We start from the raw sequence: 56,947 nt of genomic DNA, 5'->3' as shown, positions 1-56,947 counted from the left end.
TGGGTAATCATTTCCTTGACCGGCGCACTTTGGACCGGACGCTGTTCGAGGATGCGCCAGATTTCGTCGACCAGCACGCCAAGCACGTCCTCCAAACCGACATGCTCGGCAACGAAGCGAAAGACATTCTGGCGCAGCCCCGGGTTTGCCTCCTGCCGGTCGGCCTCGGAGTTACCGGCAAAGAAATGCCGCAGGTTCAGCGCCAGCACCTGGGTCAGGAAATGCCGCGCGTGTTCGGCGTGCAGGTTGGGGTTGGTCGCACGGCCCTGGGCAATGGCCAGAAACCGCAGCAGGTTCGCCACCTCCAGCGCCACCAGCGTGCGGTCGTCCGAGGACAGGGTCTGGCCGACGAGCTGCGGCAGCAGCGTCGCGGGCGCCTCCCAGTCCGACCCCCAGAACAGCCCTGCGGCGTCCAGCGCCGGGGCGCGCTCGCGCAGCACCTCCAGCCCGCCGGGAACCTGGATCAGCCGCGACACGACGTCGAGTACCGGCATTTGATACCGGTGCTTGTTGAACCGTCGCGCCTGCTCGAGGCGCTGGAGCGCCACGTCCAGCGTCCCGGCCAGCCGCGCCGCATCCGGGGCGTCTTCAGCCATGAGTACCTGACCCTTCTTCTGCTCTGTTTTCAGCGATACCCGCCGTCAAACGTAAAAGTCCAACTCTTCCTGCGCCTTCAACAGATCGCGCAGGCGGTGCGGATCCTCGCCGAAGAAATAGGCCAGCCCCCAATGGGTGCCGAACGCGGTGCGCTTGGTGACCTTCTGCTCCATCGGTTCGGAAAGCTGGTGATACTCGAAATAGGGGTGGTCGCGGGTCGCCTCGGGGATCTCCAGACGGCTGACCACACGCCGGCGCGGATAGACCCCGAAACACCCCGCATGGCCCTTGGCGTCCTTGACCTCTTCGGGAAAGAAGGCGTCGATCTCTTCACGGGTGGCCTTGGGGTCGAACATCAGCACCATCCCCTGATAGCCGTTGAACCCGTAGGCGCGCTCGATCAGTTCCAGCGCGTTGAACCCCGGCGGACGATAGGCGACCTCGCCGAAATAGAGCTTGTTGTCGTTGGTCAGGAAATATTCCGGGTGGATGAAGCCGAAATCGATGTCGAAGGCCTCGATCAGCTTCTCGATTTCCTCGGTGATGCGGGCGCGGTGCTTTTCCAGCTCGGGTGTGGCGGGCACGAAGACCGAATAGCCCAGCGTCACATATTCCGAGATATTCAGGAACTCGATCTTGCGGTCCTTGATCCAGGCCTCGACGGCGAATTCCCAGCCGTCCAGGTGGCTTTCCAAGAGCGCGGGAAACTCCTCGTCGGGGATGTTGTCCACGTCCTCGGGCGTGCGGATCACGCGGTGCCCGGCGGTGCCCGATTTGTCGAATGCCTTGAAGTGGATCGGGTCGTTGGGGTCGCCGTCCAGCTTCAGCAGGGTCTGGTTCACGCGGACGAGAAACCGGATCACGTCGCCCCGGTCATGCGCCTCTTCGAAAACACCGACGCGGATGCCGCCGAGTTGCGCGCGGCGTTTCATCAGCGACTTGTCGCGGAACAGCATCGACTGGCCCAGCAGACGCGGGTTTTTCAGCAACACCGAGTTGACGGCGCCCGCCCATTCCACGGTCTCCTCGAAGAGCGGGATGGCCACGTCGACGCCCTCGTCCTTCAGCTTGGTCGCCAGCTCGTAGGAGCGTTCGTTCAGCCGGTCGAAATCCCACGCCATGTACGGGATGTCGTTTTGCTTGCAATAGTCCTCGGCCCAGGGCGGGGCCACCACGATGTAGCGGCGATCGAACCGGTCGACCGCGTCGATGGCGTTCAGGCTCCAGCCCAGGATTGCGATATAGCCCTTTTCGGGGTCGTAATCGGTCATGCTTGGCTCCTCTATCCGTCTTTTGACACATGGCGGCGGACCGCACAGCGCAGCGCGCTGGCGGAGCTAGGGACAACCACGTCGTTGGGAAAAGGCCGACCCCCGGTCGCTGCGGATGTGCGTTTCAGGTCATGGGGTATAGGTAGCGCAAAGCGGCGGAAGATTAAACCGCCCCGCCCGAAAAGGCGGCAAAGGCAGGTCCAGCCGCCCGCCATCGCGCGGCAGGTGCACGGCGTCACGCAGCGGCGCGAAGGGCACCGATCCGCCGCGCAAAGGCGCGGAATTGCCGATCGGGACTTTCAGGAAAGCTTGGTAGCGGAGGAGGGACTTGAACCCCCGACACAAGGATTATGATTCCTCTGCTCTAACCAACTGAGCTACTCCGCCAAGAGCGTTGCGGTAGCTAAGCGAGGCGGCGGCGGGCGTCAAGGGGGGCGGGGCGGCTTTCTGCGAAATGCCGGCAGCGGCCGGGGCGCTTTTCCCCGCCGCCGTTCGGGCCTATCCTGCGCCTCCCGAAACAGGCTCGCCATGACCGACGCTTTCGACCCAGACTGGTATGCCGCCGCCTATCCCGATGTCGCCGCGGCCGGGCTGTCGCCGCACGACCATTTCACCCGGTTCGGTCAGGCCGAGGGCCGCTGGCCCGCCCGCCCCGAGGCGCCGGGGCTGGAAGACGATCTCTGGGCCGGGTTCGAAGCCGAGGCAGAGCCCGCGCTCAGGGCGCTGGCCGACGGGCCCGAAGGGGCCAACCGCGACTGGGCCAACTGGGCGCTCGCCCGGCGGGCGGCCAGCCTGGGCGACTGGGCCGAGGCCGACCGCCGGATGACGGCGTTTCGCGCCGGCGGCTTCGGGGCGGCGCTGATCGGCGGGCCGGGCCCGCCGGTGCTGGCGGTGCTGTCGGCGGCGCGTGTCGGGGCCAGGCGACGCGCCGCCCAGATCGTGGCCGAAGAGACCGCCACGCGCGGCCCCCTGCACGAACTGCGCCTTGCAGGGGCTGCCGCCAGGGGCCGGGCGCGCGACGCCGTGGCTGCACTCAACGCGGTCTATGCCGAGGCCGGGCGCGCAGCGGTACGGCTGCGCCTGGGCCGCGCGCCGGCCCTTGACCGGCTGATGCCGGGCCGCCCGGCCGCCGCCCCAGAGAACGGCCCGCAGGTCAGCGTCATCGTGCCCGCCTACCGCGCCGAGGCGGTGATTGACACCGCGCTCGCCGGACTGCGCGCCCAGAGCTGGCGCAACCTCGAGATCCTCGTGGTCGACGATGGCTCGCCCGATGGCACGCGCGCGGTGGCCGAACGGCACGCCGAGGCCGATGAAAGGGTAAAGATGCTGCCGGCCGCGCGGAACCAGGGCGCCTACCCGGCGCGCAACCTCGGCCTTGCCGCGGCCGCCGGCGCCTTCGTGACCGTGCACGATGCCGACGACTGGTCGCACCCCGAAAAGATCGCCGCGCAGGTCGCGCCGCTGATCGAACGCGACGATCTGATGGCCACGGTCTCGCATTGGTGCCGGGCGACGCCGGAGCTGGGCTTTACCCGCTGGCGGGTCGAGCCCGAGGGGCTGGTGCACCGCAACGTCTCGTCGCTGATGATCCGCGCCGAGCTGCGCGAGCGGCTGGGCTATTGGGACCGGGTGAAGGTCAATGCCGATACCGAGTATTATTACCGCGTCCAGCGCGCCTTCGGGCCCGCCGCCATCGCCGAGGTGCTGCCCGGCGTGCCGATGGCGCTGGGCCGCGTCGACCCCGCGTCGCTGACCCAGGCCGGCCCCACCCATGCCCGTACCCAACATCACGGGCTGCGCCACGACTATCACCAGGCCGCCCTGCGCTGGCACGAACGCGCCAGCACGCCCGAAGACCTCTACCTGCCCCAGCACCCGGCGCGCCGGCCCTTCGACATCCCCGAAGAGATCGGCCTGGGCGACCCGCCCGCCGCGCTGACCGACGACGACATCATCCGCCATTCGGCCCTGTTCGACGGGCGCTGGTACCTGTCCAGCTACGAGGATGTCCGCCGCGCCGGACGCGACCCTGCGCTGCACTACCTCGAAAGCGGCGCGGCCCAGGGGCGCGACCCCTCGCCGTTGTTCAGCACCACGGGCTACCGGCTGGCCAACGACACCGGCGAGGCCAACCCGCTGCTGCATTGGGAGACCGAGGGCCGCGCGGCGGGGCTGCCGGCCCGGCCGGTCTTCGAAGGGCAGGCGCGCGTAGAGGGCCCGGTGCTGCTGGTCTTTGCCCATCAGGCCAACCAGGTGATCTTCGGGGCGGAACGCAGCCTTCTGGATATGCTCGGTCGCTTTGCCGCCGAGGGGTGGGCCGCCCACGCCGTGCTGCCTGCCGTGCACAACCCCGACTACATGGACATGATACGGGCACAGGCCGCGGCGGTGCATGTGCTGCCCTATCGCTGGCGCCGCGCGGGCCGGGCGCCCCACCCCGACACGCTGGCCGCGATGGCGGACCTGATCGAGGCGACAGGCGCGCGCGAGGTGCATGTCAACACGCTGGTCCTCGACGCGCCGCTTCTGGCCGCGCGGCAGGCGGGCGTGCCCGGCATCGCACATGTGCGCGAGTTGCTGGACGAAGACCCCGACCTTTGCGCCACCCTGGGCGAAGGCCCGGCCGAGGCCCGCGCCTGGCTGTTGGCCCATGCCGACCGCTTCGTCGCCAATTCGCCGCCCGTCGCCAAATGGCTGGCCTGCCCCGAACGGACCGAGGTGCACCTCAACCCGATCGATCCGGCGCTTTTCGAGCTGCCGCCGCCGGTGCCCGAGGGGCCGGTCCGCGTGGCGATGATCAGCAGCAATGTCACGAAGAAGGGCATCGCCGATTTCGTCGCCATGGCCCGCGCGCTGCAAGGCCGCGGCGTGGACCTGCGCTGCCTTTTGATCGGGCCCGAGACACCCGACCTCGCGGCCTTGCGCCCGTTGCCCGACAACGTCGAGACGCCAGGATACATCGACAGCCCTGCCGCAGCACTGTCGAACGCGGACATCGTCGTGAGCCTGTCGAAATTCGCCGAATCCTTTGGCCGCACCGTGACCGAGGCGATGGCCGCGGCCCGCCCGGTGGTCTGTTATGCCCGCGGCATGCCGCAAGAGCTGGTGCAAGACGGCCAAAGCGGCCGCGTGGTGCCCGCCGACGACCCCGAGGCCGCCGCCACAGCGGTGGCGGATATGGTTGCCGACCCCGATCGCCTGGCCCGGATGGGCGCGGCGGCCCGCACACGGGCGCGCGAACTGCGACAGGGCTGAGCGCGCCGCGCGCGTTTCCAAATTGCACCAAATATCGGGGAAAACGGGCTTGGCGTTGTCGTCGCTGCGGCTCGGGGCGCTGCGCAGTTGCCATCGCGGCCATATTATTCGACAAGAATTTCAGCACGCCGCCATTTCAGACGAGGGCCACTTTATGATCACTCCTGTTCTTCTCTGCGGTGGGTCGGGGACCCGGCTCTGGCCCTTGTCGCGCAAGAGCTACCCCAAGCAGTTTTCCCGGCTGATCGGCGACGAAAGCCTGTTTCAGGCCTCGGCCCGGCGGCTGTCGGGCGAGGGCTACGGCGCGCCGATGGTACTGACGAATTCCGATTTCCGCTTCATCGTGACCGAGCAGCTTTCCGATATCGGCGTCGACCCCGGCGCGATCCTGATCGAGCCGGAAGGGCGCAACACCGCCCCGGCGATCCTGTCGGCCGCGCTGTGGCTGGAAAAGTCCAACCCCGACGGGCTGATGCTCGTCGCGCCCTCCGATCATGTCATCCCCGATGCCGAGGCGTTTCGCACCGCGGTGACGGCCGGGGCCGCGGTGGCCCGGCAGGGCCGGCTCGTCACCTTCGGCATTGCCCCCACCCATCCCGAAACCGGCTATGGCTGGCTCGAGCTCTCCGCCAGGCCGGCGGCGGGCGAACTCACCGCGATCGACCTCGTGCGTTTCGTCGAAAAACCCGACGCGCCCCATGCCGAGGATATGCTGAAGGCCGGCCATTTCATGTGGAACGCCGGCATCTTCCTGTTCTCGGTCAAGTCCATCCTCGATGCCTTCCGGGCCCATGCCCCCGACCTGGTCGAGCCGGTGCAGCAGGCGGTGGACGAGGGCCAGCCCGATCTGGGCTTTCTGCGTCTCGCCCCCGGCCCGTGGGGCGAGGCCGGCGACATTTCCATCGACTATGCGGTCATGGAAAAGGCCGACAACCTGTCGGTGGTGCCCTTCGCCGCCGGCTGGTCCGATCTGGGCGGCTGGGATGCGGTCTGGCGCGAAATGCCGCAACAGGAGGGCGCGGTCGCAACGTCGGAGCACGCCACCGCCATCGACTGTACCAACACGCTGTTGCGGTCCGAGGATCCGGCGCAGGAAATCGTCGGCATCGGCCTGGACAACATCGTGGCCATCGCCATGCCCGATGCCGTGCTGGTGGCCGACAAGACCCGCGCCCAGGACGTGCGCAAGGCGGTGAACGCGCTCAAGTCAAAGGGCGCGAGCCAGGCCCAGCAACTGCCCCGCGATTACCGCCCCTGGGGCTGGTACGAGTCGCTCGTCATCGGGTCGCGCTTCCAGGTGAAGCGGATCGTGGTGCATCCCGGCGCGGCGCTGTCGCTGCAAAGCCATGTGCACCGCTCGGAACACTGGATCGTGGTGGAGGGCACCGCCAAGGTGACCGTCGACGACACCGTGACCCTGATCAGCGAAAACCAGTCGATCTACGTGCCGCTCGGCGCCGTGCACCGGATGGAAAACCCGGGCAAGGTGCCGATGGTGCTGATCGAGGTGCAAACCGGCAGCTATCTCGGCGAGGACGACATCATCCGTTACGAAGACGTCTACGCCCGCACCTGAGCCGAGGATCCCCCAATGAACCTGACCTGCTTCAAAGCCTATGACGTGCGCGGCCGCATCGGCGACAACCTCGACACCGACATCGCCCGGCGCATCGGCGCGGGCTTTGCCCACGTGATGGGGGCCAGGACCGAGGGGCGCGCGTTGCGCGTCGTGGTCGGCCGCGACTGCCGCGAGTCGAGCCCAGAGCTGGCCTGCGCGGTGATGTCCGGTCTGCGCGACCAGGGCGCGGAGGTGCTGGATATCGGTCTCGCGGGCACCGAAGAGGTCTATTTCGCCACCGCCCACCTGGGTGCAACGGGGGGCATCGAGATCACCGCCTCGCACAACCCGATGGACTATAACGGGATGAAACTGGTCGGCCCCGGCAGCCGTCCGATCGACCCGGGCAGCGAACTGGCCGCCATCCGCGCCGCCGCCGAAAGCGATCTGGAACCGCTGGCCACGCCCGGCGGGTACGCGCCCGTCGACACCCGGCCCGCCTTTGCCGCGCATGTCTGCGACTTCGTCGAGGCGGACAAGCTGAAGCCGATGAAGATCCTGGTCAACTCCGGCAACGGCACCGCCGGACCCACGTTCGACGCCATCGCCGCGGAACTGGCGCGCCGCGGCGCACCGCTCGACTTCGTCCGCGTCAACCATGTGCCCGACGGCAGCTTTCCCAACGGGGTGCCCAACCCGCTGCTGCCGGAAAACCGCGCGATGACCGCCGCGCCGGTACGCGCCGAAGGCGCCGAGATGGGCGTGGCGTGGGACGGCGATTTCGACCGCTGCTTTCTCTTCGACGAGGCAGGGGATTTCATCGACGGGGAATACGTGGTCGCCCTTCTGGCTCAGAGCTTTCTCGCCGGCGGCACGGGCGAGACCATCGTCTACGACCCCCGCGTCGTGCTGAACACCCGCGCGGTGATCGCCGCCAACGGCGGCAGTGCCGTCGCCTCGAAAACCGGCCACGCCTTCGTCAAGGCCAAGATGCGCGAGGTCGACGCGGTCTATGGCGGCGAGATGTCGGCGCATCACTATTTCCGCGATTTCTACTATTGCGACAGCGGCATGATCCCGTGGCTGAAGATCGTCGAATACCTGTCGCGCAGCGGCCAGAGCCTTGGCCAGTGCGTCGCCGAGATGCGCGCCGATTTCCCCTCTTCGGGCGAGATAAACTTTACCGTCAGCGACCCCGCGGCGGTGATCGAGGCCATCGTCGCCCAGCTGGGCGACGCGGCGGACGAGATCGACCGACTGGACGGGGCGAGCCTGGGTTTCGCCGACTGGCGCATGAACCTGCGGGCCTCGAACACCGAGCCCCTGTTGCGCCTCAACATCGAGACGCGCGGCGACCGCGCGCTGCTGGAGGCCAAGGTGGCCGAGTTGACAGCGCTGGTCCGCGCCGCAGGCGGGCCCGCGGCGGCGGCCGGCTAGGCCGATTTCAGACCGGCAACACGGTGGTGGATTTGATCTCTTCCATCGACAAGAGCGCGGTGATCTCGAAGACCCGCACCTCGGCGATGAGCGCCTGGTAAAAGGAATCGTAGGCGCGCGCGTTGGCCACGCGGATCTTGAGGATGTAGTCGATATCGCCGGCCAGCCTGTGCGCCTCCAGCACCTCGGGCCGCGCCTGCAGGACGGACAGGAACCGCGCCTGCCAGTCGGCGTCGTGCTCGGACGTGCGCACCAGCACGAAGAAACACGCCTCCAGCCCCAGCGCCTCGGGCGACAGCAGCACCGTCTCGGCGGCGATCACGCCCGCTTCGCGCATCTTGCGGATGCGGTTCCAGACCGGCGTCTTCGACGAGCCCACCTTGCGGGCGATATCCTCCAGAGACTGGCTGCAATCCGCTTGCAGCTCGCGCAGGATCCTGCGGTCGAGCGCATCCAGTGCCACGGCCATCGGCCACTCCCTTCCTAACCGACGCAACGCTAGGGCCGCGCGGCGCGGCGGGCAAGTGAAAGGGCGCGCACCGCTTGGGATGCGCGCCCCGACAAGGTGTCGATCCGGGCCGGATCAGGCCAGCAGGTCGAAGACCTCGCCGCCGATCTCGATGTTCAGGCTGTCCTGCCCGCTGCCGTCGACCAGCGCCCAGACGATCAGCCCGGCGGGCCGATAGATGACGAACGCTTCCTGCACGTCGTCATCGCCCGACCGCCCGGTTTCGGGCGACGAGGTATGGGTGAACCGCACCGAGAAGTCGTCGGCCGAGGCCGTGGCATCGCCGAAGAGCAGCACATCGCCATCGGCGGCGGTGTAGTCCTGCACCCAGTCAGACCCGTGATCGGCGATGCCGAGATGGTAGAACCTGTCCGCGCCGGCCCCGCCGTTGATCCGGTCGTAGCCGAACCCGCCGTTGACGAAGTCTTCGCCGTCGCCGCCGAAGACGAGGTCCGACAGCGCCGATCCGGTAATCACGTCGTTGCCGGCCTGCCCGCGCAGGTCGTCGGCGCCAAAGCCGCCGGCGATGGTGTCGTTGCCGCCCATGCCGAAGACAAGGTCGTTGCCATAGCCCGCGTCGATGCTGTCGTTACCATCACCGCCATAGATCACGTCGCGCAGGTCGGCCGAGCTGGCGCCGCCGAGGATCGTGTCGTCGCCGTCGCCGCCGTTGATCGTGTCCAGCCCGTCGCCACCCTCGATGGTGTCGCCGCCGCCCTCGCCGTAGAGTTCGTCATCGCCGCCGAGCCCGCGGATGGTGTCATTGCCCGCACCTCCGCGCAACACGTCCGGCCCCGGTGTACCGATCAGTTCCAACCCCACGGGCAACACCGGCCCCGAGGACGCGCTGACCAGCGATTCAGCGGCCCCGAACCCGTCGGTATAGGAAACCCGCACCGAGATTTCGGTGCCCAGGTCGGCCTCTCTCAGCGCGTAGCTGTCGCCCGCAGCGCCGTCGATACTCGCCCCGTCGCGCAACCAGGCGTGGCTGAAGGCGCCCAGCCCGTCTTCGTCTTCCACGGCCGACATGTCCGCGCCGAGCGTCTCTCCCACCGCCGCCGTGCCGGTCAGGGCCACGGCACCGGTCGGCGCGTCATTGACGTTTTCCACCGCACCGGTGGCCGCACTGATCACCTCTTCGTCGGTGCCGAACCCGTCGGTAAAGCGGTAGGCCACCGCGATCTCGGCCCCCACATCGGCCTGCTCAAGGGTGTAAGTGTCGCCGGTGGCACCGGCAATATCGACCCCGTCGCGCAGCCACTGAAAGAGGCCGGGGCCGGGTATCCCGTCTACATCGCTCACGTCGTCGGCGTCGGCTGTAAGGGTCTCGTCCTCGCGCGCCGTGCCGCTCAGCGCGGGCCTGCCCACCGGGTCGGTGTTGAGATGGATCACGGGGCCCAGCGCGGCGCTGGTCACCGATTCCGAGGCGCCCTCGCCATCGACATAGCTGACCTCGGCGGTGATCTCGGCCCCGATATCGTCGCCGGTCAATTCGTAGGTGTCTTCGTCCGCGCCGGCGATGGTCTCTCCGTCCCGATACCATTGGTAGGAAAACGTCCCCAGCCCCTCGGCATCGGTGATCGCATCGGTATCGAGGCCCAGCGTCTCGCCCGCGTTCGCGCTGCCTGTCACCACGAGCGCCCCTTCGGGCCGTGCGTTGTCGAGGATGTTGATCGGGATTCGTTTCTCGGTGCTGCCGTCGCCGAATGTGATCCCGGTCAGCGTCACGTCGAGAAAGGCGGTCTCGGTCGGCTCGACGAGGTCGTCGCCGATGCTGTAGATCGTGAATTGGACGGTCTGGCCCAGCGGCGTGCCGGGGCCGATCGGCAGGGTACCCCCGCCCCCGCCGCCGCCGTAATCGGCATCCGTCGCGGTGCCCGGCGAGATATCGTAGAAAAAGGAAATGGTGTCGGCTTCCAGATCCCTGAGGTCGAGCGACAGGGCGAATGTCGCCTCGGCACTCTCCACCAGGTCGATCCCGCCCTCGTTGCTGATCGTGGCTACTGCCATGGGGTTCCCCTTGGAAAGGACAAAAGAAAAAGGCGACCGCATGGTGCGCCGTCACGGACGCTACACCACACTTTCGCCAAGTTCCATGGCCCAGGTGCGGTGCGGCGCCCGAGGCGCCGCACCGGCCGGATCATGCCAGGAGGTCGAACACCTCGCCGCCGATCTCGATGTTGAGGCTGGCCTCGCCGGCCCCGTCCACCAGCGCCCAGACGATCAGCCCGGCGGGCCGATAGATGACGAACGCCTCCTGCACGTCGTCGTCGCCCGACCGCCCGGTTTCCGGCGATGAAGTATGGGTGAACTGGACGTTGAAATCGTCGGCCGAGGCCGTCGCGTCGCCGAAGAGCAGAACGTCGCCATCGGCGGCGGTGTAGTCCTGAACCCAGTCAGACCCGTGGTCGCGGATCCCGAGGTGATAGAACTTGTCGGCCCCGTCGCCGCCATTGATCCGGTCGAAGCCGAAGCCGCCATTGACGAAGTCGTTCCCGTCGCCACCGAACACCAGGTCCGACAGCGCCGAGCCCGTGATGACATCGTTGCCCGCCTGGCCCTGCAACTCGTCGGCGCCAAAGCCGCCGGCGATGGTGTCGTTGCCATCGCCGCCGAAGGCCGCGTCGTTGCCATAGCCCGCGTCGATATTGTCATCCCCGGCGCCGCCGAAGATCTGGTCGCGCCGGTCGGCCGAGCTGGCGCCGCCCAGGATCGTGTCGTCGCCATCGCCACCGTTGAGGATGTCGAGTCCGTCACCGCCTTCCAGGCGGTCGTTGCCGCCATTGCCGATCAGCCGGTCGTCGCCGCCCAGGCCGCGGATCGTATCGTCACCCTCGCCGCCTTCGAGGCGGTCGTCGCCGGGGGTGCCGACCAGGGTCAGGCCCGGCGTCCCGCCGCCATCGGCATCCGCCTCCAGTTCGGCCGCGGTCAGGGTACGGTCGGCGAACTCGAAGGTTTCGATGCCCGTCACGGTATCGGTGCCCAGATCGGAAACCAGGGTAAAGACATCGCCATCCAGCGACACCGCGACATCGGCGTAATCGACATCGAACACCGCCGCGTCATCGCCCGCGCCGCCGTCGAGATCGTCATCGCCGAGACCGCCGACCAACACATCGTCGCCGCCGCCCGCGTCGATCACGTCGTTCTGCGCATTGGGAGAGCGGTTTTCGATGTAATTGTTGCCGGACAGGTCGTAGGGACGCCACGACCCGAGGAACTCCTCGGCATCCACCGGCGCGTCGGAGAAGTCGTAGGTCACCAGCAGGAAGCCCTCCGAGTAGAAGGACATGCTGGTGATCGTCCCTTTCACGTCATCGGCCGTCGCGGGCTCGTTCTTCTCGAAGGTTCCGATGATCTCGACAAAATAGTCATTGCCTGTCGTTGTTTCGAAGAAGAAGACCGTGTCCTCGTCGGCTGTTGTCACCGTGCCGTCCAGCTTTTCGCCTGCCGGGGTCGCGGCGACGTTCAGCGGCTTGTCCTCGAAATTGATGACCCGCGCGCCCGAGAACGCGTCGGCCGTCAGCGCCGAGGTGCCGCCAATGTCGCTAAGCCGCCCGTCCGCCTCGGCAGAGACCACCGAGAGGATCAGGTCCTCGGCCGACAGGCTGGACCCGGCCAGCGTGTAGGCCTCGGCCGCGCCGTAATCGACCGCATAGCCCAGATCCTCCAGCCCGCCGACGGTCAGCCGGCTCAGCGGCATGGGCGGGCTGTTCTCGGCATAGCCGGTCATCAGCTCATTGGTGAAGATCGCCTCGGACCAGTGGCTGCCGGCGGTGCCCGGCCCGCCGGTGGTTTCCAGCGGCACCGTGCTCTGGGTCGTGCCGGTCAGCGTCGCGTACTCGGCCACCGCATTTGCGCCGGTGTAGCTGAAACCGCTTTTCAGCCCCAGCCAGCTCCATAGCGTGCCCAGGCCCAGGACGTGGCCCATCTCGTGTTCGATCACGTCCTGCAGGATGCCCTTGGCCGCCATGCCGGCCAGATCGGCCGAGTCGAACTGCATCATCCCGGCATAGGGCAACGACGAACCCTCGCGGAACGCACGCGGCCCAGCCTGTCCCAGAATGCCGCCGGCGCCGTCGATCGCGGTCACCGAGGCCTCGATGCGCAAGTCGTCCACAGCACCGATGTTGGCGTCGACAACGTCGGGAAGATCATCGGTGATGATGCTTTCCCAGGTCGCCGCAGCGGCCTCGAAAACGCTGTTGTAGGCCGGGTCGCCCTCGTAGGCGATGGTGATGTCGAAATCGCCGCCGCCGGGTGCCCCGGCGACCTCGGACACGGTCACCTTGTACGACCCCGTGCCATCATAGGCGCCGGCCGCGATATAGTAGGTGCCCGCGCTCGAGGCGGTGAATTCGAGCTGGCTGTTCAGACCCGCGCCGCCGTCGTCGTTGGTCGAGCCGGCGATCAGGCTGCCCGAGGAATTGTGGATGCCGCGCAGATACGGGTCGGCCAGCGTGCCGGCCGCGGTCTCGCTGCCCTCCACATCGATGCGGTAGGTCTGGCCGGCCTCCATGCTGACGGCAAACCAGTCCTGGTCGCCGGTCTCTTCGATTGCGCCGGACGACGAGCCGCCGACGGCGACGGCGCCCGTTGTGGCCGTCGTCTGGGCGTAATCGTCGGTCGGCGCCGCGGTGGCGATCTCCTCGATCGAGATCTTGTAGCTGCCCGAATAGCCGGCATAGGCCCCGGCCGACAGGTAGTGGGTGCCGCCGGAGGCCGCCGTGTAGAGAAGCTGGCTGTTCAGCCCAGCGCCGCCGTCGTCATCGGCTGTGCCGCCGATCAGCACCCCCGAGGCGTCGTAGATGCCGCGGAAATAGGGGTCACTCAGGGTGCCGCCGCCGGTCTGGACGCCCTCGAGGTCGATCAGGTAGGTCGACCCCGAGGTCAGGCTGACCTCGAACCAGTCTCGGTCACCCGCCGACTCGATCACGCCGGTGGCCGCGCCATTCACCGGCACCGCGCCTGTGGTGCTGGTGTCTTGCGAATAGTCGTCCGCCGCGCCGGTGTCGGTCACCGATACCTTGTAGCTGCCAGTGTTCAGCCCGTAAGCCCCGGCCGAGATGTAGTAGGTGCCGGTCGCAGCGGCCGAATAGGACATCTGGCTGTTCAGCCCGTCGCCGCCATCGTCGTCGGTGGTGTTCGAAATCCGGTCGCCCGCGGAATCGTAAAGGCCGCGGATATACGGGTCGGAGAGTGTGCCGGCAGACGTCTGCGCGCCTTCGAGATCGAACTGGTAGCTTCTGCCGGCCTGAAGGGTCACGGCGAACCAGTCCCGGTCGCCGTCTTCCTCGATCACGCCGGTGGACGAACCGCCGACCGCGACCGTCCCGTCGGTCGAAGTCGAATCCGCGTAATCGTCGGTGCCGCCCCCGACGCCGGTCACCGACAAGGTGTATGTACCGGTATTCAGGCCGAAGGCGCCCGCGGCGATGTAGTAGGTTCCGCCCGAACTGGCGACAAATTCCAGACGGCTGTTCAGGCCAAGGCCGCCATCGTCGTCATACGCGCCCGCGATGAAACTGCCGGCGGAATCGTAGACGCCCTCGATATAGGGGTCGGGCAGCGTGCCCGCGCCGGTAGGCGTGCCCTCCAGGTCGAATACGTAGCTGCCGCCGCTGGCCAGCGTCACCGCGAACCAGTCGGTATCGTCGGCCTCTTCGATCTCGCCGGTGGCCGCGCCGCCCACCGAGACCGCGCCCGACGTGCCGGTGTCCGATGCGAAATCGTCGCCGCCGCCGCCAAGGTTCTCGACGACCAGCGTGTAGGTGCCGGTCGCGTCGCCAAACGCGCCCGCCGAGATGTAGTGCGTGCCCGTCGAGGTGGCGGTGAATTCCAGCAAGCTGTCGAGAACCACCCCGCCGTCATCGTCGGAGGTGCCCGAGATCGGCGTGCCCGACGCGGTGTAGATACCGCGCAGGAACGGGTCGGACAGCGTGCCGCCCTCCGACCAAGAGCCCTCCAGCCCGATCGCGTAGGTTGCGCCGCGTTCCAGCGTCACGGCGAACCAGTCACGATCTTCCGGCGCCTCGATCTCGCCCGTCGCAATGCCGCTGGCGCCGACTGCGCCCGTGGTCGAGGTATCGGCCGCGTAGTCGTCGCTTGACCCCGCGCCGCTCACCGACAGGGTGTAGCTGCCGATATTGGCGCCGTAGGCGCCGGCCGAGATGAAATAGGTGCCGTCCGAAACCGGGGTGAACTCGACCCGGCTGTTCAGCCCCTCGCCGCCATCGTCGTCAAAGCTGCCGGCGATAAAGCTGCCGGCGGAGTTGAAGACACCGTTGAGGTAGGGGTCGCTCAGCGATCCGCCGCCGGTCCCCGACCCCTCCAGGTCGATCTGGTAGCTGCGCCCGCCCTCCAGGGTGATGGCGAACCAGTCGCGGTCATAGGCGTCCTCGATCGCGCCCGTTGCATCGGATCCGGGCGACACCGCACCGGTGGTGCCCGGGTTGTCGGCATAGTCGTCACCCGTCCCGGCGTCCGAGACGCTCAGCCGGTAGGTGCCGGTATTCGCGCCGTAGGCGCCGGCGGAAACGTAGTGCGTGCCGCTCACGGTCGCCGTGAACTCCAGCTGGCTGTTCAGCCCCTCGCCGCCGTCGTCGTCGAAACTGGCCGGGATCAGGCTCTCGCTGTTGTCGAAGACGCCCAGGATAAACGGATCGCTCAGCGTGCCTTCGCCGGTTTGCGTCCCTTCCAGGTCGATCATGTAGGTTCGCCCGGCCATCAGGCTGACGGCAAACCAGTCGCCGTCATAGGCGTCCTCGATCTCGCCGGTGGCCGCGCCGCCGACCGCCACGCTGCCGGCGCGCTCTGAATCCTCGGAATAATCGTCGGTCGAGCCCAGCCCCTCGACGCTGAGCGTATAGGTGCCGATGTTGGCGCCGTAGGCGCCGGCCGCGATGTAGATCGTCCCGCTTGTCGAAGGCGTGAATTCCAGGCTGCTGTTGAGCCCGACGCCGCCATCGTCGTTGGATGTGCCGGCGATCGGCAACCCCGAGGAACTATAGATGCCGTAGAGATACGGGTCGCTCAGCGAGCCCGCCAGGGTCCCAGCCCCCTCCAGGTCGATCAGGTAGGTCGTTCCGGCCGTCACCGACAACGCGAACCAGTCGGTGTCGTACGCGGACTCGATCTCGCCCATGGTGCTGCCACCGTCAGAGACGCGGCCGCTTGTGCCGGTATTGTCGCTGTAATCGTCGCCGCTGCCGCCGAGCGCGACCAGCGAAAGCGTATAGCTGCCGGTCTGGGCCCCAAAGGCCGCCGCCGAGATATAGTGGACGCCGCCGTTCGTGGCGGTGAATTCCAGAAAGCTGTTGAAGCCGTCCCCGCTATCGTCGTCGGAGGTTCCGAAAATGTACGACCCCGCCGACGTGTAAATGCCGTCGAGATAGGTGTCGTCCAGCGTTCCGCCGCCGGTGGGCGAGCCTTCGAGGCTGATCTCGTAGCTTCGTCCGGCCTGCAGAATCGCCGCGAACCAGTCGCGGTCAAAGGATGTTTCTATATTGCCGGTCGCCGACCCCCCCGCCGAAACCGAACCGCTTGTTCCTAGGTCTGCTGCAAAATCATCGGGCATTATTTTTTTCCTTCCCCCCTGAACGGCGAACGCCGTTCGATCAACCAGTCTGGCGCCGCGCTTTGCGCTGCGTCAAGGAAACATGGAAGGAATGCGCCGATATTTGGAATGATTCCACGCGCCCGTCGGACGACGGGGGCCGGTGTGCCAAACAGCGCACGGGGCAGTGGGGGTGAGTGCCGCTTTGCGGCGCCAGAAATGCGGGGGCGAAGTGCCGATGAAACGCGCGATCGCTGCCGGCCTTTTCGTCTTCGCCATGCTGGCCGGATGTCAGACCGGCGGCGGCCCGGCCCCGTCCCCGGCAGACGACGCCGGGCCGGCGCCGGGCGCTTCGTCTCCGGCCGGACGGCCCGGCGTACCGGCCGGCCCCGCGGCCGCCTGCCGGGCCAAGGGCGGGCAGTATCTCAAGGCGGGGCTCTTGGGCAGCTATGTCTGCTTTCGCCCGACGCCCGATGCCGGTCAGGCCTGCCGCCGGTCAACCGACTGTTCCGAACTCTGCCTCGCCGAGACCGCTAGCTGTTCGCAATACACCCCTTCGATGGGCTGCTTCGCAATTCTCAACGCGGCCGGCGCGCGCGAATTCATCTGCATCGAATAGCGGCGCGCGCGGTACGCGGCCCCCAACGAAAGGGGCGCGCCACCCCGCGGCGGCGCGCCCCCGTTGTCTTTCGCGCTTGGCTCAGGCCAGCAGGTCGAACACCTCGCCGCCGATCTCGATGTTGAGGCTGTCCTGCCCGGCCCCATCGACCAGCGCCCAGACGATCAGGCCCGCCGGACGGTAGACAACGAACGCTTCCTGCACGTCGTCGTCGCCCGACCGCCCCGTGGCGGGCGACGAGGTGTGGGTGAACTGGACGTTGAAATCGTCGGCCGAGGCCGTCGCGTCGCCGAAGAGCAGAACGTCGCCATCGGCGGCGGTGTAGTCCTGAACCCAGTCAGACCCGTGGTCGCGGATCCCGAGGTGGTAGAACTTGTCCGCCCCGTCCCCGCCATTGATCCGGTCGAAGCCGAAGCCGCCATTGACGAAGTCGTTCCCGTCGCCACCGAACACCAGGTCCGACAGCGCCGAGCCCGTGATGACATCGTCGCCCGCCTGACCCTGCAACTCGTCGGCGCCAAAGCCGCCGGCGATGGTGTCGTTGCCGTTCATGCCGTAGATCAGGTCGTTGCCGTAGCCGGCATTGATGGTGTCATTGCCGTCACCGCCGTAGATCTCGTCGCGCCGGTCGGCTTCGGTATCGCCGCCGAGGATCGTGTCGTCGCCGTCGCCCCCATTGATCGTGTCGGTGCCGTCGCCGCCATAGATGGTGTCGGCGCCAGCGTCACCGCGCAGGAAGTCGGCGCCAAGCCCGCCGCTAATGACGTCATCGCCATCTTCGCCCGACAATTCGTCATCGCCGCCGAAGCCGGCCATGATGTTGTCGAAACCGTTGCCGCTGACCACGTCATCGCCGGTGGTGCCGTTGTAGTCCTGCCGCGCGATCACGTATTCGCCGCCGCTCTCGAACAGCTCCAGCCCCAGGCCGGTAACGTCGCCGTCGAAGATCAGGGTGAAGTCGTTGAAACCGTCGCCGTCGAGATCGGAAGTCAGGGTGGTGATCTCGGCCGACGCGGAATCCGTGCCCACGGTCAGGGTCAGTTCCGGCATGGCCTCGCCCGGGTCGTAGGTACTCAGCACGATGCCGTCGCGGTCGGTCATGTCGGTGATCCGGTCGCTTTCGAAGCTCGACCCCAGCGAGTCAGGCGGGCCGGAAATGACGTCGTCGCCCGCGCCGGTGGTGATGATGTCCGCGCCGGCGCCGGGGCGGATATCGTCGTCGCCGTCGCCGCCGTCCAGCGTGTCGTTACCGGTGCCGCCGTCGAGTTCGTCGTTGCCGTCGCCGCCATCGATCGTGTCGTTACCCGACCCGCCGTCAAGCTGGTCGCTGGCGCCGAGGCCGGTGATCGTGTCGTTACCGGCAAGCCCCAGCAGAACGTCGGAGCCCTCGGTGCCCTCCAGCACATCGTCGCCGCTTGTGCCGGAGCCGGTGACGGCGCCCGAGATTTCGGCCAGGCCGGCCCGCACCGCGTCGGCGATGTCGCTGCCGTCGGACGACGTCTCGATCACCACGCCGCCGCCGCCCATGTCGGCCAGCGCCGACTCGTAGGCCTCCGCCGAGCCGTAGCCGGCCGTAGTGCCGATGATCGGCGTCGCGCTGAGGTCGCGCAGGGCGGCGCCCATCTCGGACAACAACGGGTCATCGGTGGGATAGTCGGTTTCCGCCCCGGTGTCGTAGCCCGGATCGTCCGGGTCGCGGGTTTCCACCTCGAAGGGCTCGACCTCGATCCCGTCGGCACCCATCGCGCTGGAGGTCGACGAGGTCTCGGTCGCGGTCCCGAAATCGGCCACGAGGCCCGGCGTGCCCTCACCCTCGACCTCGGTGCCCGAGGTTTCGAGGAAATCGCGGATATTGGCTTCGTTCAGCCCGTAATCCGAGGCCGAATGCGCCGGGGCGTCGGTGGCCATGTAGATGATGCGCGACGAGTCTTCGCGCAGGTTCAGGCCGACGCCGTTGGCCGCGTTCCAAAGGCCGACCCATTGCGCCTCGGGACCGTCGCCGCCCGAGCCGGTGCTCAGCCCGTCAAGCGTCGCCTCGAAATCCGCAACCGAATCCGTCAGCGCCAGTTCGGGCCGGTAAAGGTAGTCGCCGGGCGCGCCATAGGGCGACTCGGGCTTGTCGATGAAGGACGCGATGGCAAAGCGCACATCGGAGTTCTCGGCACGCAGGTCGGCGGCAATGTCGCGGGCCGCGGCACGGAACGAGAAGAGGTCATCGAAGAACGACCCCGACAGATCGACCAGGAAGATGAAGTCGAGCGGCGGGCAGCCGATATCGTCTTCGGTCAGGTCGATCACGCCATCGGCGAACTTGGCCCGCTCGATCCCGGTCAGGATGTCGTAGCCGTCGACGCGCGAGCCGTCGACATGCTCGATGGTCACCGTACCGGTCGCCGGATCGTTCGAGATCTCGTAGTTGCGGCAGGGCTCGGTGTAATAGGCGGTGTCGGTGCCGGAGCCGCCTTCCAGCATGTCGTCGCCCATGCCGCCGATCAACTCGTCGTCGCCGGCGCCCGCATCGAGGTCGTCATCGCCGCCGGCCCCGACCAGAAGGTCGTTGCCATCGCCCGACGTCAGCTCGTTCTCGGCGTCGTTGCCGATCAGGATGTCCTTGCCTTCGTCAGAGGTGGCGTTCTCGATCACCACGCCGTTGGCGATGGCATAGCCGCCGATCTGGGTGCCAGCGCCCGCCTCGGTGAGCGTCGAGAAATAGCCGCCCGCGTGGTAGCCGGCATCGGTCAGCTCGTTCTTGACGTGGCTGGTGGTGCCGTCACCGTGATCGGTCACCATGGTGCTGTACGCGTCGGTCCGGCGGATCTGGGTCAGAAGCTCGGTATCGGCGGGCGTGTCGGTCTGCACCAGGGTGGCGTCGTTGAGGTTGATATAGGCGTTGCGCGTGCCCGAATACTCGATCTCGTCGGTGCCGCCGGTATCCCAGATCGTGTAAAAGGCGCGGCCGATCGAGATGCCGTTGTCGCTGCCGTCAACGTCCAGCGCGGCCGAGCGCGCGTTCGTCAGCGTGTAGGTGGTATTGCCGGTATGGGCCGTGGAGGTGCCGTAAATGTCCTGCAGCGCCGCGATATCCAGCGACGACGGCGTGACCGTGTGGCCGAAGCCGCCGGTCGCAGCGTCGTTGAACACCAGCCGGTCGATCGCGCCGACCTCGTACGACATCACCGTGTAGCGGGCGTTGTCGGCCTTGTTGTCGGTCGACACCCGTCCGGCATCGGCCCAGGCGGTGGTGCCGCGGTCGCTGCTATGCGGGTGGCTGAGGCCCAGCGCGTGGCCCAGTTCGTGCAGGATCACGAACTGGTTGATGCTGGCGCCGCCGGTTTCGCCGTCGCGGTTGATCCGCTCGTCGGCCATGCGGGTGAAGAAGAACGACTGGTAATCGTCGGTTTCGCCTGGCTTGAGGTTCTCGCCCGGCGCGTCCATCCGCGCGATCGGCGTGCGCCCGCTGGAATAGCGCAGCTCGTCATAGCCGCCGGAGAACACCAGGTCGGCGTCGTTGACGTCCGACTCGGTCGAGAAGCTCAGGCCGGAGACGAGGCTGTAGGCGGCGATGGCCTGGTTGATGGATGCGATGAACGCGTCCTCATCGGCATCCGTCGCATTGAACGGGTCGTGGGCGGTGCCCGGCGCCTGGCCGAAACGATTGGTATAGACGGCGTCGATCCGCGCGGAGTCGGCGCTGGTCGCAACCTTGTAGGACAGCGAGCTCGTGTCCCACTGGGTGGTCCGCTTGAGACCGGCAAGCAGTGTGTTTGTGCTCGCCGTCACCGTTTGACTTCCAGCCATCGTAATCTCTCCCCTTCTATGGCTGACCGGTTATGGCCAGCAACGCCTCCAGACCGACCGCAACCGCGGACGGGTCAATTGTGCACCGCGCCGGCTCAACCGGCTCGATGGTGAAAAACGGTGTTTCTCCGCCGGCGCGCAGGCGCCCGGCCAGCGCGGGGCTGCCCAGCGCGCCGCCTTCGGCCGGCAGGCCGACCAGAACCAGGCTGTCATACCGGGCGCCGGACGGCGGGCGGATCAGGTAATGGGCCTGTGCGGGTTCTTCGTAGAACGCATCGGGATCGTCGGGAATCGGCACCGGCCGCCACAGACGCCAGCCGGTATCGCCCCCGGCGAACCGCGCGTCCGCCCTCAGCGCCGCACCGGGCGCCCCGCCCGAAACCGCGTCGGCGAAGGTTGCCGGCGAAACGCGCGCGAAGAACGCGGCCGCCTGCACCGCAAAGCTGTCACGGTCGGTTTCCTGAGAGAGGATTTCGGGTCCGAAGCGGCTGAAGCTGGCATCGCAGCCCAGAAATTGCACCGCGGCATCCTGATCGCCCGAACAGGCTGTGCCGCTCATCATCAGCGCCACCAGCCCCGCGATCCTGAGAGGTGCCGCACCCATAGCACTCGTCGCCTCCCCTGCGGTCAAATCAGCGGCATTCCGGCGCCGAGGAAAACTTTTCAGCGAACCACCGGCCCAACCGGTGCTCCGTCCCGGTGCTATAAATACCTTTGATACCAAGGCCTAACGCCCCAGACCGCTTAACCCGCTCGACCGGCACAACGCCGGTTTCCGCGTCACGAAGAATTGGAACACGGGCCATTGACACTTGTCAAGCGCGGTCCATTTTCAGTTGTTTTTGCTGCGCTTGCCCACGCCCGCCCGCTTCGCCATAGTATCGGCGGCCCCGGCGCCGACATGCCGGGACGCGTTGCCCCGACCGGGCGTTTTTCGCATGGAGACTGCCATGACCCTCGACCGCGCCGTGATGAGCTTTGCCGGCTTCATGATCCTTCTCAGCCTCGCCCTCGGCACCTTTGTGTCGGACTGGTGGTACCTTTTCACCGCCTTTATCGGGGTGAACATGATCCAGGCGTCCTTTACCGGGTTCTGCCCCGCCGCGATGATCTTCAAGAAGCTCGGGGTAAAGTCGGGCACCGCCTTCGACTGAGCCCTTTCCCATCGCGCCAAGGGCCCGTAAAAGGCCGCGATGCCCCTGACGCTTTCCGATCTGGACGATCTCGACCACCTCGCCTTCGACGAGGTGATCGACGTCCGCTCGCCCGCCGAATACGCCGAGGACCATGTCCCCGGCGCGATCAGCCTGCCGGTTCTGTCGAACGAAGAGCGCGCGCGCGTGGGCACCGTCTACACGCAGGAAAGCCCGTTTCTGGCGCGCAAGATGGGCGCGGCCATCGTGGCGCGCAACGCCGCGCATCATATCGAGACGACGCTGGCCGACCGGCCGCGCTCTTACCGGCCGCTGGTCTATTGCTGGCGCGGCGGGCAGCGGTCGGGCTCGCTCGCCCTGATCCTGCGCCAGATCGGCTGGCAGGCCGACACGATCCAGGGCGGCTGGCGCGCCTATCGGCGGCTGGTCAAGCAGGCGCTTTACGAAGCGCCCTGGCCCGGCCGCGTCGTCGTGCTGGACGGCAATACCGGCACCGCCAAGACCGACCTGCTGGCGCTCATGCCACGGCATGGCGTGCAGGTGATCGACCTGGAGGGGCTGGCCAACCACCGCGGATCGCTCTTCGGGGCGATGCCGGGCGGGCAGCCGGCGCAGAAAGGGTTCGAGACCGCGCTGGCCGCGCTGCGCCGGCGGATCGACCCGGCCCGCCCGGTCGTGGTCGAGGCAGAGTCGAGCAAGATCGGCCATATCAACCTGCCGCCCGGGCTGTGGGAGGCGATGAAATCGGCGCCGCGGATGGTGCTGGCCGCGTCATTGCCCGAACGCGCGCGCTATCTTGCCCGCCGCTACCGCGACGTGACCGAGGATGCCGCGCGGCTGCTGTCGACCATCGACGGGCTGGCCCCACAGCATCCGCACGAGCGCATCGAGGCATGGCGCGAGATGGCGCAGGCCGGCGCCTTCGAAAGCTTGGCCGAAACCCTGATGGCCGACCATTACGACCCGCGCTACGCGCGCCAGCGCGCGCGCTTCGCCGACTTGCCTGTCCAGGAAATCGCGCTGCCCTCGCTCGCGCCCGAGGCGCTGGAGGAGGCGGCGGCGCGCATCGCCGCCGCGGCGCGGACCCTTACGGGAACGTGACGGCCGGTGCGCCGGCGTAAAGCCTGCCGATGCGCCAGGCGGCGACGTCCCGATCGGCCAGTTCGCCCAGCACATCTGCCGCCCGCTCGCCCGGTACCGCCGCCAGCAGGCCCCCCGCCGTCTGCGGGTCGAACAACAGCGCCGTGTGAGGCTCTTGCAGGTCGACCCCCGGGATATCGACGGCAAACCGCGCGTTCTCGGCGAATGCCGTCGACCGGATGCCCATCTCGGCCAGCCGCACCGCGCCCTCCATGTAAGGCACCTCGTCCAGTTCGGCGGCCACGCGGGAGGCACGCAACATGCCCAGCAGGTGCCCGGCCAGCCCGTAGCCCGTGACATCGGTCATCGCGTGGGCCCATTCGGCCAGAACCTCGGACGCCGTGGCCGAGGGCGTCTGCATGATCTCCAGCGCGGCCAGCACCTCGGCCCCTGTGGCCTTTTTCTGCATCTCGGCGGCCATGATCGTGCCCGACCCGATGGGCTTGGTCAGGATCAGCGCGTCCCCCGGCTGGGCACCCTTCAGCCCGATCACCGGCCCGTCGACCAGGCCGGTGACGGAAAAGCCCACGGTCAGTTCCGGCCCGGTCGAGGTGTGCCCGCCGGCCAGGTCGGCCCCGGCCGCACGCACCACCTCGGCCGCGCCGTCGAGGATCTCGGTCAGCGTGGCCCGGCTCATCCGTTCGGCCATGCGCGGCAGGATCAGGTTCGACAACACCGCCTGCGGCTTTCCGCCCATCGCCCAGACATCGCCCATCGCATGCACCGCCGCGATACGGGCCATCACGTAGGGGTCTTCGGTCAGGCTGCGCAGATGATCGGTGGTGAAGACCTGCGCGCCGTTGCCATGGGCCAGCACCGCGGCGTCGTCGCCGGGGCCGGCCAGCACATCGTCGCGCTGGGGATCGGCCAGGTCGGCCAGCGCGCCTTGCAGGGTCTCGTGTCCGGGCTTGGCGGCGCAGCCGCCGCAGGGCTGCTGACGCCCGCCCAGCATCTCGCGCACGCCGCGGGCCGAGTTGGCGGGCGCGATCACGCGGGTGTCCATGAACGGCAGGCGCTTGAACTGGTCCATGAAGTCGCGGTCGATCCGGTCCTTCCAGGCCCAGACCCATTCGCCCTCTAGCCGCGAGCCCAACCGGTCTGCGGCCGCGGTCTTGTCGCCCATCGAGATCAGCTTGAGATAGCCGCGCTGCGGCCGGAAGGGCTTGCGCAGGGCGCCGGTCAGGTCGGCCTTGAAATTGTTCAGCAGGATCGGCGCCTCGCGCACGGCGTAGACCCCGGCCTTGGGCCGCGGCGCGTGGGACAGGTGCGCGCAATCGCCCGCGGCGTAGATCGCAGGGTCGTTGACCGAGCGCAGGAACGGGTCGACCGTGACGAAACCGTCGGTCAGGTCGAGCCCGGTCTCGGCCAGCCAGGGCTGCGGCCGGGCGCCCGCCGCGCCGATCACCAGGCTCGCGGGCACCTTCTGCCCGTCCTCCAGAACCGCGCCCTTGGCGGTGATCCGCACCGCTGGATTGCCCAGGCGCACATCGACCCCCTGCCGCGCGAGCGCGCGCTTCAGCGCGCCGCGGGCGCCAAGGCCCACGCCTTCCATGATGCGCGTACCTGCATCGATCAGGGTAATCTCGGGTGTCAGGCCGTTTGCCGCCAGCCGGTGCCGCGCGGCCAGCGCCAGCTCGACCCCGGCGACGCCCGCGCCGATCACCGCGACCCGCGGCGCCACCTCGCCGGCGACGGCGCGGGCCACGTAACCCTCCCACGCCTCGGCGAAGTCGGCCAGCGGCTTGGCCGGCACCGCATGTTCGGCAAAGCCCGGCACGTCGGGCAGCGCCGAGGTTACGCCGATATCGAGCGAGGCGACATCATAGCGCACCGGCGGCCGGCCCTCGACGATCACGCGCTGCATCGCCCGGTCGATGCCGACCGCGCGGCCGAGAATCAGCCGCGCCCCGGCATGGCGCGCAAGCGGCACGAGGTCCATTTCCAACTGGTCGCGCCGGTAGTGTCCGGCAATCAGGCCGGGCAGCATGCCCGAATAGGGCGCCGAGGGGGCGGGATTGATCACCGTCAGCCGCACGCCCGGCACCGGCTTCATCCCCCAGGACCTGAGGACCAGTGCATGGGCATGCCCGCCGCCGATCAGGACCAGATCACGGGTGAGCGGCAGAGGAGCTTGCATGGCGGGGACCTTTGAAGTCGTTCAATTCAAACAGGGATATAGACGCAGGGCAAGAAAAGGCGAAAGGGGCCTGTCCGGTCCGGCTGGCTCAGGGCGCGCTCCACTTGCCGACCCAGCCGTCGACGGCGCGGAACAACGCCCGGCGGTGGCGCGGCATGCCAAGCTGCAGGGTGTCGATCTCGACCACCGTGCCGCGCAGCACGCAATAGGCGGCCTGATCGGGCACCGGCTTGTGCTCGGCGGGGTGGCCGATGGGCATCCCCGGCGCGGGCTTGCCGCCATAAAGAAGCCGCGCGGGATCGGGCATCGCGCGCCAGTACCCGCGCACCTTGTCGCCCTCGAGGATCTCGAACCGCGTGCGCAGGCGAATCTGCAACTTGGCGCGCGGTTCCCAGATCAGGAGCGTGCCTTGCGGGTTGGCGCGCAACTCGTCCACCTTGGCGGAGCGCAGGTCGGAATTCAGCTCGACGCGGTCGATCGACCGGCGCGCATAGCGCAGCACCATCGTGCGCACTTCGGCGCCCTCGGGGCCCATGGTGGCCAGCACCGGATGGCGCGCCGGCGCACGCTTTTCGGCAACGCCGCGGGCGAGTCGCAGCCAGACCTGGTCCAGCGTGCCCTCAAGCGTCGAGAACGGGTCACTCATATCCCGTCATCTCCAGGTACCCTTCGCCCCGGTGACTTCCGGTGATGCGGACCGGACCTTCCCAGTAGGCAAAGCGCGTCTCCATCCAGCTTTGCGCGTTCAGCGCGTCGATTTCCACGTCCAGCCCCTTTGCCGGCAGCTCCAGCCGCCAGCGCACGGGCAGATCGCGCCCCGCCACCCGGGCCCGGCCGAGAGGCGTCATCGTCAAGACCCCGTCCTCGAACGGCTCGGCCCGGCCATCGGCCCCGATCCAAGTGCCGGAAGTATAGGCCCCATCGGTGCTGCGCAACTGAAAGCCCATCAGTTTTTCACCCGATTCGAAATGAAGCGAGACCCAGTCCCACCCCTTCTGTTCCGCATCGAGCGGCTGACTGGACCATTCGCGGTCGAGCCAGGCCCGACCCGTCACCGCAATCGGCCCCTCGGGCAGGTCGAGCGTGCCGGCCACGCGGTAGAACGGTTGCGAGTAATAATAGCTTGCCTGACCGGATTCGGACTTGGTCGAATAGCCGCTCTGGCCATGGGCAACAAGCGGCCCCTCGGCCGTGAGATCGAGGTCGTAGGCAAAGTCCGTGCCCTGCGCCGTCAGGCTGAGCGCTGAGAGTTCGTCCCGGCCCTCGGCTGCACGGCCCTGCATCCGCCAGCCGTCGATCCAGGCGCCGAAGGGCACGGCGGTGACGCCCGCCTGCCCGATGCCGCCGCGCGCCAGGCGTTCGGCCACGAAATGCCGCTCGGGCGTGGTCAGCCCGGCATGGCCCATCCAGATCTGCGGGTCCGCCCAGCCCTCGCGGGTCTCGGGCGCGAGGGCCGAGCGGAACAGCGTCCACTGCACGCCGTAGCTGCGCCCGTCTTCACCTTTCAGGTTCGCCGTCAGGTACCACCATTCGATTCGGTAAGAGGGATGCGCGCCGTGATCGGCGGGGAACTCCAGCGCGACACCCGGCCGCGGGGTGGCAAAGCCCTCGGCACCCTGCCCGAGCCCGGCAAAGCCCTGGGCGATCGCCGCGAACGGCCAAACCATCAGGACCAGAATCAGCCTAACGTTCATCGGCAAACACCTTGAGCAGCCGCAAGGGCGGCATCCGCGCCAGCCGCAGCGCCGGCCAGGCCGCCGCCAGCCCCGCGGCCGCCAGCGCCAGCGCCCCGAGCCATAGCCAATCGGCCGGGAAGACATGCATCGGCAGCCGCCAGCCGAACGCCGCCACGTTGACCACCGACAGCAGCGCCCAGGCCAGCACCAGCCCCACCGGCAGCGCCAGCACCATGGTCAGCGCCGCCAGCAGCAGCGCGCGCACCAGCTCCAGCCGCGCCAGCCGGCCCCGTGTCAGCCCCAGCGCCCAGACCGGCGCCAGTTGCGGCAGGCGCATCGTGGCCAGCGTCAGCAGGCTGGTGAACATCGCGAATCCCGCCACCCCCATGGTCAGCACGTTCAGCGCCGCGGTCACCGCGAAGGTCCGCTCGAACACCTGCAGCGAGAAGCGTTTGACCGAAGCCTGGTCGATCATGTTGTCGGCGGGCAGGCCGAACTCATCGACCAGCGCCCTGCGCAGGTCAGGCACCTTTTCCGGATCGATTCGTATCGCATAGCGCAGCCGCTCGACCTCGGGGTAAAGCGCCGTCAGGTCCTCGACCCCGATGATCACCTGACCGCGCGGGTTGCCATAGTCGGAATAGACGCCCACCAGCGCGCGCTCGGCCCCGCCGGGCAAGGTCAGGCTGTCGCCCAGCCGCAGCCCCTCGCGCCGCCACAACTGTTCGTTGACGATCGCCCCCTCGCCCCGGGCCAGGCTTTGCCACAGATCCGGGGTGCCGGTCAGGATCGGCCAGTTCTCGGAATAGGTCGGGTGATCGGCCACGCCGTAGACCTCGGCCGTCCGGCCCCTGACCGGCCCCTCGATCTTCCAGATCGGCAACAGCGCGTCGCTGCGCGGCTCAAGCCAGTCGTGCAGGCGCCCCGCCTCGGCCTCGTTGCGGGCGGTGACATAAAACTCCGATGACAGCCGCTGGTCCAGCCAGCCGGTAAAGGTCAGCCGAAAGCTCGCCACCATGGTGCCGACACCGACATTCGCCGCGAGCGCCAGCAAAAGCGCCATCAGCGCCAGCGAAAGGCCCGGCAGTTGCTGGCGCGTATCGGCCCAGAACCACTGCGCCAGCGCGCCCCGGCTGGCCCGTTCCGCAGCGCCCAGGATCAGGGCCAGCACGCCGGGCAGCGCCAGGGCCGCCGACAAGAGCAGCGCGCCCAGCAGAACGAAACCGCCCGCGACCCCCTGCCCGAACAGCCCCGCCAGAACCGCGACCACGGCCAGCCCGCCCGCCAGCGCCCCCTGCCGCGCCAGCGCTCGCGCCGAGGCCCGCGCCCAGGCCCGCGGCTGGGCCGGCGCCAGGAGCGGCAGGTGCCACAGCCGCCAGAGGCTTTGCGCCGCGGCCACGCCCGCGCCGAGCATCGCGATGCCAAGCCCGCCGAGCCACCACTCGGGCCTCAGCGACAGGCTGCCCGGCAGCGCCGCGCCGTAAAGCCCGCGCAGCGTCGCCGCCACATCCGGCAAGAGCGCCGCGGCAATGCCATAGCCCAGCCCGATCCCCACCAACCCGGCGGCCAGGGCCAGGATCAGCACCTCGGCGGCGAGGATGGCCACCAGCGCCCCGAGCGGCAGGCCCAGCGCCCGCAGGGTGCGAAACATCGGGCGGCGCTGCTCGAACGCCAGCCCGATGGCGGAATGCACGATGAAGAGCCCAACCGCGAACGAGAGAAACCCGAAGGCGGTCAGGTTGAGGTGAAAGCTGCCCGTAAGGTTGGCCACGTCCGCCTCGGCCTGCGGCGCGCGCAGCGATAGCCCCGGCGCGACCTCGCCCAGCGGCGTTCGCCCCACCGGCTGAGCGGGCGCGACCAGCAGGCGCGAAACCTCGCCCTCGGCGCGCAAAAGCCCCTGTGCGATGCCGATATCGACCAGCACCATCCCCGGCACCATGTCCGGCGCAGCCGTCAGCGGCGGCAGGCCATCGGCGCCGTCCAGCGCGGCCACCGTCTGCGGCGCGGCGAATCCCTGCCCCGGCTGGCTGAGAAAAGCCGCCATGTCGCCCCCGGCCGCCACCGGCTGCGGCGCGGCGCCGGCCGGCAGGCTCAACGGCTCGATCCCGAGGATTCGCACCGACCGCCCGGCGCGGCTCCACCGCCCCTCCAGCACCGGCGAGATGTCCCAGCCCGCGCGGCGCAGCGCCACGTAGACCTCTTGCGAAAACCGCTGGCCGTCGGTGGGCACGAGCTGTTCCAGCCGGTCCTGCGCCAGCACGCCGGCGGCGCGGTCATAGCTCGCCCGCGCCTCGGCATTGATCGCCTGCACGCCCGACCACAGCGCCGTGGCCAGTGCCAGCCCCAACAGCAGGCTGCCCAGTTGCATCGGGTGCCGCCGCCAGTGCGACAGGAGCGCAGAGAGGGCCGTGCGGTACATCACGCCAGCCTCCCGCCCTTGAGCAACAGCCGGCGGTCCAGCCGCGCGGCCAGCCGCGGCGAATGGGTGACCAGCAAAAGGCCGACCCCGGCCTCGGCAACGAGACCCAGCATCAGGTCGAGCACCGCGTCGCCGGTCTCTTCGTCCAGGTTGCCCGTGGGCTCGTCGGCGAGGATCAGCCGCGGGCGTGCTGCCAGCGTCCGCCCGATGGCCACGCGCTGCTGCTGGCCGCCCGACAATTGCTCGGGGTAGCGGTCCATCAGGTCGGCAAGCCCCAGCCGGCGGGCGAGATCGGCCACCCAGGGCGCGTCCTGCCGTCCGGCCAGCCGGGCCTGGAACGCGAGGTTGGCGGCGACGTCGAGCGAGGGGATCAGGTTGAACTGCTGAAACACCAGCCCCACGGCATCGCGGCGCAGCGCCGCGCGGGCCCGGTCGTCGGCGGCGGCAATGTCCTGCCCCTCGACCTCGATCCGGCCTGAATCGGGCAGGTCGAGCCCGGCGCAGAGATGCAGAACCGTGCTCTTGCCCGATCCCGACTCGCCGGTCAGCGCCACGGTCTCTCCGGCGGCAACCGCCATCGAAACGCCGCGCAGCACGCTGACCCGGCCCGCGCCGCTGTCATAGGCTTTCTCGACATCGTGTAACTGCAACAGCATCGCATCCACTTTCCCGACCCTGCCGGCTACTTAGCGTGGCCCCTGCCTTGAAACACCCGTTTGCACCAGCCCCGGCTGCGGCAACCTGCCCTCGGCACAGGGTTTCACGAAACTGTGACCGCGCACACCCTCGCTTAACCAATGCGGCGATTTTCCCGGCCGCGCGGCGACGCGACAGGGTAGGCTGCGCGCGGGGGCGTCGCGCGCCGGCACGAGCGCGCATGCGGGGATTGAGCGGATGTTTGCGATAGCCGGGCTTCTTGGGGCCATCATGCTGGGCGCATCGGTCGGGCTGGACAGCCTTTCCGACAGCGAGACCGACGACGCGGACGAGACCGGCCGCGCCCCCCGCCCCGGCGGGGCCGACCTGCTGGATGACGCGGCAGAGGATGCGGCAGCGGATAACGCGGCGGCCGGCGCGGTGCTGTTCGGCACGCCCGCCGACGACATCCTCGACGGCGGCGCCGGCGACGACATCCTGCTGGGCGCGGCGGGCGACGATATGCTCGACGGGGCCGGCGGGGCCGACCGGATCGAGGGCGACCGCGGCGCGGACAGGCTGGCCGGCGGCGCGGGCGATGACGCCCTGGCCGGACAGGCCGACGACGACACGATGAAGGGCGGCGCCGGCAACGACCTGATGATCGGCGGGCCGGGCGACGATATGATGGACGGCGAAGCGGGCGACGACGCGATGATGGGCGGCTACGGAGACGACATCCTCGAAGGCGGCGCCGGGGCGGACGTGCTGAACGGCAATGACGGGGCCGACCGGCTGTCGGGTCTCGACACGCCCCGCGCGCCGGGCCCGGCCGGGGATGACGGCGCGCCGGATTTCCTCAACGGCGGGCGGGGCGAGGACGTGCTGATCGGCGGCGCCGGCGACACCCTGACGGGCGGCGGGGCGTCCGACGCTTTCGTCATGGGCGACTGGATCGCGGGCGCGGACGCGCCCGCCGAGATCGAGGATTTCGACGCCGAAGAGGACCGGCTGATCGTCGTCTACGACGACACCGCCCATCCCGACCCGGAAATCGGCGTCGAGACCGGGCCCGGCGACAGCGCCACGCTCACCCTCGACGGGGCGGCGCTGGCCGATATCCGGACCGCCGCAGGGCTGAGCGCGGCGTCTGTGGTGCTGGTGCCCGCCTCGCAAATCGCCGCGCTGGGCTGGCACGGGCTTGGCGTCGGCGCCCCGCCGGGCTAGGCTGCGTCGCAATGAAAAACGGACACGGGCGATCCCGGTGAACGAGGCCGAGCAGACGCAACAGGCACTGACCCGCGAAACCGCCGCGCTGCGCCAAGAGGTAGAGCGGTTCAACGCGCATCGTTTCGTGCGGGTCCAGAATTCGCTCTGGCGCAGCGTCGGGTTTCAGTTCCTGCGCGGTCTCGCGTTCGGCCTTGGCACGGTGGTCGGCGCCTCGATCCTGGTCTCTGCCATCGCCTTTTCGCTGTCGCAGATCGACTTCATCCCGATCATCGGCGACTGGGCCGGCGAGATCGCCCGGCAGATCGAGGCCGAGGCCGAGTAACCGCCCCCTTTCCAAGCGCCTGCGAATCCCGTATACGCCCGCATCCGCCCGAAATGGGCGGTGCCGCATGGGCCCTGCTGGACGACATCCCGGCTTGTGCCGTCTTGACCCCAATTAGAGGAGATCCCGATGTCGATCACTGCCGAAGAAAAGACCCGCCTGGTCAAGGAATACGCCACCAAGGACGGCGACACCGGTTCGCCCGAGGTGCAGGTCGCAATCCTGACCAGCCGCATCTCGACGCTGACCGAGCATTTCAAGACCCACAAGAAAGACAACCACTCGCGCCGTGGCCTGCTGAAGCTGGTCGCCCAGCGCCGCAAGCTCTTGGACTACCTCAAGGGCAAGGAAGAGGCCCGCTACAAGGACCTGATCCAGCGACTGGGCATTCGCCGCTAAGCGGCGCCAGAGACCAAAGTGCAGGACGCCCGCTCGCAGGAGCGGGCGTTTTCGTTTGAGGCCTTCAGATTCGGGCATTTCACGCCCGACATGCCATCACCCTTGCGCCCGGTGCCGGGTACGCCGCCGTGGCCGGTGCGCGCCCTGGCGAACCAAAAAGAGCGGCAATGCCGAAGCCGCCGGGGCGCTCACGACATATCGCCGAAATACCTTAGTGCCGCGCGCGCGACCGGGTCGCCCCACTCCTGCACGAAATGGCCGGCCTCTTTCAGGACCATCGGTTCCGGGCAGTTCTTTATGGTTTCGCGCAGGCGTCTCATCACCGGAACGCCCAGCACCGGATCTTTTGCACCGATGGCCATGAAGCTTTCCCCGTCCCATTCCGTTTGCCAGAAGTGCCGCGCGCGCTTCGCGGTTTCGATACCGTCCATCCCGGGACCAACCATGACCATTTGCGGAAACCGGCGAACGCCCGCCTTGTATCGCCGATCCGGGAACGGGGCTTCGTAGGCTTGCGCCTCGGACGCGCTCAGATGTGGGCATGCCCGCTTCATCAATGCTGCGCAATCCATGTCGGGGCGGCTTGCCACGTAGTCTTTCCAGCCCTCAAACCCCTCGCCCAGGCTCTCGCCGACTGGGATAGCCGTATTCATGACGATCAATCTCGAAAACCGGTGGCGGAGATCCATCGGCAGGGTCAGTCCCAAAATGCCGCCCCAGTCCTGTACCACCAAGGTGATGTCTTTCAGGTCCAGCTTCTCGATCAGGGCCATCATCATGCCGCGATGAAAATGAAAGCCGTAGACCGCGTCATCCACAGGCTTGTCAGACCGTCCAAACCCCAACCAGTCCGGCACGACCACCCGCGCGCCGGACTCCGCGAAAACGGGTATCATGCGCCGATACAAGTAGGCCCATGTCGGCTCACCCGGAAGGCACAGAAACGTTCGTGGCGCGTCATCCGGGCCTTCATCAACGTAATGCACCCTAAGGCCCTCGTAGCCGTCGAGGTCATCGATGTAATTGGGGTCGAACGAATAGCCGGGCAAGTTGTCAAAACGCTCGTCCGGAGTTCTCAATACGTCCATGAGCAGGCCCTACCGCGGCTGGTTTTCGTGCCATGATGTCCGGTGAGGCCCCGTCTGGCAATCTGCCGTTGCCGGGCATCCGGTCCGTCCCGCAATCGCGCGATGGCGCCGGGCGGCTGGCACGGGCCGCACGCGGCGGCGCACCCGCGGCAAAGGTTCCATTGTCTCGCCATGCCGGTTCGCTAGGGTGGCGGCATGACGAGCGACGACAAGACCCACGCGAAACGCGTGCTGCTGCTGGGCGGTACGGGCAGCATCGGCCGGGCCACCGCGCAGGCGCTGCACGCGGCGGGCCACGAGGTGACGGCCCTCGTTCGGCCCGGATCTGCAACCGGCGGGCTCGCGGGCTGCGCCGTGACACGGGGCGACGTGACCGACGCCGCAACGCAGGCGGCGGCGCTGGCCGGCGGGGTCGACGCGGTGGTGTCGTGCCTGGCCTCGCGCAGCGGCGCGCCGAAAGATGCCTGGGCCGTCGACTACCAGGCCCATTCCGACCTTCTGCAGGCCGCGAAAGCCGCCGGCGTGGGGCAGTTCGTGCTGCTCTCGGCGATCTGCGTGCAAAAGCCGTTGCTGGCCTTCCAGCAGGCCAAGCTGGCCTTCGAGGAAGAGCTGACGGCCTCGGGGCTGACATGGTCGATCGTCCGGCCCACGGCGTTTTTCAAATCGCTCTCCGGGCAGGTCGAGCGCGTGAAGGCCGGCAAGCCCTTTCTCGTCTTCGGCGACGGGCGGCTGACCGCCTGCAAGCCGATCAGCGATGCCGACCTGGGCCGCTACATAGCGCTTTGCCTGACCGAGCCGGATTTGCAGAACCGCATCCTGCCCATCGGCGGGCCGGGCCCCGCGTTGACGCCGCTCGACCAGGGGCGGATGCTGTTCGACCTCGCCGGGCAGGAGCCGAAGTTCAAACACGTCCCGCTAAAGCTGCTCGATACCATCGTTGCGGGGCTGGGCCTGGCGGGGCGGATCGTGCCAAAGGCCGCCGAAAAGGCGGAACTGGCCAGGATCGGCCGCTACTATGCCAGCGAGTCGATGCTGCTGCTGGACCCGGCAACGGGCCGCTACGAGGCCGACGCCACACCGGAATTCGGCACCGACACGCTGCGCGCCCATTACGCCGCGATGCTGCGCGGCGATGTGGCCGACGACCGGGGCGCCCACGCGGTGTTCTAGCCCCGGCGCGGGGACAACCCCCTTTCCAAAAAGCGGCATCTCCTGTAAGGCCCCTGCATCTGAGACGGCGCGCCACGGCCCCGGCGCTCGAGAGGAAGATAGGAGGGGTCGGCGGCAATGGGGCCGCCAGTCAAACAGGGACCCGGGATACGCCTGGGAGTGCCCTTACAGGATAGACGAATGTTCAAAGAGACCAAAAAGACCATGCAGTGGGGCGAGGAGACGCTCACGCTGGAAACGGGCAAGGTTGCCCGCCAGGCCGACGGCAGCGTCATCGCCACGCTGGGCGAAACCTCTGTCATGGCGAACGTGACCTTCGCCAAGGAGCCCAAGCCGGGGCAGGATTTCTTCCCGCTCACGGTCCATTACCAGGAAAAATATTACGCCGCGGGCAAGGTGCCCGGCGGCTTCTTCAAGCGCGAGGCGCGGCCGACCGAGAAAGAGACGCTGACCGCGCGCCTGATCGACCGTCCGATCCGCCCGCTGTTCGTGCCCGGCTTCAAGCATGAAGTTCTGGTGATGTGCACGGTGCTGTCGCACGACCTCGTCAACGACCCCGACGTCGTGGCGATGATCGCGGCCTCTGCCGCGCTGACGATTTCCGGCGTGCCCTTCATGGGCCCGATCGCGGGCTGCCGCGTCGGCTTTGTGGATGGCGAATACATCCTCAACCCCGATGTCGAGGACATGCAGGGCCTGCGCAACAACCCCGAGCAGCGGCTCGACCTCATCGTGGCCGGCACGAGCGACGCGGTGATGATGGTCGAATCCGAGGCCTACGAGCTGACCGAGGCCGAGATGCTGGGCGCAGTGACCTTCGCGCATGACCAGATCAAGCAGGTCTGCGGCCTGATCGTCTCGCTTGCAGAAGAAGCGGCGAAAGAGCCCTTCGACTTCACCCCGCCGGATTATTCCGAGCTTTTCGAGGCGGTGAAGGCCGCGGGCGAAGAGAAGATGCGCGCCGCCTACGCGATCACCGACAAGCAAGAGCGCGTGACCGCCGTTGCCGACGCCAAAGAGGCGATCAAGGCGGCGCTGACCGAGGAGCAGCTCGAAGACGCGAACCTCGGCTCTGCCATCAAGAAGCTGGAATCGGTCGTGCTGCGCGGCGACGTGGTCAAGAACGGCCACAGGATCGACGGCCGCGCACTGGACCAGGTGCGCCCGATCGTCTGCGAAACCGGCCTTCTGCCCCGCACCCACGGCTCGTCGCTGTTCACCCGCGGTGAAACCCAGGCGCTGGTCGTCACCACTCTGGGCACCGGCGACGATGAGCAGATCATCGACGCCCTGCACGGCAATTTCCGGTCGAACTTCCTGCTGCACTACAACTTCCCGCCCTACTCGGTCGGCGAGGTTGGCCGCGTGATGGGTCCGGGCCGCCGCGAGATCGGCCACGGCAAGCTGGCGTGGCGCGCGCTGCAGGCGGTGCTGCCGGCCCCGACCGATTTCCCCTACACCATCCGCGTGGTGTCCGAGATCACCGAATCGAACGGCTCGTCCTCGATGGCCTCGGTTTGCGGCGGGTCGCTGTCCATGATGGATGCCGGCGTGCCGCTCAAGGCGCCGGTCGCCGGCGTGGCGATGGGGCTGGTGCTGGAAGAGGACGGCGCGTTTGCCGTGCTGACCGACATCCTGGGCGACGAGGACCACCTCGGCGACATGGACTTCAAGGTCGCGGGCACCGAAAACGGCATCACCTCGCTGCAGATGGACATCAAGGTCGCGGGCATCACGCCGCAGATCATGGAGCAGGCGCTGGCCCAGGCGAAAGCGGGCCGGATGCACATCCTTGGCGAGATGTCCAAGGCGCTGACCGAGGCGGGCGAGTTCTCGGTCCACGCGCCGCGTATCGAGACCATGCAGATCCCCACCGACAAGATCCGCGAAGTGATCGGTTCGGGCGGCAAGGTGATCCGCGAGATCGTCGAGGTCTCGGGCGCCAAGGTCGACATCAACGACGACGGCGTCATCAAGATCGCCTCGCCCAACGGCGAAGCCATCCAGAAGGCCTATGACATGATCTACTCGATCGTGGCAGAGCCCGAGGAAGGCAAGATCTACAAGGGCACCGTGGTCAAGATCGTCGATTTCGGCGCCTTCGTGAACTTCTTCGGCAAGCGCGACGGCCTGGTTCATGTCAGCCAGATCCTGCCCAGGCGCCTCAACCACCCCTCGGACGAACTGAAAGAGGGCCAGGAGGTCTGGGTCAAGCTTCTGGGCTTTGACGACCGCGGCAAGGTGCGGCTCAGCATGAAGATGGTCGACCAGGAGACCGGCGAGGAAATCGTCGAAAAGAAAGAGGAGGAGGAGGCCGGGGAATAACCCCGCGTTTCCGACCAGGGGAAGGGCCCCGGCAGCGATGCCGGGGCCCTTTCAGTTCAGCCCGGCACGGCGCGCCCGTCCATCAGCGCCCTGAGCCGCGCCGAAAACGCCGCCGGGTCGGTCTGGCCATAGGCGCGCGGGATCAGCGGCGAGATATGCGCCCGGCGCTCTGTCGTGGCGAAACCCTCGCCCAGCCCGATATAGCCCAGCCGATGGAGGTAGCTGTCGGCATAGCCCGTCAGAATCCATGAATAATGCAGCGGCACCGCCCCGGCCTGCAGGCCGTTGACCACGCGGGCCAGCAGGTTCGAGCAATTGGCGAACAGCGTGTTGTACCAGCGCGGCTGCGTCTGCAAAGCCTCGGTCCTGTCGATCATCGCGCCCAGGATCGCGCGCTGATGCGCCAGCGGGATATCCAGCCGATAAAGAAACAACTGGTCGCCGGTCACGAATTCGCTGTTGGCGTACATGTCGCGCTCGGTCGTCCAGACGACGATATATTCGTAGATCGGCAAGAGCGCGGCCTTCACCGCGCTATAGCTCTCGCCCACCTCGCGCCGCGCCTCGATCGAGGCGACGAAAACCGCGCCATCTTCGAACTCGAAGGCGAACATGGTGTGGGCGATGGCCGGGCTGGGGCCGAAGGGTTCGACCACGAACCATGCTTGCCGCAGCGCGCCAGGGTCGAGCGCGCGCTCGATCCAGGGGGTCGCGGTCGGGGTGCCGTCGGGGGCATAGGACCAGTTGCGGATGTTGCGCAAGACCGGCGCGTCCGCGCCGCGCGCCACCTGCGGCTGACGGGCGTAATCGGCACGCCAGTCGCGGTCGTTTCTGGGCTGCGACAACAGCCAGACGCCGGCAATCGCCACGGCCAGCCCGACGAAGAAAACCCTGATGGCACGCCACATGGGGCAATCCATACCACGCGACCGCCCCGCAGGCGCGCAGGAATTAGCCCTCTCAAGGCGTTGCAGGGCCGTTCTGCCTTCGATTTATCGCACCTGGCCCGGACTCGAGCGGAGGGCGCCGGGCCAGCGCCGGCCCCGCTTTCGTTGCGCCTTTGCCCGGCTTTCGGACAGAACTCCAAGCCCTCCGACAAAACAAAGGCGTGCCGCCAAAGCGACGCGCCCTGCTCACCGCGCCCCGCCGGGCTGCGGTTATGGGTGCGAAACCCCGATCAGGCCGCCGTCGCCTTGACCTTGCGCAGGTAGGGGAAGATTTCCTCGACCTCGCCGAATTTCTCCTTCGCCTCGTCGGTGGTCAGCGCGAGCCCCAAGATCAGGTCGTCGCCCGGGCGCCAGTCGGCGGGGGTGGCCACCGGCTTGCCGGTAGTGTTCTGGATCGCGTCCAGCGCGCGAATGATCTCGTCGAAGTTGCGGCCCACGGTCATCGGATAGATCAGCATCAGCTGGATCTTCTTGTCGGGGCCGATGATGAAGGTGGTGCGCACCGTCGGCCAGCTTGGCGGCGGCCGCGAACTCGGTGGTGCAGACCGGGGTGAAATCCTTGGGATGCGAGAACAGGACGGCATAGCTGTCGCCGATCCAGTCGTGAAAGTCGATCTTGCCTTCGGTGGTGTCGGCGGTGAAGTTGGGGGCGGTGTCATTGATGCGCAATGCCATGGACTCGGTCTTTCCTGTCGGTGGGAATTATGCAGCTTAGATACGTTCTAAATTGCACCCATGCAGCCCCTGAAGGCCGCAAAACGCTCGCATAGGACGGTGTGTCGCAACCCAGGGAGGTCCCCATGATCGAGAAACGTGACTTCTACATTGACGGGGGCTGGGTCGCCCCGCGAGAGGGCCGCGACTGCGCGGTGATCGACCCCTCGACCGAAGAGCCCTTTGCCACCGTTTCGCTGGGTGGCCCGGCCGATACCGATGCCGCCGTGGGCGCCGCCAAAAAAGCCTTCGAAAGCTGGGCGTTTTCCGACAAGGCCGCGCGCCTGACCCTGCTCAAGCGCATCCTCGAGATCTACAATGCCCGCGGCGAAGAGTTGGCCCAGGCGATGAGCCGCGAGATGGGCGCGCCGATCGAATTCGCGCGCGCGGCACAGGTCGGCGCAGGCGCCTATCACATCCACAACTTCATCAAGGCGCTCGAGGCGTTCGAGTTCGAGCGCCCGCTAGACGCAGACTCGCCCACCGACCGCATCCTGATGGCACCCGCGGGCGTAATCGGCATGATCACGCCGTGGAACTGGCCGATGAACCAGATCACGCTCAAGGTGATCCCGGCGATTGCCACCGGCTGCACCATGGTGCTGAAACCTTCGGAAATCGCATCGCTCTCGGCCATCGTCTTTGCCGAGATCCTGGACGAGGCCGGCGTACCCAAGGGCGTGTTCAACCTCGTCAACGGCGACGGGGCCGGGGTGGGCACCGATCTGTCGGGCCATGCCGGGGTCGACATGATCTCGTTTACCGGGTCCGCCCGCGCCGGGACCGCGATCTCGAAAAATGCCGCCGACACGCTCAAGCGCGTACATCTCGAACTGGGCGGCAAGGGCGCCAACCTGATCTTCGCCGATGCCGACGAAAAGGCGGTCAAGCGTGGCGTTCTGCACTGCTTCAACAATACCGGCCAGTCGTGCAACGCACCGACGCGGATGCTGGTCGAGCGGTCGGTCTACGACGACGCGGTCGAGACGGCAAAAGCGCTGGCCGAGGGCATGGCCGTCGGGCCGGCCTCTCAGTCCGGGCGCCAGATCGGCCCGCTGGCCAGCGCCGCGCAATTCGACAAGGTTCAGGACCTGATCCAGAAAGGCATCGACGAGGGCGCGCGGCTTGTCGCCGGCGGCACCGGGCGGCCCGACGGGCTGAACCGCGGATATTTCGCCCGCCCCACCGTCTTTGCCGACGTCACCAACGACATGACCATCGCGCGCGAGGAAATCTTTGGCCCGGTGCTTTCGATGATCCCGTTCCGGTCCGAGGACGAGGCGCTGGAGATCGCCAATGATACCGACTACGGGCTGACCAACTATGTGCAGACCGCAGACGGCGCCCGGCGCAACCGCCTGGCGCGGCGGCTGCGTTCGGGCATGGTCGAGATGAACGGCCAGTCGCGCGGCGCGGGCAGCCCCTTTGGCGGGGTCAAAAGGTCCGGCAACGGGCGCGAGGGCGGCAAATGGGGCCTGGAGGAGTTTTGCGAGGTCAAGGCCGTCAGCGGCTGGGACCCCGCGGCCTGAGGCCCGTCACGCCGCCGGCAGAACGGCCGGCGGCCCCCCGTGCCCCACGCGCGCCTGTTCGGCCCGCAACAGCCGCGCCTCCCCGGCCCTGAGCATGGGCCGCGCGGCGAGCAGTCGCCCCGGCCCCGCGGCCGCGGCCAGTTCGGGGAAGAACGACGCGATTTCGGCGACCTCCTCGGCCCCCAGCGCGCGCTGGGCGACATCGCCCAGAAACAGGCTTTCGCACCCCGCACCCTCGGCGTCGAGTATTGCGTGCATCGGTAACAGCAGGTGGCAATAGGTGATCTCGCGCCGCGGCGCCAGCCAGACCGAGCGCCCGTCGATCAGCGCCTTGGCCGGCGCCAGCACCTCGGGCACGCCGAACGCCAGCGCGACCCGTGGCGTGGCCATCAGCACCCGGTGCTGCTGCGACAGCACCAGCGGCCGGGTATTGTCCAGCGTTCCGGGCGCAAAGACCACCGGCGCGGCCGCGCCAAGGCCGGGCATGGTCTTGCGCCCCGCCCACAACACCGGCACCGCGCCGTCGTCGCGTGTCGACACGCGCTGGCCCGGCTGCAACCGCTCGACCGGCACGGCCCCCTGCGGCGTGGCGATCAGCGTACCGCTGGCAAAGCAGACATGACGAAAATCGCCCGGCCGCCGGTCGGTGGTATAAAAACCCGGCCGCGCGCCGGGCTCGAAATGGTTCCGGTACCAGGCGTGCAGGTCGAACCCGGGCGACCAGACCACCTGCACCACGTCGCCATGCTGGTCGTTCCCCTCGAACACCACCGCGCCCTGACCCGCCGCCAGATCGTCGCTGCGAAGGATCACGGCATCCTCAAGCACCCTGGGACCGCCGGGCCCGGCAAAGCTCAGGCGGCAGGTCTCGCCCACCGCGAAAAGGCGCGGATCGGTATCTCGCCCGTTCGGGGCGATCACAAGATCGGCGCAGGACCACGGCGGATGATCGATGCTGCTGATGCCCGGCCTGTCGTTGACGTTGCCGCCGGTCGCGGTGGCGAACTCGGTGTCGGGCGGGGTGAACGTCTTTGCCATGGCGGCCTCCTTGCAGAGGCACCCTGGGCCGAAACGGGTTGTCGCCCGGTTAAGCCTAGAACGGGCAGGCCGCGCGAAAGCGCATGCCGCGCCCGCCATCGGGGTGGCGCAACTGCAGCGCCTCGGCATGCAGCATCAGCCGCGGCGCGGCGCGCGCCGGCCCCTCGGCATAGAACGGATCGCCCAGGATCGGGTGGCCGACCGCCTTCATATGCACCCTGAGCTGGTGGCTGCGCCCGGTCTTGGGATAGAGCCGCACCCGCGTCGCGTCCGCCTCGTGCCGGACCACGCGCCAGTCGGTGATGGCGGGCTTGCCGTTGGCGTGGTCGACCATCTGCCGCGGCCGGTTCGGCCAGTCGACGATGAGCGGCAGATCCACGGTGCCGGTCTTGGGCTCCAGCCGCCCCCACAGGCGCGCGACGTAGGTCTTCCTGACCTGCCGTTTTTCGAATTGCAGGCCGAGGTGGCGCTGGGCCGCGGGCGTCAGCGCGAAGACGATCACGCCCGATGTGTCGCGATCCAGCCGATGCACCAGCAGGGCCTCGGGAAAGGCCGCCTGGACGCGGGCGAGCAGGCAATCTGCCAGATGCGGGCCCTTGCCCGGCACCGACAAAAGCCCCGCGGGCTTTTCGACCACGAGAAGCGCGTGATCCTGGTGGACGACCGCGAGGGGCGTGTCGGGCGGGGCATAGGTATCGCACATGGCACCGGGCGGTAGCCCCTCGGCCGCCGGACTGCAAGCTCACGGCAGCGCCGAAACCCCCAAAAGCCCGCCATAAAGGATGAAACAAAGCGCGAGCCCCTGGCGCAGCCGCACGTTCATCACCGCGCCCAGGGCCATCCGGCCCAGCCAGGCGCCGAGCCCGGTATAGGTCGCATAGGACAGCGTGGTCAGCGCGAGCGCAGTGGGAAAGATCGCGCCCATCTGCCGGGCGATGGGCACGCCCGGTTCGACGAATTGGGAAAAGGCGGCGAGGTATCCGGCGATGCTTTTCGCGTTGATCGTGGCGATCAGGAAGGCGCGCGTGTAGATCGACCCGCCCGAGGCCGGCCGCGGCGCCACGGCGATGGCCGCGTTGCGCCAGCCGCGCAGGCCCAGCCAGATCAGAACCGCCGCTCCGGCGAGCTTGAGCCAGGCGAAAAGCGTCGGGCTGGCCGCGATCAGCGCGGTGATGCCGCCAGCCGACAGCGTGAGAAACAAGACCGCCTGGGTCAGGATGCCCGCCACCCCCCAGAGCGACCGGGCAAAGCCATGCGTCATGCCGTTGGCGATGCAGTTCACAGCGTTCGGCCCGGGCGTGGTGACGAAAAGCGCCCAGAAGAGCGCGAAAACCGCCCAGCCGTGAAAGCTCATCGTGCGAAGGTCGCCGCCAGCAGCCGCGCAAGCCCCTCGGCGTCGGCCTCGTCAAAGGCCGCCGGACGGTCGCTGTCGATGTCGAGCACGCCCAGGAGCACGCCGTCAGCGTTCCAGACCGGCAGCACGATCTCGGACCGGGTGGAGGCCGAACAGGCGATATGGTCGGCAATGGCCTCGACATCGGCCACGAGCTGCACCTCGCCGGTGCGCGCCGCGGCGCCGCAGACGCCCCGACCAAAGGGGATGGCAAGGCAGCCATGCCCGCCCTGGTAGGGCCCGATCTTCAACAGCCCGCCGCCGACGTCGCGGTAAAACCCGGTCCAGTCGAAGCGATCGTCGGCATGGTGCAACTCGCAGGCCATGGTGGCCATCAGCGCGACCGTGTCGGTTTCGCCCTCGGTGAGCGCGGCGAGCGTCTTGGACAGGGCGTCGTAGTCGATCCGCATGGGCGGTGCTCCTTGGCGACGGGGCAAGGGGGGCTGTCTGCCCCCCTCTGGGCCTGACGGCCCATTCACCCCCCGAGGATATTTGCGGCCAGAAGAAGCCTCAGGGGCGTTCGATGGCGATGGCCGTGCCTTCGCCGCCGCCGATGCAGATGGCGGCGACGCCGCGCTTGAGGCCGCGGTGTTCCAGCGCGTTGAGCAGGGTGACGATGATGCGCGCGCCCGAGGCGCCGATCGGGTGGCCCAGCGCGCAGGCGCCGCCGTTGACGTTGACCTTGTCGCGGGGCAGGCCCATCTCGCGCATGAAGGCCATGGGAACGACCGCGAAGGCCTCGTTCACCTCCCACAGGTCGACATCGGCCACCGACCAGCCGATCTTTTGCATGAGCTTCTGCGCCGCCGGCACCGGTGCGGTGGTAAACCAGCCGGGCGCCTGGGCATGGCTGGCATGGCCCAGGATGCGCGCGCGGAGCGGCAGGCCGCGGGCCGCGGCGGCGGCTCGGCCGGCGAGGACCAGCGCGGCCGCACCGTCGGAGATGGAGGAGGAATTGGCCGGGGTGACGGTGCCCTCCTTGCGGAAGGCGGGCTTGAGATGGGGGATCTTGTCGGGCCGGGCGTTACCGGGCTGCTCGTCTTCGGCGACCACGGTCTCGGCCTTGCGCGATGTCACGGTGACCGGTGCGATCTCGCCGGTGAAGGCGCCGGTTTTCTGCGCCTCGATCGCGTTCGAGAGCGAGCGCAGTGCATAATCGTCCTGGGCCTCGCGGGTGAACTGGAACGCCTCGGCGCAGTCTTCGGCGAAGGTGCCCATCAGCCGGCCCTTGTCATAGGCGTCTTCGAGCCCGTCGAGGAACATGTGATCGAGCGCCTGGCCATGGCCGATGCGCGCCCCGCCGCGCATGGCGGGCAAGAGATAGGGGGCGTTGGTCATGCTTTCCATGCCGCCGGCGCAGATGACCTGCGCGCCACCCAGCGCGATCTGGTCATGCGCCATCATCGCCGTCTTCATGCCCGAGCCGCACATCTTGTTGACCGTGGTGGCCGGCACCTCTTCGCCGAGCCCGGCGACAAAGCCCGCCTGGCGCGCCGGGGCCTGGCCCTGGCCGGCCGGCAGGACGCAGCCCATCAGCAACTCGTCCACCGTGTCGACGCCTGCGCCCTGCATCGCGGCGCGAATCGCCGTGCCGCCGAGGCTGGGCGCATCGACCCCCGCGAACACCCCCTGAAAGCCGCCCATCGGCGTGCGCGCCGCGCCGCAGATCACTACCTCGTCCATGCCGACCTCCCCGATCCGTCGGTTGAGCCTTACCCAATGGTAAGGATTGCCGTCTAGCCTTGCCGCGACATGCAGCTGGAGGCAACCATGCAACTCAGGCCGGAGACACGGGGCGGCGCGCTATGGGTCATCGTCGAGGAGCCGCGGATCGACGCGGCGGTGGCGATCCAGTTCAAGGACCGCATGCGCGAGATCGCCGCCGGCGGACCCGACCGCGTGGTGCTGGACCTGTCGCAGGTGGGCTTTCTCGACAGTTCGGGACTGGGCGCCGTGGTCGCCGTTCTGAAACTGATGGGCGAGGGGCGGCGGCTGGAACTGGCCGGGCTGACCCCTACCGTGGAAAAGGTGTTCCGCCTGACGCGGATGGATTCGGTCTTTACCATCCACGAAAGCCCCGAGGCGGCGCTGGGAGAGGCCGGGGCATGACCGCCCGACCGCTCTGCCCGCTGGCCGGCGCCGGGCAGGGCGGGCCGGGGGCGGCGCCGGCCCTGGTTCTGGATTTCGCCGCGCGGCCTTTCGAGGTGCGACGCAGCCTGGCGACAGTGGCGCGTCACCTGACCGAGGCCGGTCTCGGGCCCGAGACCCGCGGCCGGGTTGAGATCGTGCTGGCCGAGGCGCTGAACAATATCGTCGAACATGCCTATCGCGGCCAGCCGGCGGGGCGCGTCACCCTTGCGCTGCGCCGCGAGGGCGGCCTGGCGCGGGTGCGGCTGTGCGACCATGGCGCGCCGATGCCCGACGGCGCCCCGCCTGCGCGGGCCCCGGCCCGCGGCACCCTGCCCGAGGGCGGCTTTGGCTGGACGCTGATCCGCGCGCTTTCGGCCCGCGCGGCCTATCGCCGGATGACCGGCGGCAATTGTCTCGATCTCGAGATCGCGCTTGGGTGATCGGCCGGCACCGTCACGCCATCTGTGACAACGCCCAAAAACCGCCTTATTTCGCCCTCACCGGGGCCGCAGTCGGGCGCCAACTTCGGAATTGTAGCTGCATAAGGCTTCCCTCGGCGCCGCGTCAACAGCCCCCACCCAGTGCGCGGCGTCGAGGTCTCTTCCTCCCTCCATTTACACATTGGCTTCGATTTGCGCGCAGTCTACGGTCTGGCCCGACCGAATGGGAGGACCTGTAGAAATGCGCGATTTCCAGCTTCCGGGCCGCTCGCCCGTCTTCGCCACGAACGGGATGTGCGCCACGTCGCACCCGCTGGCCGCCAAGGTCGCGGTGCAGATGCTCGAGGCCGGTGGCAACGCTGTCGATGCCGCAATGGCCGGCGCCGTTCTCCTGGGGATTTGCGAGCCGCAGATGACCGGGCTGGGCGGCGACTGTTTCGTGCTGATCCGCCCATCCGACAGCGACGAGATCGTTGCGCTGAACGGGTCGGGCCGGGCGCCCGCCGCCCTGTCGGCCGCCGCGATGCGCGACCGGGGCCTCGCCGCGGTGCCGCCGCAGGGACCCGAGGCCGTGACCGTTCCAGGTGCGGTCGACGCCTTTTGCCGGCTGTCGCGCGACTGGGGCCGGGCCGGGCTGAAGGCAAGCCTCGCGCCCGCGATCCATTATGCCGCGGCGGGCGTGCCCGTGGCCCCGCGCACCGCCTTTGACTGGGCGCGCGCGAGCGACGCGTTGCAGGGCGCCGCGCGCGAGCACTACCTGCTGAACGGCGCCCCGCCGCGGCCGGGCCAGGTGTTTCGCGCGCCGCAACAGGCCGAAGTGCTGCGCCGAATCGCGATGGAGGGACGCGCGGCCTTTTACGAGGGCGAGGTGGCCGAGGACATGGTGGCCTCGCTCAACGCCGTCGGGGGGGTGCACACGCTGGACGATTTCGCGGCAACCGCCTGCGAATACACCACGCCGCTGAGCGGCCCCTACCGCGATGTCGAGCTGGTCGAGCATCCGCCCAACGGGCAGGGCGCCACGGCGATCCTGATGGCCAACATCCTGGCGCAATTCGACCTCGCCGCGCTGGACCCGTGGGGCGCGCGCCGCGCCCATCTGGAGGCCGAGGCGGCCAAGCTGGCCTATGACGCGCGCAACCGCTTCATCGCCGACGCCGGGCAGACCCGGCGGCTCGACCACATGCTGGCGCCCGAGACGGCCGAGAAACTGGCCGCACTGATCGACCCGGACCGGCCGATGGCCGACGCCGCCGCGGTGTCGGAGTCGGTGCACAAGGAAACGATTTACATCACCGTGATCGACCGCGACCGGATGGTGGTGTCGCTGATCTACTCGATCTTCCACAGCTTCGGCTCGGGCCTGGCGTCAGAGAAGTTCGGGATCAATTTCCAGAACCGCGGCGCGGGCTTTACCCTGGCCGAGGGCCACCCGAACGAGGCCCACGGCGGCAAACGCCCGATGCACACGATCATCCCGGCGATGATGAAAAGGAATGGCCGCGTGATCATGCCGTTCGGCGTAATGGGCGGCCCCTATCAGCCGGCGGGGCATGCGCGGGTTCTGTCCAATGTCGTCGATTACGGGATGGATCCGCAGGCCGCGCTGGACGCGCCGCGCAGCTTTCCGCTGGAGGGCCAGTTGATGCTCGAACGCGGCTATAGCGACGCGGTGCGTGCAGAGCTTGCCGGCATGGGCCATGACGTGGCCACGCCCGAAAGCGCGCTGGGCGGCGCCCAGGCGATCGTCATCGACGAGGAAAGCGGGGTGCTGCAGGGCGCGTCGGACCCGCGCAAGGACGGCTGCGCGCTGGGCTACTAGCCCGGCGCCTCAGTTCAGCTGGAATTGCAGCGGGTAATGCCCGTCCTCGAAATCGCCGAAGAGATCTTCGAGATCGGGGTGGTCCACCGGTTCGCCGGTTTCGTCGGGCAAGAGGTTTTGCTCGGACACGTAAGCCACATAATAGCTTTGGTCGTTCTCGGCCAGCAGGTGGTAATAGGGCTGGTCCTTGCTCGGCCGGCTATCCTCGGGGATAGCCTGATACCATTCTTCGGAATTCGAAAACATCGCGTCGACATCGAAAACCACGCCGCGAAACGGATGTTTTCTGTGCCGTACAACTTGGCCCAAATGATATTTGGCGTGCGTCTTAAGCATTGGTTTGCAGCCCCTACCCTTCGTTAGTAAACCGGAAAGCGCAAAAAAGTCCATGCGACAGCACGGTTTTCGGGGAAACAGTTTGTGAACATCGTCCTGACAGTGATGGAAATCGTGGCGCCGGTTTTCCTGCTTGCCGCGGTGGGTTTTGCCTGGGTCAGGTTGGGGTTCGAGTACCGGGTGCAGTTCGTCACAAGGCTGGCGATGACGCTCGGGGTGCCATGCCTTGTGTTCACCGCGCTGATGAAGACCGAAATCGACCCCGCGGCGCTGACCACGCTGTCGCTCGCGGCGGTTGTGGCCTATGCGGGCGTGACGGTGCTGTGCCTGCTGGTGGTGCTGATCGGCCGGCTTAACCGGCGCACCTACCTCGCCCCGATCATCTTCGGCAATACCGGAAACATGGGCCTGCCTTTGGCGCTCTTCGCCTTTGGCGAAGAGGGGCTGGGCTATGCCGTGGTCGTGTTCGCGGTGATGGCGATCTACTCGTTCACGATCGGGGTGTGGCTGGTCTCGGGCGGCGGCTCGCCGCTGAAGGTGGTCAAGGAGCCGCTGGTGGGCGCCACGCTGCTGGGCGGGGTGTTCCTTTGGCAGGGCTGGCAGACGCCGGTCTTTCTGACCAACACGCTGGAACTGATCGGGCAGATGGCGATTCCGCTGATGCTGATCACGTTAGGCGTGGCGATCGCGCGGCTGCATCCCAGCCACCTGGCGCTGTCCTTCGTTTTGTCGCTCGTCAAGGTCGTGATCTGCATCGCCACCGCCTGGGGCGTGGGGCTGTGGTTCCAGCTGGACCCGGTGCCCTTCGCGGTGCTGGTCTTGCAGGTCTCGACACCCGTCGCCGTCACCTCGTACCTGCTGGCCGAGAAATACGGCGCCGATGCCGAGGCGGTGGCAGGCCTCGTCGTCGTTTCGACGCTGATATCGGTGGTGTCGCTGCCGCTCGCTCTCGCATTTCTGATCTGAGGGGCCGGCTTTGGCGTTTCGCCGGGGGCGGTTTTCGACTATTCTCAAATCAATAAAAAACCAAGAGGCAGAGGGGCAGATGAGCAGGGTCCTTCTTTTTACGCTCATGCTGGTGCTGGCCGGCTGTGGGGGCGGCGGCGACAGGGTGCCGCCGCGAAATCTGGACGATGCCTGCAGCATCGTGAACCAGCGGCCGAAATACCTGCGCGCAATGAAGCGCGCCGAGCGGCGATGGCACGTCCCCGTTCACGTGCAGATGGCGGTGATCCACCAGGAAAGCAAGTTCGACGGCGATGCACGCACGCCGTTGCGGTTCGCCCTCGGCGTGATTCCGATGGGCCGGCAAAGCTCTGCCTACGGTTATGCGCAGGCGATCGATTCCACCTGGGACGCCTACAAGCGCGACACCCGCAACCGGCGCGCCAAGCGGCACGACATCTATGATGCTACCGATTTCATGGGCTGGTACATGAACGAGACCCGCAAGAGGAACGGCATCGCGCTGTCGGACGCGCGCAACCAGTATCTTGCCTATCACGAGGGCCAGGCCGGGTTTGCCCGCGGCAGCTATCGCGCCAAGCCGTGGCTTGTGCGGGTGTCCCACCGCGTCGCGGCGCGCTCGGCGACTTACGACGCACAGCTTCGGCGCTGCCGTCGGCGGTAGGGCGCGACGCTGCGGCCGAAAACCCGGCTGCACTGCGTTGAGCACATGCTTCGCAGCATCGGCCAGGTGTGCAATTGCATGTAAAATAAAGACGACCTGTTTCGCATCGGGAAACAATAGCGCCGCAGTGAAACCGCCCTTGTGCGAAAAAACGTCGGAATCGCGCAATCAGGGGCTTATCCATGTCGGTTTTCATTGACGTGCGACAGCGCCGTCATTCAACCTTTTAGTGTCATAGATATCAGGGGGCTTTTAATATGATGTTCAAAAACCTTTGTTTCGCGCTCGCGGTCGCGGCCGTGTCGGCAGCGCCGGCCATGGCCGCCTCGATCGGCAGCCTGGATTCGTCGCGGACCTATTTGTCATATCAGCTGGATGGCGGCAATTATGATGACATCCGCAACGCGATCATCAATGACGGGCATTCCGTGACCGCCGGCACCGGCACCGTGAGCGCGGCCTATCTGGCCGGTCTCGACGTGTTTTACACCGGCATGCTCGACACGGCCTCAACCGCGCCCGAGATCGCCGCGCTCCAGAGCTTTGTCGCGGCAGGTGGCACACTGGTGATCGGGGCCGACAACACGTCTGTCAACTCGGCCGGCAACTACAACAGTTGGTTTACCCCGTTCGGTCTCAGCGTGACCGGAAACGGGGCATCCGGAGGCACATGGGCCGCCAGCAGCGACGCGCTGCTCGCCAATGGTGTGGCGGGCACCAGCCTCGGCTTCGTCGCCGGGACCGACTTCACCGCGGGGGCCTACACCACCCTAGCCACCGATAGCGACGGCGATGCCGCCGTTGTCAAAATCGGCTATGGCAGCGGCTGGGTGGTCGGCCTGGGCGACGGCAACTTCAACGACGACCCGGCGTCGACGCAGTCGCAGCAGTTCTTCCGCAATATCATGGCCGAGGCGGATGGCCCCGGTGAGGTTCCGCTGCCCGCGTCGCTGCCGCTTCTCGGGTTGGGCATTGTCATGATCGGCCTGTTCAAACGCCGCAGGTCCGCCTGAGCCCCGGGACAGGCGCAAAACCAACGCCGCGCCGCCCGGGCGCGGCGTTTCCTTTCCACCGCCCCGTTGCCACCGGCTGTTTGCCAAAAGGGTCGGCCGGCCGTCTTGCCGCGGTCAGTCTTCGCCGCGCTTGCGGGCCTCCAGCACGATATTGAACAGGCTGGCGCCCAAGCTGACACCCGTCTCTAGGTCGTCCAGCGCAACGCGCACCGGGCTGCCGCTGCCGTCGTCGACGACCCATTGGACAAGCCGCACAGGATCGTCCGCGAAAAACAGCGTGAGCGTGCCGTAATCGGGGTTGTCCGGGTCCTGGGCGGTCACGCGGGTCGTGCTGCCCTCTGCGCCATAGCCCACCACCATCCGCGCGCGGCGCAGATCCACCTGCCGGTCGAGGATCAGGCTTAGCGGGGTGCGGCTCAGCGGGTATTGCTCGGGCGGCTGGTTCGACTTCGGGTCGAACACCGCCACCTGCCCGCCTCCGGCCATGACCAGCGCATCATTGGGCGGGTCGTACTCGAAGCGGATGCGCCCCGGGCGCCGGATGTAGACGGTGCCGGTCGAGACCGACCGGTCGCCATTGACCTGGGTAAACCGCCCCTGGGCGGTTTCGATGCCGTTGAGGTAGCGCGACAGCTCGGCCAGCGGGATCGGATCGGCGAGCGCGGGAAGCGCGGCGAACAACAGGGCGAAGGCGAGGCTGAGCGTTTTCATGCGCGCACTCTACCGCTCCGCATCGCACTTGCCAGCCCGAAGCCGGTCACAACGCAGCGATCAGCCCTGCTCGGGCACCAGGATCTCGCGCTTGCCCACGTGGTTGGCCGCGCTGACCACGCCCTCTTCCTCCATCTGCTCGACCAGCCGCGCAGCCTTGTTGTATCCGATGGCCAGCTTGCGCTGGATGTAGGAGGTCGAGCATTTGCGGTCTTTCAGCACGATGGCCACCGCCTGGTCGTAAAGCGCATCCTCGCCGTCTGTATTGCCGCCAAGGCCCAGCACAAGGTCGATATCGCTTTCCTTGTCGTCGTCGGGGCCCTCGACCACGCCGCCCACATAGTCGGGCGGGCCGTAGGCCTTGAGGTAGCGCACGATCTCTTCCACCTCCTCGTCGGACACGAACGGGCCGTGCACACGGGTGATCTTGGCACCACCGGCCATGTACAGCATGTCACCCATGCCCAGCAGCTGCTCGGCGCCCTGCTCGCCAAGGATGGTGCGGCTGTCGATCTTGCCCGTCACCTGGAAGCTGATCCGGGTCGGGAAGTTGGCCTTGATCGTGCCGGTGATGACGTCGACCGAGGGGCGCTGGGTGGCCATGATCAGGTGGATGCCGCTGGCCCGCGCCATCTGCGCCAGGCGCTGGATGCAGGCCTCGATCTCCTTGCCGGCGACCATCATCAGGTCGGCCATCTCATCGACGATGACCACGATGTAGGGCAGCGCCTCGGGGGCGAACTCCTCTGTCTCGAAGATCGGCTCGCCGGTCTCGTCGTCGAACCCGGTCTGCACCGTGCGCGAGAACATCTCGCCCTTGGCCAGCGCGTCGCGCACCCGGCCGTTATGGCCCTCGATGTTGCGCACGCCCATCTTGGACATCTTGCGGTAGCGTTCCTCCATCTCGCCCACGACCCATTTCAGCGCCACGACAGCCTTCTTTGGGTCGGTGACGACGGGCGACAGCAGGTGCGGGATGCCGTCATAGACGCTGAGTTCCAGCATCTTGGGGTCGATCATGATCAGCCGGCATTCCTCTGGGCTGAGCTTGTAGAGCAGCGACAGGATCATCGTGTTGATCGCCACCGACTTGCCCGAGCCCGTGGTGCCCGCGATCAGCAGGTGGGGCATCTTGGCGAGGTTGGCGACCACCGGGTCGCCGCCGATATCCTTGCCCAGCGCCAGCGGCAGCCGCATCTGCGAATCGCCGAAATCGCGCGCCGACAGGATTTCGCGCAAGACCACCTTTTCGCGCTCGGCGTTGGGCAGCTCGATGCCGATCACGCTGCGGCCCGGCACGGTCGAGACCCGCGCCGACAGCGCAGACATCGACCGCGCGATGTCGTCGGCCAGCCCGATCACCCGGCTGGCCTTGAGGCCGGGGGCCGGTTCCAGTTCGTACATGGTGACCACCGGGCCGGGGCGCACGCTGACGATCTCGCCCTTGACGCCGTAATCGTCCAGAACGTTTTCCAGCATCCGGGCGTTTTCCTCCAACGCCTCGTCGGACAGGTGCAGCCGCTCGATCACGGCAGGGTTGGTCAAGAGCGACAGGGGCGGATGTTCGTAGCCCGCCGCAGGGTCGTCGAATTGCAGCGCCGGCTGAGCCTCTTGCCGGGCCTGGCGCGAGGGCTGGGGCGCGCGCTTGGGCGGGTGCTGAACGACCGGGCGCGCGGCCTGCGCCGCGGCGGACGGGCGCGGCGGCGACGCCGGCTGAAGCATCAGCGGCGCCTCCTCCTGCGCCTCTGGCGCCTCCTCGGCCGGTGCAGTTTCGGGCATGCCCAGCGGCGGCTCGGCCGCCACGCCGCGCGGCGCGGCATCCGCGATCAGCGGCTGGGGACCGCGCCGGTTGCGCACCACCGGCGGCTCTGGCCGCAGCGCGGTCAGGCTCGGGGTCTGCCGGGCACGGCTCTTGATGACATCGGCGATGCGCGCCTTGATCCGCTCTTCCGAGACCGGGGCGAACGCCTCGTCCGTCTCGGGCAGTTCGGGTTCGACCAGTTCGGGCTCCACCTCGGGCTCGGGCGACCGGCGGACCAGCGCGGGCAGGCGCGAGAACAGTCCGGGACGCGCGGAAACCGGCAGCGCGTCTTCGGACTCGACCGCCGGGGCCGGGGCCGCCGAAACGGGGGCCCGGCGCGTCACGCGCGGGGGTTCGTGTGCAGCGGCGCGGCGTTCGGACCGGCGTTCGGCGCGGGCCGAGCGTTCGGAGCGTTGCCTGTCATTCAGCGTCTGCGCAATGCGCAGCGCACCCCGCGCAGAGCGGCCCAGCAGCGACATGATCCCGGCGTAAGACATGATCACGCCCACCAGCAGGAAGCGGAAGAACGCTTTCAACTCGTCGCCGTCCACCCCCAGGACGAACAGGCCCAGCGCCACCGCCGCCAGCCCCGACAGCCCGGCCATGATCTTGAGGCCCAGCCCGGCGGTCACCGGCGCGACGCCCAGCACCGCCCCCAGTGCGGTGTCGCCGAACAGCCCGCCCAGCCCGAAACTGTGGCTCCAGGTTTCGGGCGGCACGTGGGTCGAGGCGTAGACCGACATCAGCGCCACGGCGATGGGCGCGAAGATCAGCCGGCCCAGGGCGCGGTCTTCGCCCAGGTGGGCCAGCAGACGCAGCCCCCAGACGCCCAGCACCGCCGCCAGACCCCAGCTGCCCCAGCCCACGATGATGTAAAGCGGCGAGGCCAGCGAGGCGCCGAACCGGCCCAGCAGGTTTTCCGCCGGCGCGTCGGTGGCCGACAGCCAGCTCGGGTCTTCGGGCACGTAAGAGCCCAGCATCATCGCCGCCAGCGCGCCCAACGCGATCAGGACGAGGCCCAGCAACTCCTTGCCGCGCCGCTCGATCGCGGCCTGCATGTTGGAATCCAGAAGCGGGTTGCGCTGTTTCGCCTGGTACGAAGCCATCCTGCTCGCCTCCTCAACCGTACAGACAGTCACGAAGCCGGATCAGCCCGTGCTGCAATTCTTGCTCCGGGGCCACCATAGCGACCCGGATATAGCCGGCTCCGGGGTTTTCGTCGCCCACGTCGCGCGACAGATACGCGCCGGGCAGCACCCGCACCCCGGTCTCTTGCCAAAGTTTCAGCGCCGCCGCCTCGCCATCCTCGACCGGCAGCCACAAGAAGAACCCCGCCGCAGGCCGGCGATAATCGGGCAGGCCCGAGAAGACAGTGTCGGCAATACCGTATTTGCGCTGGTAGAGGGCTCGGCTGTGGGCCACATGCGCCTCGTCGGCCCATAGCCTCTCGGCCACCCGTTGCAGGGGTATCGGCAGGGGCGCGCCGGCATAGGCGCGCAACTGCTTGATCCGTGTCAGGCTCGCCGGGCCGCCGGCAACGAAGCCCGAGCGCAGCCCCGGCAGGTTCGAGCGTTTCGAAAGCGAATGGAACACCAGCACGCGCTCGGGGTCGGCGCCGATCTCGTGGGCGGCCTCCAGCGCGCCGGGGGGCGGCGTTTCACGAAAGACCTCGGAATAGCACTCGTCGGCGAAGACCTGAAAGTCGTGCTTTTCGGCCAGCCGCAACAGCTCGGCCCAGTACGCCTTGTCGGCCACCGCGCCCTGCGGGTTGGACGGCGAGCAGATATAGGCGATGGCCACCCGGTTCAACAATTCGGCCGGCAGCGCGGTGTAGTCGGGCAGATAGCCTGTCCCGACGGTGGCCGGCACGTAAACGGGCTCGGCCGAGGCGGCCAGCGCGGCAACGGAATAGACCTGGTAAAAAGGGTTCGGCGTCAGGATCACCGGCTTGTCGCCGGCCTTCTGCTCGGGGCAGAGCGCGAGCGCCGCGTTGAACAGCCCCTCGCGGGTGCCGTTCAGTACCGATATCTGCGTGTCCGGCGACAACAGAACGCCGTAGCGGCGCGCCAGCCAGTCGGTGATCGCGCTGCGCAGTTCGGGTGTGCCGTCGTTGGGGGGATATTTGCCGAACTCCTGCGCATGCTGGACGATGACACCGCCCACCCAGTCGGGGAAGGCATGTTGCGGCTCGCCGATGCTCATGTGTAAAGGCGCGCCGCCGGGCGCGTGATGGTCCAGCAGCCCTCTGAGCCGCGGAAAAGCGTATTCTGGCAGGTTCGAAAACCGCTCGGGAAAGGCCATTGACCCTGTCTTGTTATGTTACTGCCTCAGGCCGGGATCGTCTGGCGCCCCGGTTATGGCCTGACGATACCGGCTCGCCCCGTCCGGGTCCAGCGCGGCGCCGGGCCGCGCCCGGCCCATGCCTGCGAGTTGTGGCTTTTAGGTCAGCGCCGCTTCGGCCGCGGCCCCGAGCCTCAGCAGCCGTTCCTCGCCCCCCGGCAGGCCGGCCAGGGTGATCCCCGCCGCCGGCACGCCGGTGGGCAGGCTCAGCGCGGGCACCCCCATCAGGTTGCCGATGCGGGTGTTGCGCAGGGTCAGCAGGTTTTCGGTGACATAGTAGTCGGGATCCTCCATCAGCCGGGCGACAGAGGGGGGCGAGATCGGGCAGGTGGGCATCAGTACCGCGTCAAAGCCCGCCGCCCGCGCCGCCCACCGGGCGCGCAGCGCGTCCAGCCGCTGCCAGGCAGCCACGTAATCGGCGCCGGAATGGGTGCCGCCCGCGCGGAACCTCTTGAGGATCTCGCCGAACATCTTGTCGGGCGCGGCCTCGATGGCCTCGCGCCAGGTGGCGTAGGCCTCGGTGGTGTAAAGCACCCCCGACAGCGGCAGCGCCTCGGCCACCTCGGGCGCCTCGTGGTGCTCGATGTGCGCGCCGGCGGCGGCCAGCCGGTCCAGGGCCATCTCGAACCCGGCCCGGGGCGCATCGCGCAGATCGTCGAGCGCGCCGGTTGTCAGCACCATAAGTCGGGCGCCGGTCAGCGTCGCGTCGCGCAGATCGGCCGGTTTGCCGCCCTCGAGCGCGGCCAGCATCAGCGCCGCGTCTTCTACGGTGCGGGTCAGGGGCCCGACCGTGTCGAAGCGGGCGGCCAGCGGCACCACGCCAACCAGCGACAGCCGCCCGGCGGTGGTCTTGAGCCCCACCAGATCGTTCCATGCCGAGGGCACGCGGACCGAACCGCCGGTATCCGACCCCACCGCCGCGGCGGCCAGGCCGAACGCCACCGAGGTCGCCGCCCCCGACGACGACCCGCCCGGCGCGGCCCCCGCATCATGCACGTTGGGCGGCGTTTCGGTCACCGGGTTCACCCCCAGCCCGGAAAAGGCAAGCTCGGACATATGGGTCTTGCCCAGGCACACGAGGCCCTGCGCGGTGGCGTTGCGCAGCACCTCGGCATCCTGCCCCGGCACGCGGCCGGCCAGCAGGGCCGAGCCCGCCTCGGTCGCAACCCCGGCGGTATCGAACAGATCCTTCCACGACACCGGCACCCCGTCGAGCGGGCCGAGGCGATGGCCCGTTTTCGCCCGTTCGCGCGCCGCACCCGCCTCGGCCAGCGCGCGTTCGGGCGTGGTGCGGGCATAGATGCGCCCCGCCTCGGGGTGCGCGGCGATGGCCCCGAGATACGCCTCGGCCAGCGCCACCGGGTCGATCTCGCCCGCGCCGATGCCACGCCCCAGCGCGCCCGCGCTCATGCCCAGCCAGTCTTCGCTCATCGCCCTGCCTCCCCGCTCGATCCGCCCGACCGAGGCTACCGGCGCCGCCGCGTATGGACAATCCCGACCAGCCCGCCATATTGCCCCCCATGAGCGTTGACTCGGATATCCTCATCGTGGGCGGCGGGCTGAACGGCCCCGCCCTGGCCATCGCCCTCGCCGAGGCCGGTCTCACCGTCACCGTGATCGACGCCCTGGCCGAGGCCGTGCGGGCGGACGCCGAATTCGACGGCCGCGCCTATGCGCTGGCGTTGGCCTCGAAACGGCTGCTCGACGCGATCGGCATCTGGGACGGCGTGGCCGAGCACAGCCAGCCGATACTGGAGATCAAGGCCACCGACGGCCGCGCGGGCGAGGGCCCGGCGCGCTTCATGCTCGATTTCGACCATGGCGAGATCGAGGAAGGCCCGATGGGCTATATGCTGGAGGACCGTTACCTGCGGCGCGCCTTCCTGGCCGCGATGGATGCGCATCCCCGCATCACCCATCGCGCGGGCGAGACCGTGGTCGCGCAAGAGGTCGATGCCTTTGGCGCCGAGGTGACGCTAGCCTCTGGGCAAAGCCTGCGCGGCACGCTGCTGGTGGGCTGCGACGGGCGGGGCAGCGGCACCGCGAAACGCGCCGGCATCCGCCGCACCGGATGGGATTACGGGCAAACCGCGCTGGTCTGCGCCATCGCCCATGAAAAGCCCCATCACGGCATCGCGCACCAGTTCTTCATGCCGCCGGGGCCGCTGGCCATCCTGCCCCTGCCCGGCAACCGCTGCTCGATCGTCTGGAGCGAGCGCCGCGCGACCGCCGCCACCATTCAGGCGCTGGACGACGCGGGGTACCTGTCTGCCCTGCGCCCGCGATTCGGCGATTTCCTTGGGGCAATCTCGCTGGCCGGCGAGCGGTTTACCTATCCACTGAACCTGACGCTGGCCAACGCCTTCGTCGCGCCCCGCGTCGCGCTGGTGGGCGACGCGGCCCACGGGGTGCACCCCATCGCGGGCCAGGGCCTCAACCTTGGCCTGCGCGACGTGGGCGCGCTGGCCGAGGTGCTGGTCGCCGCGCGCCGCCGGGGAGAGGATTTCGGTGCGGCCGACGTGCTGGAACGTTACCAGCGCTGGCGCCGCTTCGACACCACGGCGATGGCCGTGGGCACCGACGCGATCAACACGCTTTTCTCGAACGACAACCCGATCTTGCGGTTGGGCCGCGATCTCGGCATGGGCGCGGTGAACGCCGTGCCCGCCCTGCGCCGCCGCTTCATCCGCGAGGCCGCCGGGCTGACCGGCGACCTGCCGGCGCTGATGAAGGGCCGACCGCTTTAGGCCGCTGGAACAAGGGTCAGGTTGGCATGGTCTCGCAACGGGCCTGTCCCACGTGATAGGCA

The 56,947-nt window shown here is 68.2% G+C and carries 44 protein-coding genes, 1 tRNA gene and 1 pseudogene (2 of these 46 only partly in view); 19 read left to right on the top strand and 27 right to left on the bottom strand.

Going from position 1 to position 56,947, the window contains the following annotated elements; all coding sequences use genetic code 11:
- From Ga0609869_RS07570 to Ga0609869_RS07560, 3 genes are all read right to left on the bottom strand, one after another.
- Positions 1-596 carry the beginning of an amino acid adenylation domain-containing protein gene (locus Ga0609869_RS07570; protein WP_125408496.1) on the bottom strand. 1,423 nt of this gene lie to the left of the window's left edge, so the window shows 596 of its 2,019 coding nt (coding positions 1-596); it begins with the start codon at positions 594-596; its stop codon lies beyond the left edge, outside the window.
- A 45-nt stretch (positions 597-641) separates the two neighbouring features.
- Positions 642-1,868, bottom strand: a complete 1,227-nt coding sequence (locus tag Ga0609869_RS07565) for an ATP-grasp domain-containing protein (protein WP_125408495.1) — start codon at positions 1,866-1,868, stop codon at positions 642-644.
- 310 nt (positions 1,869-2,178) lie between these two features.
- Positions 2,179-2,255, bottom strand: a tRNA-Met gene (locus tag Ga0609869_RS07560).
- 141 nt (positions 2,256-2,396) lie between these two features.
- Here Ga0609869_RS07560 and Ga0609869_RS07555 point away from each other — a divergent pair.
- The 3 genes from Ga0609869_RS07555 to Ga0609869_RS07545 all read left to right on the top strand — a co-directional run bounded on the left by Ga0609869_RS07555 (position 2,397) and on the right by Ga0609869_RS07545 (position 8,118).
- On the top strand, positions 2,397-5,123 hold the full coding sequence (locus tag Ga0609869_RS07555; protein ID WP_125408494.1) for a glycosyltransferase: 2,727 nt from the start codon (positions 2,397-2,399) through the stop codon (positions 5,121-5,123).
- Between the two features lie 154 nt (positions 5,124-5,277).
- The gene (locus Ga0609869_RS07550) at positions 5,278-6,699 is read left to right on the top strand and encodes a mannose-1-phosphate guanylyltransferase/mannose-6-phosphate isomerase (RefSeq protein WP_369022843.1); all 1,422 of its coding nucleotides are present in this window, start codon (positions 5,278-5,280) and stop codon (positions 6,697-6,699) included.
- Between the two features lie 15 nt (positions 6,700-6,714).
- Entirely contained in the window at positions 6,715-8,118 is a 1,404-nt protein-coding gene (locus Ga0609869_RS07545) for a phosphohexomutase domain-containing protein (RefSeq protein ID WP_125408492.1), read from the top strand.
- A gap of 7 nt (positions 8,119-8,125) precedes the next feature.
- Here Ga0609869_RS07545 and Ga0609869_RS07540 read toward each other — a convergent pair whose 3' ends face one another.
- The 3 genes from Ga0609869_RS07540 to Ga0609869_RS07530 form a co-directional block, all read right to left on the bottom strand.
- Positions 8,126-8,587 carry an Lrp/AsnC family transcriptional regulator gene (locus tag Ga0609869_RS07540; RefSeq protein WP_125408491.1) on the bottom strand — a complete coding sequence of 154 codons (462 nt, stop codon included), beginning with the start codon at positions 8,585-8,587 and terminating at the stop codon, positions 8,126-8,128.
- Between the two features lie 114 nt (positions 8,588-8,701).
- Positions 8,702-10,636 (bottom strand): calcium-binding protein, encoded by a 1,935-nt coding sequence (locus tag Ga0609869_RS07535; protein ID WP_125408490.1) that lies wholly within the window; start codon positions 10,634-10,636, stop codon positions 8,702-8,704.
- A 130-nt stretch (positions 10,637-10,766) separates the two neighbouring features.
- Positions 10,767-16,202: a pre-peptidase C-terminal domain-containing protein gene (locus Ga0609869_RS07530; RefSeq protein WP_125408489.1), complete on the bottom strand. Its 5,436-nt coding sequence runs from the start codon at positions 16,200-16,202 to the stop codon at positions 10,767-10,769.
- Positions 16,203-16,419: 217 nt separating this feature from the next.
- Between Ga0609869_RS07530 and Ga0609869_RS07525 the strand changes: the two genes are divergently transcribed.
- Complete coding sequence (locus Ga0609869_RS07525; protein ID WP_125408488.1) at positions 16,420-16,800, top strand: hypothetical protein; 381 nt, start codon at positions 16,420-16,422, stop codon at positions 16,798-16,800.
- Between the two features lie 81 nt (positions 16,801-16,881).
- Here Ga0609869_RS07525 and Ga0609869_RS07520 read toward each other — a convergent pair whose 3' ends face one another.
- A complete protein-coding gene (locus Ga0609869_RS07520; protein WP_170168879.1) occupies positions 16,882-20,598 on the bottom strand; it encodes a M10 family metallopeptidase C-terminal domain-containing protein in 3,717 nt (1,238 codons plus the stop codon).
- A 16-nt stretch (positions 20,599-20,614) separates the two neighbouring features.
- Positions 20,615-21,202 carry a hypothetical protein gene (locus Ga0609869_RS07515; protein WP_125408487.1) on the bottom strand — a complete coding sequence of 196 codons (588 nt, stop codon included), beginning with the start codon at positions 21,200-21,202 and terminating at the stop codon, positions 20,615-20,617.
- Between the two features lie 346 nt (positions 21,203-21,548).
- Between Ga0609869_RS07515 and Ga0609869_RS07510 the strand changes: the two genes are divergently transcribed.
- Both Ga0609869_RS07510 and mnmH read left to right on the top strand, forming a co-directional pair.
- A complete protein-coding gene (locus Ga0609869_RS07510; protein ID WP_125408486.1) occupies positions 21,549-21,752 on the top strand; it encodes a YgaP family membrane protein in 204 nt (67 codons plus the stop codon).
- Positions 21,753-21,791: 39 nt separating this feature from the next.
- Positions 21,792-22,853, top strand: coding sequence for a tRNA 2-selenouridine(34) synthase MnmH (gene mnmH / locus Ga0609869_RS07505; RefSeq protein WP_125408485.1), 1,062 nt, complete (start codon positions 21,792-21,794; stop codon positions 22,851-22,853).
- On the opposite strand, the gene selD is transcribed toward mnmH, so the two are convergent.
- The 5 genes from selD to Ga0609869_RS07480 all read right to left on the bottom strand — a co-directional run bounded on the left by selD (position 22,840) and on the right by Ga0609869_RS07480 (position 29,780).
- Complete coding sequence (gene selD, locus Ga0609869_RS07500) at positions 22,840-25,029, bottom strand: selenide, water dikinase SelD (protein ID WP_125408484.1); 2,190 nt, start codon at positions 25,027-25,029, stop codon at positions 22,840-22,842. The genes mnmH and selD overlap by 14 nt on opposite strands.
- Positions 25,030-25,117: 88 nt before the next feature.
- Positions 25,118-25,675, bottom strand: coding sequence for a PNPOx family protein (locus tag Ga0609869_RS07495; protein ID WP_125408483.1), 558 nt, complete (start codon positions 25,673-25,675; stop codon positions 25,118-25,120).
- Positions 25,668-26,723 (bottom strand): lipocalin-like domain-containing protein, encoded by a 1,056-nt coding sequence (locus Ga0609869_RS07490; protein ID WP_125408482.1) that lies wholly within the window; start codon positions 26,721-26,723, stop codon positions 25,668-25,670. Before Ga0609869_RS07490 ends, Ga0609869_RS07495 begins: the two co-directional genes overlap by 8 nt.
- Complete coding sequence (locus tag Ga0609869_RS07485) at positions 26,713-29,124, bottom strand: FtsX-like permease family protein (protein ID WP_125408481.1); 2,412 nt, start codon at positions 29,122-29,124, stop codon at positions 26,713-26,715. The genes Ga0609869_RS07490 and Ga0609869_RS07485 overlap by 11 nt, the downstream gene beginning before the upstream one ends.
- On the bottom strand, positions 29,124-29,780 hold the full coding sequence (locus tag Ga0609869_RS07480) for an ABC transporter ATP-binding protein (RefSeq protein WP_125408480.1): 657 nt from the start codon (positions 29,778-29,780) through the stop codon (positions 29,124-29,126). Before Ga0609869_RS07480 ends, Ga0609869_RS07485 begins: the two co-directional genes overlap by 1 nt.
- Before the next feature lie 271 nt (positions 29,781-30,051).
- Between Ga0609869_RS07480 and Ga0609869_RS07475 the strand changes: the two genes are divergently transcribed.
- The 3 genes from Ga0609869_RS07475 to rpsO all read left to right on the top strand — a co-directional run bounded on the left by Ga0609869_RS07475 (position 30,052) and on the right by rpsO (position 31,711).
- Positions 30,052-30,987: a calcium-binding protein gene (locus tag Ga0609869_RS07475; RefSeq protein WP_170168878.1), complete on the top strand. Its 936-nt coding sequence runs from the start codon at positions 30,052-30,054 to the stop codon at positions 30,985-30,987.
- Between the two features lie 37 nt (positions 30,988-31,024).
- Positions 31,025-31,312: a DUF5665 domain-containing protein gene (locus Ga0609869_RS07470; protein ID WP_125408478.1), complete on the top strand. Its 288-nt coding sequence runs from the start codon at positions 31,025-31,027 to the stop codon at positions 31,310-31,312.
- A gap of 129 nt (positions 31,313-31,441) precedes the next feature.
- Entirely contained in the window at positions 31,442-31,711 is a 270-nt protein-coding gene (rpsO, locus tag Ga0609869_RS07465) for a 30S ribosomal protein S15 (RefSeq protein ID WP_125408477.1), read from the top strand.
- Between the two features lie 188 nt (positions 31,712-31,899).
- On the opposite strand, the gene Ga0609869_RS07460 is transcribed toward rpsO, so the two are convergent.
- Positions 31,900-32,799 (bottom strand): haloalkane dehalogenase, encoded by a 900-nt coding sequence (locus Ga0609869_RS07460; RefSeq protein ID WP_125408476.1) that lies wholly within the window; start codon positions 32,797-32,799, stop codon positions 31,900-31,902.
- Between the two features lie 195 nt (positions 32,800-32,994).
- Between Ga0609869_RS07460 and Ga0609869_RS07455 the strand changes: the two genes are divergently transcribed.
- Entirely contained in the window at positions 32,995-33,969 is a 975-nt protein-coding gene (locus Ga0609869_RS07455) for an NAD(P)H-binding protein (protein ID WP_125408475.1), read from the top strand.
- A gap of 180 nt (positions 33,970-34,149) precedes the next feature.
- Entirely contained in the window at positions 34,150-36,294 is a 2,145-nt protein-coding gene (gene pnp, locus Ga0609869_RS07450) for a polyribonucleotide nucleotidyltransferase (protein ID WP_125408474.1), read from the top strand.
- A gap of 56 nt (positions 36,295-36,350) precedes the next feature.
- On the opposite strand, the gene Ga0609869_RS07445 is transcribed toward pnp, so the two are convergent.
- Both Ga0609869_RS07445 and Ga0609869_RS07440 read right to left on the bottom strand, forming a co-directional pair.
- Positions 36,351-37,202, bottom strand: a complete 852-nt coding sequence (locus Ga0609869_RS07445; RefSeq protein ID WP_170168877.1) for a lipoprotein N-acyltransferase Lnb domain-containing protein — start codon at positions 37,200-37,202, stop codon at positions 36,351-36,353.
- Between the two features lie 269 nt (positions 37,203-37,471).
- A pseudogene (locus tag Ga0609869_RS07440) lies at positions 37,472-37,916 on the bottom strand (redoxin domain-containing protein).
- 125 nt (positions 37,917-38,041) lie between these two features.
- Between Ga0609869_RS07440 and Ga0609869_RS07435 the strand changes: the two are divergent.
- The gene (locus Ga0609869_RS07435; protein WP_125408472.1) at positions 38,042-39,484 is read left to right on the top strand and encodes an aldehyde dehydrogenase family protein; all 1,443 of its coding nucleotides are present in this window, start codon (positions 38,042-38,044) and stop codon (positions 39,482-39,484) included.
- 6 nt (positions 39,485-39,490) lie between these two features.
- On the opposite strand, the gene Ga0609869_RS07430 is transcribed toward Ga0609869_RS07435, so the two are convergent.
- The 5 genes from Ga0609869_RS07430 to Ga0609869_RS07410 form a co-directional block, all read right to left on the bottom strand.
- Positions 39,491-40,522: a Hint domain-containing protein gene (locus Ga0609869_RS07430; RefSeq protein WP_170168876.1), complete on the bottom strand. Its 1,032-nt coding sequence runs from the start codon at positions 40,520-40,522 to the stop codon at positions 39,491-39,493.
- Between the two features lie 55 nt (positions 40,523-40,577).
- Complete coding sequence (locus Ga0609869_RS07425) at positions 40,578-41,225, bottom strand: pseudouridine synthase (protein WP_125408470.1); 648 nt, start codon at positions 41,223-41,225, stop codon at positions 40,578-40,580.
- Between the two features lie 39 nt (positions 41,226-41,264).
- A complete protein-coding gene (locus Ga0609869_RS07420) occupies positions 41,265-41,876 on the bottom strand; it encodes a LysE family translocator (protein ID WP_125408469.1) in 612 nt (203 codons plus the stop codon).
- Complete coding sequence (locus tag Ga0609869_RS07415; RefSeq protein WP_125408468.1) at positions 41,873-42,325, bottom strand: free L-methionine (R)-S-oxide reductase MsrC; 453 nt, start codon at positions 42,323-42,325, stop codon at positions 41,873-41,875. Before Ga0609869_RS07415 ends, Ga0609869_RS07420 begins: the two co-directional genes overlap by 4 nt.
- 100 nt (positions 42,326-42,425) lie before the next feature.
- Positions 42,426-43,598, bottom strand: coding sequence for an acetyl-CoA C-acyltransferase (locus Ga0609869_RS07410; RefSeq protein WP_125408467.1), 1,173 nt, complete (start codon positions 43,596-43,598; stop codon positions 42,426-42,428).
- Between the two features lie 87 nt (positions 43,599-43,685).
- Between Ga0609869_RS07410 and Ga0609869_RS07405 the strand changes: the two genes are divergently transcribed.
- From Ga0609869_RS07405 to Ga0609869_RS07395, 3 genes are all read left to right on the top strand, one after another.
- Positions 43,686-44,024, top strand: coding sequence for an STAS domain-containing protein (locus Ga0609869_RS07405; protein ID WP_125408738.1), 339 nt, complete (start codon positions 43,686-43,688; stop codon positions 44,022-44,024).
- Positions 44,021-44,485 carry an ATP-binding protein gene (locus tag Ga0609869_RS07400; RefSeq protein ID WP_125408466.1) on the top strand — a complete coding sequence of 155 codons (465 nt, stop codon included), beginning with the start codon at positions 44,021-44,023 and terminating at the stop codon, positions 44,483-44,485. The genes Ga0609869_RS07405 and Ga0609869_RS07400 overlap by 4 nt, the downstream gene beginning before the upstream one ends.
- A 241-nt stretch (positions 44,486-44,726) precedes the next feature.
- A complete protein-coding gene (locus Ga0609869_RS07395; RefSeq protein ID WP_125408465.1) occupies positions 44,727-46,307 on the top strand; it encodes a gamma-glutamyltransferase family protein in 1,581 nt (526 codons plus the stop codon).
- Positions 46,308-46,316: 9 nt separating this feature from the next.
- Here Ga0609869_RS07395 and hspQ read toward each other — a convergent pair whose 3' ends face one another.
- Positions 46,317-46,643 (bottom strand): heat shock protein HspQ, encoded by a 327-nt coding sequence (gene hspQ / locus Ga0609869_RS07390; RefSeq protein ID WP_125408464.1) that lies wholly within the window; start codon positions 46,641-46,643, stop codon positions 46,317-46,319.
- An 84-nt stretch (positions 46,644-46,727) separates the two neighbouring features.
- Here hspQ and Ga0609869_RS07385 point away from each other — a divergent pair, with 84 nt between their 5' ends.
- The 3 genes from Ga0609869_RS07385 (at position 46,728) to Ga0609869_RS07375 (ending at position 49,286) form a co-directional block, all read left to right on the top strand.
- Positions 46,728-47,609 carry an AEC family transporter gene (locus Ga0609869_RS07385; protein ID WP_125408463.1) on the top strand — a complete coding sequence of 294 codons (882 nt, stop codon included), beginning with the start codon at positions 46,728-46,730 and terminating at the stop codon, positions 47,607-47,609.
- Between the two features lie 79 nt (positions 47,610-47,688).
- Positions 47,689-48,273, top strand: a complete 585-nt coding sequence (locus tag Ga0609869_RS07380) for a transglycosylase SLT domain-containing protein (RefSeq protein ID WP_125408462.1) — start codon at positions 47,689-47,691, stop codon at positions 48,271-48,273.
- Between the two features lie 257 nt (positions 48,274-48,530).
- Positions 48,531-49,286, top strand: a complete 756-nt coding sequence (locus Ga0609869_RS07375) for a VPLPA-CTERM sorting domain-containing protein (protein ID WP_125408461.1) — start codon at positions 48,531-48,533, stop codon at positions 49,284-49,286.
- Positions 49,287-49,400: 114 nt separating this feature from the next.
- Here Ga0609869_RS07375 and Ga0609869_RS07370 read toward each other — a convergent pair whose 3' ends face one another.
- The 4 genes from Ga0609869_RS07370 to Ga0609869_RS07355 form a co-directional block, all read right to left on the bottom strand.
- The gene (locus tag Ga0609869_RS07370; protein WP_125408460.1) at positions 49,401-49,997 is read right to left on the bottom strand and encodes a LolA family protein; all 597 of its coding nucleotides are present in this window, start codon (positions 49,995-49,997) and stop codon (positions 49,401-49,403) included.
- A 60-nt stretch (positions 49,998-50,057) separates the two neighbouring features.
- Complete coding sequence (locus tag Ga0609869_RS07365; protein ID WP_125408459.1) at positions 50,058-52,904, bottom strand: DNA translocase FtsK; 2,847 nt, start codon at positions 52,902-52,904, stop codon at positions 50,058-50,060.
- Between the two features lie 13 nt (positions 52,905-52,917).
- A complete protein-coding gene (locus Ga0609869_RS07360; protein WP_125408458.1) occupies positions 52,918-54,099 on the bottom strand; it encodes an aminotransferase class I/II-fold pyridoxal phosphate-dependent enzyme in 1,182 nt (393 codons plus the stop codon).
- Between the two features lie 138 nt (positions 54,100-54,237).
- Entirely contained in the window at positions 54,238-55,569 is a 1,332-nt protein-coding gene (locus Ga0609869_RS07355; protein WP_170168875.1) for an amidase, read from the bottom strand.
- A gap of 89 nt (positions 55,570-55,658) precedes the next feature.
- On the opposite strand from Ga0609869_RS07355, the gene Ga0609869_RS07350 reads away from it, so the two are divergent.
- Positions 55,659-56,885 carry an FAD-dependent monooxygenase gene (locus tag Ga0609869_RS07350; RefSeq protein ID WP_125408457.1) on the top strand — a complete coding sequence of 409 codons (1,227 nt, stop codon included), beginning with the start codon at positions 55,659-55,661 and terminating at the stop codon, positions 56,883-56,885.
- Positions 56,886-56,901: 16 nt separating this feature from the next.
- Here Ga0609869_RS07350 and Ga0609869_RS07345 read toward each other — a convergent pair whose 3' ends face one another.
- Positions 56,902-56,947: the 3' portion of a homocysteine S-methyltransferase family protein gene (locus Ga0609869_RS07345; RefSeq protein ID WP_125408456.1), read on the bottom strand. Its footprint extends 920 nt past the window's final position; the window shows 46 of its 966 coding nt (coding positions 921-966); the start codon falls outside the window, past its right edge; it ends in the stop codon at positions 56,902-56,904.

Origin of the sequence: Rhodovulum iodosum, from assembly GCF_041020385.1 — a bacterium.
GTDB lineage: Bacteria > Pseudomonadota > Alphaproteobacteria > Rhodobacterales > Rhodobacteraceae > Rhodovulum > Rhodovulum iodosum.
This window is presented reverse-complemented; position numbering and strand designations above follow the sequence as displayed.

What these genes read in the sequence shown, in the direction of transcription:
- Ga0609869_RS07565 (WP_125408495.1), bottom strand. Translation starts at nt 1,868, where the DNA reads ATGACCGATTACGACCCCGAAAAGGGCTATATCGCAATCCTGGGCTGG.
- Ga0609869_RS07555 (WP_125408494.1), top strand. Translation starts at nt 2,397, where the DNA reads ATGACCGACGCTTTCGACCCAGACTGGTATGCCGCCGCCTATCCCGAT.
- Ga0609869_RS07550 (WP_369022843.1), top strand. Translation starts at nt 5,278, where the DNA reads ATGATCACTCCTGTTCTTCTCTGCGGTGGGTCGGGGACCCGGCTCTGG.
- Ga0609869_RS07545 (WP_125408492.1), top strand. Translation starts at nt 6,715, where the DNA reads ATGAACCTGACCTGCTTCAAAGCCTATGACGTGCGCGGCCGCATCGGC.
- Ga0609869_RS07540 (WP_125408491.1), bottom strand. Translation starts at nt 8,587, where the DNA reads ATGGCCGTGGCACTGGATGCGCTCGACCGCAGGATCCTGCGCGAGCTG.
- Ga0609869_RS07535 (WP_125408490.1), bottom strand. Translation starts at nt 10,636, where the DNA reads ATGGCAGTAGCCACGATCAGCAACGAGGGCGGGATCGACCTGGTGGAG.
- Ga0609869_RS07530 (WP_125408489.1), bottom strand. Translation starts at nt 16,202, where the DNA reads ATGCCCGATGATTTTGCAGCAGACCTAGGAACAAGCGGTTCGGTTTCG.
- Ga0609869_RS07525 (WP_125408488.1), top strand. Translation starts at nt 16,420, where the DNA reads ATGAAACGCGCGATCGCTGCCGGCCTTTTCGTCTTCGCCATGCTGGCC.
- Ga0609869_RS07520 (WP_170168879.1), bottom strand. Translation starts at nt 20,598, where the DNA reads ATGGCTGGAAGTCAAACGGTGACGGCGAGCACAAACACACTGCTTGCC.
- Ga0609869_RS07515 (WP_125408487.1), bottom strand. Translation starts at nt 21,202, where the DNA reads ATGGGTGCGGCACCTCTCAGGATCGCGGGGCTGGTGGCGCTGATGATG.
- Ga0609869_RS07510 (WP_125408486.1), top strand. Translation starts at nt 21,549, where the DNA reads ATGACCCTCGACCGCGCCGTGATGAGCTTTGCCGGCTTCATGATCCTT.
- mnmH (WP_125408485.1), top strand. Translation starts at nt 21,792, where the DNA reads ATGCCCCTGACGCTTTCCGATCTGGACGATCTCGACCACCTCGCCTTC.
- selD (WP_125408484.1), bottom strand. Translation starts at nt 25,029, where the DNA reads ATGCAAGCTCCTCTGCCGCTCACCCGTGATCTGGTCCTGATCGGCGGC.
- Ga0609869_RS07495 (WP_125408483.1), bottom strand. Translation starts at nt 25,675, where the DNA reads ATGAGTGACCCGTTCTCGACGCTTGAGGGCACGCTGGACCAGGTCTGG.
- Ga0609869_RS07490 (WP_125408482.1), bottom strand. Translation starts at nt 26,723, where the DNA reads ATGAACGTTAGGCTGATTCTGGTCCTGATGGTTTGGCCGTTCGCGGCG.
- Ga0609869_RS07485 (WP_125408481.1), bottom strand. Translation starts at nt 29,124, where the DNA reads ATGTACCGCACGGCCCTCTCTGCGCTCCTGTCGCACTGGCGGCGGCAC.
- Ga0609869_RS07480 (WP_125408480.1), bottom strand. Translation starts at nt 29,780, where the DNA reads ATGCTGTTGCAGTTACACGATGTCGAGAAAGCCTATGACAGCGGCGCG.
- Ga0609869_RS07475 (WP_170168878.1), top strand. Translation starts at nt 30,052, where the DNA reads ATGCTGGGCGCATCGGTCGGGCTGGACAGCCTTTCCGACAGCGAGACC.
- rpsO (WP_125408477.1), top strand. Translation starts at nt 31,442, where the DNA reads ATGTCGATCACTGCCGAAGAAAAGACCCGCCTGGTCAAGGAATACGCC.
- Ga0609869_RS07460 (WP_125408476.1), bottom strand. Translation starts at nt 32,799, where the DNA reads ATGGACGTATTGAGAACTCCGGACGAGCGTTTTGACAACTTGCCCGGC.
- Ga0609869_RS07455 (WP_125408475.1), top strand. Translation starts at nt 32,995, where the DNA reads ATGACGAGCGACGACAAGACCCACGCGAAACGCGTGCTGCTGCTGGGC.
- pnp (WP_125408474.1), top strand. Translation starts at nt 34,150, where the DNA reads ATGTTCAAAGAGACCAAAAAGACCATGCAGTGGGGCGAGGAGACGCTC.
- Ga0609869_RS07445 (WP_170168877.1), bottom strand. Translation starts at nt 37,202, where the DNA reads ATGTGGCGTGCCATCAGGGTTTTCTTCGTCGGGCTGGCCGTGGCGATT.
- Ga0609869_RS07435 (WP_125408472.1), top strand. Translation starts at nt 38,042, where the DNA reads ATGATCGAGAAACGTGACTTCTACATTGACGGGGGCTGGGTCGCCCCG.
- Ga0609869_RS07430 (WP_170168876.1), bottom strand. Translation starts at nt 40,522, where the DNA reads ATGGCAAAGACGTTCACCCCGCCCGACACCGAGTTCGCCACCGCGACC.
- Ga0609869_RS07425 (WP_125408470.1), bottom strand. Translation starts at nt 41,225, where the DNA reads ATGTGCGATACCTATGCCCCGCCCGACACGCCCCTCGCGGTCGTCCAC.
- Ga0609869_RS07420 (WP_125408469.1), bottom strand. Translation starts at nt 41,876, where the DNA reads ATGAGCTTTCACGGCTGGGCGGTTTTCGCGCTCTTCTGGGCGCTTTTC.
- Ga0609869_RS07415 (WP_125408468.1), bottom strand. Translation starts at nt 42,325, where the DNA reads ATGCGGATCGACTACGACGCCCTGTCCAAGACGCTCGCCGCGCTCACC.
- Ga0609869_RS07410 (WP_125408467.1), bottom strand. Translation starts at nt 43,598, where the DNA reads ATGGACGAGGTAGTGATCTGCGGCGCGGCGCGCACGCCGATGGGCGGC.
- Ga0609869_RS07405 (WP_125408738.1), top strand. Translation starts at nt 43,686, where the DNA reads ATGCAACTCAGGCCGGAGACACGGGGCGGCGCGCTATGGGTCATCGTC.
- Ga0609869_RS07400 (WP_125408466.1), top strand. Translation starts at nt 44,021, where the DNA reads ATGACCGCCCGACCGCTCTGCCCGCTGGCCGGCGCCGGGCAGGGCGGG.
- Ga0609869_RS07395 (WP_125408465.1), top strand. Translation starts at nt 44,727, where the DNA reads ATGCGCGATTTCCAGCTTCCGGGCCGCTCGCCCGTCTTCGCCACGAAC.
- hspQ (WP_125408464.1), bottom strand. Translation starts at nt 46,643, where the DNA reads ATGCTTAAGACGCACGCCAAATATCATTTGGGCCAAGTTGTACGGCAC.
- Ga0609869_RS07380 (WP_125408462.1), top strand. Translation starts at nt 47,689, where the DNA reads ATGAGCAGGGTCCTTCTTTTTACGCTCATGCTGGTGCTGGCCGGCTGT.
- Ga0609869_RS07375 (WP_125408461.1), top strand. Translation starts at nt 48,531, where the DNA reads ATGATGTTCAAAAACCTTTGTTTCGCGCTCGCGGTCGCGGCCGTGTCG.
- Ga0609869_RS07370 (WP_125408460.1), bottom strand. Translation starts at nt 49,997, where the DNA reads ATGAAAACGCTCAGCCTCGCCTTCGCCCTGTTGTTCGCCGCGCTTCCC.
- Ga0609869_RS07365 (WP_125408459.1), bottom strand. Translation starts at nt 52,904, where the DNA reads ATGGCTTCGTACCAGGCGAAACAGCGCAACCCGCTTCTGGATTCCAAC.
- Ga0609869_RS07360 (WP_125408458.1), bottom strand. Translation starts at nt 54,099, where the DNA reads ATGGCCTTTCCCGAGCGGTTTTCGAACCTGCCAGAATACGCTTTTCCG.
- Ga0609869_RS07355 (WP_170168875.1), bottom strand. Translation starts at nt 55,569, where the DNA reads ATGAGCGAAGACTGGCTGGGCATGAGCGCGGGCGCGCTGGGGCGTGGC.
- Ga0609869_RS07350 (WP_125408457.1), top strand. Translation starts at nt 55,659, where the DNA reads ATGAGCGTTGACTCGGATATCCTCATCGTGGGCGGCGGGCTGAACGGC.